The organism is Corallococcus terminator, assembly GCF_003611635.1.
GTDB classification, from domain to species: domain Bacteria; phylum Myxococcota; class Myxococcia; order Myxococcales; family Myxococcaceae; genus Corallococcus; species Corallococcus terminator.
The window spans coordinates 1-42,814 of the sequence record NZ_RAVZ01000035.1 but is presented as its reverse complement, the minus strand read 5'-3'; the positions used below and the strand labels follow the sequence as shown (position 1 = coordinate 42,814).

General features: G+C 69.1%; 23 protein-coding genes and 2 tRNA genes. 14 read left to right on the top strand and 11 right to left on the bottom strand.

The window, feature by feature from the left end; translation table 11 throughout:
• From murJ to D7V88_RS07920, 5 genes are all read left to right on the top strand, one after another.
• The coding region (murJ, locus tag D7V88_RS07940) for a murein biosynthesis integral membrane protein MurJ (protein WP_372241073.1) at positions 1-1,676 on the top strand (1,676 nt) is incomplete at its 5' end.
• A 227-nt stretch (positions 1,677-1,903) separates the two neighbouring features.
• Entirely contained in the window at positions 1,904-3,919 is a 2,016-nt protein-coding gene (locus D7V88_RS07935; protein ID WP_120539997.1) for a S1 RNA-binding domain-containing protein, read from the top strand.
• Between the two features lie 102 nt (positions 3,920-4,021).
• Positions 4,022-4,095 (top strand) — tRNA-Met (locus tag D7V88_RS07930).
• An 81-nt stretch (positions 4,096-4,176) separates the two neighbouring features.
• Positions 4,177-4,250: transfer RNA gene (locus tag D7V88_RS07925), tRNA-Met, on the top strand.
• A gap of 264 nt (positions 4,251-4,514) precedes the next feature.
• Positions 4,515-5,729 carry an esterase/lipase family protein gene (locus tag D7V88_RS07920; RefSeq protein WP_120539996.1) on the top strand — a complete coding sequence of 405 codons (1,215 nt, stop codon included), beginning with the start codon at positions 4,515-4,517 and terminating at the stop codon, positions 5,727-5,729.
• Positions 5,730-5,733: 4 nt separating this feature from the next.
• Here D7V88_RS07920 and D7V88_RS07915 read toward each other — a convergent pair whose 3' ends face one another.
• The 4 genes from D7V88_RS07915 to D7V88_RS07900 form a co-directional block, all read right to left on the bottom strand.
• Complete coding sequence (locus D7V88_RS07915; RefSeq protein WP_120539995.1) at positions 5,734-6,801, bottom strand: patatin-like phospholipase family protein; 1,068 nt, start codon at positions 6,799-6,801, stop codon at positions 5,734-5,736.
• A gap of 36 nt (positions 6,802-6,837) precedes the next feature.
• Positions 6,838-7,038 carry a hypothetical protein gene (locus tag D7V88_RS07910; protein ID WP_120539994.1) on the bottom strand — a complete coding sequence of 67 codons (201 nt, stop codon included), beginning with the start codon at positions 7,036-7,038 and terminating at the stop codon, positions 6,838-6,840.
• Positions 7,039-7,160: 122 nt separating this feature from the next.
• Positions 7,161-7,895: a 2OG-Fe(II) oxygenase gene (locus tag D7V88_RS07905; RefSeq protein ID WP_120539993.1), complete on the bottom strand. Its 735-nt coding sequence runs from the start codon at positions 7,893-7,895 to the stop codon at positions 7,161-7,163.
• 98 nt (positions 7,896-7,993) lie between these two features.
• Positions 7,994-9,109 carry a DNA topoisomerase IB gene (locus D7V88_RS07900; protein WP_244238045.1) on the bottom strand — a complete coding sequence of 372 codons (1,116 nt, stop codon included), beginning with the start codon at positions 9,107-9,109 and terminating at the stop codon, positions 7,994-7,996.
• A gap of 207 nt (positions 9,110-9,316) precedes the next feature.
• Between D7V88_RS07900 and D7V88_RS07895 the strand changes: the two genes are divergently transcribed.
• The 4 genes from D7V88_RS07895 (at position 9,317) to D7V88_RS07880 (ending at position 18,754) form a co-directional block, all read left to right on the top strand.
• The gene (locus tag D7V88_RS07895; RefSeq protein ID WP_120539992.1) at positions 9,317-10,162 is read left to right on the top strand and encodes a hypothetical protein; all 846 of its coding nucleotides are present in this window, start codon (positions 9,317-9,319) and stop codon (positions 10,160-10,162) included.
• Between the two features lie 114 nt (positions 10,163-10,276).
• Positions 10,277-12,436, top strand: a complete 2,160-nt coding sequence (locus tag D7V88_RS07890) for an SPFH domain-containing protein (RefSeq protein WP_120539991.1) — start codon at positions 10,277-10,279, stop codon at positions 12,434-12,436.
• A gap of 57 nt (positions 12,437-12,493) precedes the next feature.
• A complete protein-coding gene (locus D7V88_RS07885) occupies positions 12,494-18,025 on the top strand; it encodes a DNA repair ATPase (RefSeq protein WP_120539990.1) in 5,532 nt (1,843 codons plus the stop codon).
• A 132-nt stretch (positions 18,026-18,157) separates the two neighbouring features.
• Positions 18,158-18,754: a hypothetical protein gene (locus D7V88_RS07880; RefSeq protein ID WP_120539989.1), complete on the top strand. Its 597-nt coding sequence runs from the start codon at positions 18,158-18,160 to the stop codon at positions 18,752-18,754.
• A gap of 30 nt (positions 18,755-18,784) precedes the next feature.
• On the opposite strand, the gene D7V88_RS07875 is transcribed toward D7V88_RS07880, so the two are convergent.
• Positions 18,785-19,480 carry an expansin EXLX1 family cellulose-binding protein gene (locus tag D7V88_RS07875; protein ID WP_208726174.1) on the bottom strand — a complete coding sequence of 232 codons (696 nt, stop codon included), beginning with the start codon at positions 19,478-19,480 and terminating at the stop codon, positions 18,785-18,787.
• Positions 19,481-19,598: 118 nt separating this feature from the next.
• Here D7V88_RS07875 and D7V88_RS07870 point away from each other — a divergent pair, with 118 nt between their 5' ends.
• Positions 19,599-20,207 (top strand): hypothetical protein, encoded by a 609-nt coding sequence (locus tag D7V88_RS07870; protein ID WP_120539987.1) that lies wholly within the window; start codon positions 19,599-19,601, stop codon positions 20,205-20,207.
• A 93-nt stretch (positions 20,208-20,300) separates the two neighbouring features.
• Here the strand turns inward: D7V88_RS07870 and D7V88_RS07865 are convergent, their stop codons facing one another.
• Complete coding sequence (locus D7V88_RS07865) at positions 20,301-22,130, bottom strand: vWA domain-containing protein (protein ID WP_120539986.1); 1,830 nt, start codon at positions 22,128-22,130, stop codon at positions 20,301-20,303.
• A 141-nt stretch (positions 22,131-22,271) separates the two neighbouring features.
• Between D7V88_RS07865 and D7V88_RS07860 the strand changes: the two genes are divergently transcribed.
• Positions 22,272-22,760, top strand: coding sequence for a VOC family protein (locus D7V88_RS07860; protein ID WP_120539985.1), 489 nt, complete (start codon positions 22,272-22,274; stop codon positions 22,758-22,760).
• Here D7V88_RS07860 and D7V88_RS07855 read toward each other — a convergent pair.
• The 5 genes from D7V88_RS07855 to D7V88_RS07835 all read right to left on the bottom strand — a co-directional run bounded on the left by D7V88_RS07855 (position 22,720) and on the right by D7V88_RS07835 (position 39,869).
• On the bottom strand, positions 22,720-23,841 hold the full coding sequence (locus tag D7V88_RS07855) for a heparan-alpha-glucosaminide N-acetyltransferase domain-containing protein (RefSeq protein WP_120539984.1): 1,122 nt from the start codon (positions 23,839-23,841) through the stop codon (positions 22,720-22,722). The two genes, D7V88_RS07860 and D7V88_RS07855, sit on opposite strands and share 41 nt — an antisense overlap.
• Before the next feature lie 68 nt (positions 23,842-23,909).
• Complete coding sequence (locus tag D7V88_RS07850) at positions 23,910-25,766, bottom strand: hypothetical protein (RefSeq protein WP_120539983.1); 1,857 nt, start codon at positions 25,764-25,766, stop codon at positions 23,910-23,912.
• A 101-nt stretch (positions 25,767-25,867) separates the two neighbouring features.
• A complete protein-coding gene (locus D7V88_RS07845; RefSeq protein ID WP_120539982.1) occupies positions 25,868-37,990 on the bottom strand; it encodes a non-ribosomal peptide synthetase in 12,123 nt (4,040 codons plus the stop codon).
• Between the two features lie 193 nt (positions 37,991-38,183).
• Positions 38,184-38,723 (bottom strand): thioredoxin-like domain-containing protein, encoded by a 540-nt coding sequence (locus tag D7V88_RS07840; protein WP_120539999.1) that lies wholly within the window; start codon positions 38,721-38,723, stop codon positions 38,184-38,186.
• Between the two features lie 30 nt (positions 38,724-38,753).
• The gene (locus D7V88_RS07835; protein WP_120539981.1) at positions 38,754-39,869 is read right to left on the bottom strand and encodes a single-stranded-DNA-specific exonuclease RecJ; all 1,116 of its coding nucleotides are present in this window, start codon (positions 39,867-39,869) and stop codon (positions 38,754-38,756) included.
• A gap of 196 nt (positions 39,870-40,065) precedes the next feature.
• Between D7V88_RS07835 and D7V88_RS07830 the strand changes: the two genes are divergently transcribed.
• The 3 genes from D7V88_RS07830 to D7V88_RS07820 all read left to right on the top strand — a co-directional run bounded on the left by D7V88_RS07830 (position 40,066) and on the right by D7V88_RS07820 (position 42,642).
• On the top strand, positions 40,066-41,922 hold the full coding sequence (locus tag D7V88_RS07830) for a M2 family metallopeptidase (protein WP_120539980.1): 1,857 nt from the start codon (positions 40,066-40,068) through the stop codon (positions 41,920-41,922).
• A gap of 122 nt (positions 41,923-42,044) precedes the next feature.
• Positions 42,045-42,248 (top strand): cold-shock protein, encoded by a 204-nt coding sequence (locus D7V88_RS07825; protein ID WP_120530977.1) that lies wholly within the window; start codon positions 42,045-42,047, stop codon positions 42,246-42,248.
• A 190-nt stretch (positions 42,249-42,438) separates the two neighbouring features.
• A complete protein-coding gene (locus tag D7V88_RS07820; protein WP_120530976.1) occupies positions 42,439-42,642 on the top strand; it encodes a cold-shock protein in 204 nt (67 codons plus the stop codon).
• The last annotated feature ends 172 nt before the right edge of the window (positions 42,643-42,814 follow it).

Sequence of the window (42,814 nt, the reverse complement as noted above, 5' to 3'; positions counted from 1 at the left end):
CCCCTCCAGCCACCCCCGAGCGTCCGGGAGGGCGGGGCGCGATGCTGGTGGGCATCGGCATCCTGGCATCGAGGCTGATGGGGCTCGTGCGGGAGCGGGTCTTCGCGCACTACCTGGGCAACGCGGACGCCGCCGCCGTCTTCAAGGCCGCGCTTCGCATCCCCAACTTCCTGCAGAACCTCTTCGGAGAAGGCGTCCTGTCGGGCTCCTTCATCCCGGTGTACGCCCAGTTGCTGGGCAAGAAGGACGCCGAGGAGTCGGACCGGGTGGCGGGCGCGGTGTTCGGCCTGCTGGCGCTGGCGACCTGCGTGATGGTGGCGCTGGGCATGCTCGCCACCCCCCTGTTCGTGGACCTCATCGCCCCGGGCTTCGAGGGAGGCGATCGCGACCTGGCGGTGCGGCTGGTCCGCATCCTGTTCCCCGGCACGGGCTTCCTGGTGCTGAGCGCGTGGTGCCTGGGCATCCTCAACAGCCACCGGCGCTTCCTCCTGTCGTACCTGGCGCCCGTGGTGTGGAACGTCGTCATCATCGCCACGCTGCTGGCGGTGGGCGGCCGGTACACGCAAGGGGGCCGCGTCGCGGAAGAGGCGCTGACGGAGTGGCTGGCCTACGGCGTGGTGGCGGGCAGCTTCCTCCAGTTCGCGGTGCAGGTGCCCACGGTGTTGCGCCTGCTGGGGCGCTTCCGTCCGGCGCTGTCCCTGGCGAGCGCCTCCGTGCGCCAGGTGCTGAAGAACTTCGGCCCGGTGGTGCTGGGGCGCGGCGTGGTGCAGTTCAGCGCCTGGGTGGACACCGCGTTCGCATCCCTCATCTCCAGCCGCGCGCTGTCCTCGCTCCTCTACGCGCAGACCATCTACCTCATCCCGGTGAGCCTCTTCGGCATGGCGGTGTCGGCCGCTGAACTTCCGGAGATGGCGCGAGCCACGGGGGAAGGGGAGGCGGACGCGCACGCGAAGCTGAGAAGCCGCATCGACGCGGGCTCGCGGCGGATCGCCTTCTGGGTGGTGCCGTCCGCGGCGGCGCTGCTCTTCCTGGGCGACCTCGTGAGCGGCGCGCTGCTCCAGACGGGCCGCTTCGGCGCGGCGGACTCGCGCTACCTCTGGTACCTGCTGATGGGCGCGGCGGTGGGGCTGGTGGCCTCCACCGTGGGCCGCCTCTACGCCTCCGCCTTCTACGCGCTGAAGGATCCGAAGACGCCCCTGCGCTACGCCGTGGTGCGCGTGAGCCTGGGCACCGTGAAGGCGTACTTCCTGGCGCTGTGGCTGCCGGAGCGGCTGGGCCTGCCCCGGGAGCTCGGCGCGGCCTTCCTCACCCTGTCGAGCGGCATCGTGGCCTGGGTGGAGACCACGCTCCTGCGCCGCAAGCTGAAGCAGCGCGTGGGGCCGGTGGGCCTGCCCGGGGGGCTGCTGGGCCGGTTGTGGGCCGCTGCGGCCGTGGGCGGGCTCGTGGCGCTGGGCGTCAAACAGGGCCTGACCTCCCTCCTGGGCCCCATGCCCGGGGTGGACGCGCAGTGGGGAGGCACGGTGCTCGTGCCGCCGCACCTTCACCCCGTCGTGGGGCTGGTGGCGGTGGCGGTTCCCTTTGGACTCGTCTACTTCGCGGTGTCCGCCGCGCTGGGCGTCCCCGAGGCGAGCGCCGTCTTCCGCAAGGTGGGACGGAGGCTGAGAATCATCCGCTAGACGCGGCGCGGCGCCCGGTGGGACGGCAGCCCTCCAGGCGATGCTTGGGAAAGCCAACGGAATGCAGGACAGGCCCCTTTCGGTTGCGATAGGAGGCCGATTGTGAGGGGGAGGTCGGTATGCGGCTTCCTCCCGACATGGCGCACGTGTAATGTGCGCCGCCTTTTTCAAAAGGCCCTGACTTCACGGGAGTCCGGGGTCGAAATCGTCAACGGAAGGTCTCGGCAGTGAGCGACGAGAAGAGCGGCGGTAATTCGGGCGGTCCTGGCGGTTTCGGTCCCAAGAAGCCGAAGGCCACGTTTGGCGACGTGATGCTGGGCATCCCTTCGGGGGGCCAGGGCAACGAGCGCGGCGGTGGCCGTGGCGGCGGAGGCCGTGACGAGCAGCGCGGTCCGGGACGGGAGCGTGGGGCGCGCGATGCACAGTCGCCGCAGCCTCGTCCCCAGGGCGGCGATGCGGGTGCACCTCGTGGTGGACGCCCCGGCGGTGGTGGCGGCGGCGGTGCGGGACGGGGAGGTGGCGGCGGTGAGCGCCGTCCGTCCGGTCCCATGGTGGTCGTGAAGCGGGCCTCCGGCTCCATTGAGACGCGCGCGCTGGAGGGTGACAAGCCCACCGACGCGACCGCGACGGCGGAGCAGACGGGTGCTGAAGCGCAGGCCTCCGCGGCCACGCCGACGCCCACCCCGACGCCGCGTCCGGTGGCTCCGACGCCCTCCAGCCCCCTCTACGAGGAGGTCCAGGAGTCCGAGTCCTTCGCCGACATGTTCGAGGCGCAGGTCAAGGACGGCGGGGCTCCCGGCCGGCGCGGCGTGCGCCTGGGCGAGAAGGTCTCCGGCACCATCTTCCAGTTGGGCGCGGACACCGCGTTCGTGTCGCTGGACGGCTCCGGCAAGTCCGAGGCGATGATCGAGCTGCGCGAGCTCAAGGACGACGAGGGCATCCTGCGCTTCGGCGTGGGTGACCGCCTGGACGCGCACGTGGTGGAGATGGGTGCCCGCGGCATCCTGCTCAGCCGCGCGCTCGCCAAGGGCAACGCGTCCATGGCGATGCTGGCCGAGGCGCGTGCCTCCGGCATGCCTGTCGAGGGCATGGTGCTCAGCGTGAACAAGGGCGGCGTGGAAGTCGCCATCGGCGACATGCGCGCCTTCTGCCCCATCAGCCAGTTGGACATCCGCTTCGTGGAGAAGCCGGATCAGTTCATTGGCGAGAAGCTCCAGTTCCGCGTCACCGAGGTCCGGGACCGCAACGTGGTGCTGTCGCGCCGGTCGCTGCTGGAAGACGAGCAGCGCAAACTGGCGACGGAGACGCGCAAGAACCTGGCCGTGGGCAAGACGGTCAAGGGCAAGGTCTCCGGCGTGCGCGACTTCGGCGTGTTCGTGGACCTGGGCGGCGTCGAGGGCATGATCCCCGTCTCCGAGCTTTCCTACACGCGCGTGGGTCACCCCAGCGAGGTCGTGAAGCAGGGCGACGACGTGGAGGTGGAGATCCTCCGCATGGAGGAGGGCCAGCCGAACTCCTCCGACAAGGCGAAGCAGAAGGAGCGCATCACGCTCTCGCTTCGCTCCAGCCAGGAGGATCCGTTCAAGAAGGCGCTGGAGGAGCTGCACGAAGGCGACCGCCTGCAGGGCAAGGTCGTCCGGCTGCAGCCGTTCGGTGCGTTCGTGGAGCTGCGCCCGGGCGTGGATGGCCTCGTGCACATCTCCGCGCTGAGCGACCGTCGCATCGCGCACCCGCGTGACGCGGTGAAGGAAGGCGAAGTCATCTGGGTGTCCATCGAGAAGATCGACCCCAACGACAAGCGCATCGGCCTGCGTCGCATCTCCGAGGAGGAGGCGCAGCGTCCTCCCGAGGAGCGTCCGGCGAAGGCCGCTTCGGAAGCCAAACCCGCGCAGGCCGCGGCGCCGCGTCCCAAGGTGGGCGACGTCGTCACCGGCAAGGTGGATCGGCTGGAGCCCTACGGCGTGTTCCTCGCGTTCCCGGGCGGCAAGGGTCTCATCCCGGCCAGCGAGACGGGCACCGACCGCGGCACGGACATGCGCAAGCACTTCTCCATCGGGCAGGAACTGAAGGTGGCGATCATCGACATGGATCCCGCCGGGAAGATCCGCCTGTCCATCCCTGGCGCCATCCGCGCCGAGGAGCGCGCCGAGGTCGAGGCGTGGCAGAAGACGCAGAAGCCGGTGGGCTCGGGCAAGAAGGGTTTCGGCACCTTCGCGGATCTGCTGAGCAAGATGGGCAAGTAGTGCGTCACTCGCTCTCGGCGCTCCCTCGCGACAATGCGGAGGGGCGCCGAGAATAGAGTTGACGGTCGCGAGAGGCGGATGTACTTACCCTCTCGTTCTCGCCGCGGGGTGGAGCAGCCTGGTAGCTCGTCGGGCTCATAACCCGAAGGTCGCAGGTTCAAATCCTGCCCCCGCAACTTGAAAAGCCAGGGGTCTGGTTGAAATGAAAGACCAGACCCCTGGTGTTCAGTCTCAGAAGCAAAAGCGCAGCACGGTGACGCGGGGTGGAGCAGCCTGGTAGCTCGTCGGGCTCATAACCCGAAGGTCGCAGGTTCAAATCCTGCCCCCGCAACTCTGGAAAGGGCCCCAGTCGAAAGACTGGGGCCCTTTCTGTTTTCAGCGTCTGGGTTTCATGCGTGCGCCCGCTTGCCGGTGAGCCTCCAGGTTCCTGGCCGCGCTTCCTTCACCTCGCTGATCCGCGAACCTCCGTGGGCACGGCCATGCGTCCGCTTGTGGGCGCTTGCACGCCGGGGCCCGCATTGACGTGCGACCTACTCACCGGTAGGTTACGGTCGGGTAGGTTGTTGCGGGCCCGTATTCCGTGGGGTGTGAAGCCATGACGAGCCAGTCCCTTCGCGGTGCGCTGAAGAACGCGGATGCCTTGCGCGGTGCCAGCCGGCTCGCGGTGCAGGCCACCCAGGGTGTGATTGGAATCGTGCGGGAGATGCACTGCACCATCGCCAGTGGCCCCGCGATTCTTGGCAGTCCCCTGTCGCGGCCCGTGCGCGCCCTGACGGGGCTGGTCTACGGGACGCTTGAGGGCGTCACGCAGCAGGTCGGCGCGGGCCTCGACGCGGTCCTCGCGCAGCTTGCTCCCTGGCTGGGGGACAGCCTTCCCGGGCCGCAGCGAGAGGCGGTGGTCGCCGCGCTGAATGGGGTGCTGGGGGATGCGCTCGACGAGGGGGGCAATCCGCTCGCCATCCCGATGGCGTTCCGGATCCATGGGCAGCCGCTGTCCCTGGAGCCCGCCGCCTTGCGTGCCGCGCTTCCGGGAGCCGGGAGTCGGGTGATCGTGTTGGTGCACGGCTCGTCGATGAACGATCTGCAGTGGAACCGGCTCGGGCACGACCATGGCGCGGCGCTGGCGCGGGACCTCGGGTACACGCCGCTCTACCTCCACTACAACAGCGGGCTGCACGTCTCCCGCAACGGCCGAGCGTTCTCGGAGTTGCTGGAGCAGCTCGTGGCCGCGTGGCCCGTGCCGCTGGAGGAGCTGACGCTCGTCGGCCACAGCATGGGGGGCCTTGTGTCGCGGAGTGCGTGCCTTGACGCGGAAGCGCGGGGGCATGGCTGGCGGCACCGGCTGCGCAAGCTCGTCTGTCTTGGCACCCCGCACCATGGCTCGCCGCTGGAGCGCGGTGGGAGCTGGATCGATGTGCTGCTCGGCATCAGTCCCTACAGCGCGCCGTTCGCGCGGCTCGGGCGGATCCGGGGGGCGGGTGTCACGGACTTGCGCTTCGGCAACGTGCTGGACGAACACTGGGAAGGGCGGGAGCGCTTCGGATGGGGCGGTGATGTCCGTCGCAAGCTCGCCCTGCCCGACGGGGTGGACTGCTACGCGATCGCCGCGACCTCCGCGCAGGCTTGGGCGGAGCGGCTTCCCGGCGACGGGCTGGTTCCGGTGGCCAGTGCGCTCGGGCGGCACCTCCAGCCGGAGCTGACGCTGCGGTTCCCCGAAGCGAATCAGCGGATCATCCTGCGCGCGAACCACCTGGACCTGCTCAACCACCCGGAGGTCTACGACACGCTCCGCACGTGGCTGTCGTCCTGAGCGCCTACACCAGCGGCTGGACGTGATCCGCGATGCGACCGCTGGCGATGAGCTCGCGCAGCTCATCACCCATGCGCTCGCCTTCCGTCAGCACCTGCTTCCATGCGCGGATGCGCTCATCGTCCTTCATCCGGGTGAAGTCGACGCGGTCGGGGATGCGCTTGTCGGGCAGTCGCTCCAGGTGCGCGGGCGAGGGCGCGATGATCAGCGCACGACGGAAGTTGAGCGGCCCCGCGCGGCGCCACTTCAGTGACTTGTCGAACCAGCCGGGCACCACGTACGGATAGAAGTGCGGGTAGAGCACCAGCCCGTCGCCCGCGCCGTAGTCCACGTCCAGGTGGTAGTCGACGACGCCTCCATCCCGGTACGTCCCCGAAGGCGCCCCAGGGATGTCATGGACCCCCGCGATCACCAGGGGGATGGAGCCGGAGGCCAGCAGGGCAGGGCGCAGGTTGTCGCGTGTCAGCGCGCAGTGGATGGACGGCAGGTCCTTGAGCCCCGCGAACGGACTGGTGTCTCCCGCCGTGTGGAACAACACGCGCTGCATCTGGAGCCCGAGCGTCCGGCGGCTCACCGCGTTCGCCAGGGCCCCGAGCACGAAGCCCGCGAGCTGTGCCCCTGCCTGCTCCACGGCCAGCAATCCCTTGCACCGTGTCGTCACCACATGGAGCCTGGCCCACGGGTGCGTGAGGATCTCCTCCGCACCGTCTGGACCCAGGAGCCCTTCAAGGACCTGGGCGCTCGTCTGACTGACGAGCGACGGCGGGGGCTTGGGTGGATAGCGCTGATCCAGATAGGCGTCCGCGAACCGCTTCAGCGCGGCCACCGGATCCTTCTGCGCCAAGCACGCCAGCCGCCAGCTCCCGATGGAGCTGCCAATGAGATGCAGGGGCCGGGTGCGCGGCTGCTGGAGGAGTTCTCCAAACAGCACCCGGTCGATGCCTTCCAGAGCCAACCACTTCGGTCCCCCCGAAGCACCGGGAAGGATGTCCACGTCCTCCGCGCGCAGCCCGCGTTCACGAAGGATGCGCAAGGCGTCGGGACCGGCCAGCAGGGTGAGGCTTTGGCTCATCGCGGGCGCGGAACCTAGCAGGCCCGGGCCCGGGGACTATTGCTTCCCGTCAGGCGGCTCTGACTCCAGCGGGTTGAGCGTCACCACCCGGTGGCCGTCTTCTTCCGGTTCACTGCGGACCTCTTCCAGTTCCTCCGGACTCCGGGGTGCGCGTTCGGAAAAGTTGTCGTTCTCGAGGTGACGCTGGCGCTGCTCGCTGGTGCCGCCGTAGCCCTCCTGCAGCTTCTTTCCAGCCATGTCCGTGCTCCCTCGCAAGGGGTGAACAGGAACAGTCGTTACGGCCCATGGCGGGCGCAAGCGGAGCCCTGCTCGAATGCTTGGATGCCCCCAGGACGGGGCTCCGGGCCCGCCGCGCCCCCTCACTCCTCCAACGTCCCCACGGAAGGGGAGGCCCCTTCGCGCTCCCGCTGGGCCGACAGGTAGGCGGAGAAGCCCGCCTTGGACTGGATGCGGAACTCGGGGATGCGCGCGAGGACCCTGTTCGTGAACGCGTACTGCTCACACACGAGGCTTGCCCGCAGTGCGCCCTCCGTGCCCCCCGTAAAGGGTTGCACCTCGTGCGCGAGGTCGCCCCGGAAGTGGACCAGCATGCCCGGCTCGGGCGCCACGTCACCCTGGGGCTCGTTGTCGCGAAACAGTCGCAGCGCTCCGCCTCGTGCTTCGGGGGGCACGCGCAGGTAGAGCACGCTCACGTGCGCGGGCGTCGCGTGCCGCAGGCCACTGGGCTCCTGCAACGTCGCGTCGATGTGGCGTCCCACGGGCGTCCCCGCGTCCAGCAGCAACAGGTTCAGGTAGAAGGCATTGGGACGGAGCCCGGAGTCGCGGGTGCCGAACCAGCGCCACCGCTTCCGCGGCGCCAGCTCCCGGGCGCTGTCGCCATCGAGGATGCAGCGCAGGTACGCGGACAGGAACGGGAAGCGCTCTTCCAGCGTCGCGCGGCCGGCCTGCGTGAAGATGAACGAGAAGCCCCGGCTCGCGCGGAAGGTGCCCATCAGCGGACTGCGCGCGACGAAGCGTGAGCCGAGCAGGGCGTCGCCCAGGGACTCCAGTTCGGCGCGGGGCAGGGCGTCGCGGTGGGTGACGTACTCGGGCACGGGCGGAACGCTAACGCCTTCCCGGGTCCACGAGAATGGCCACTTCCGGGTCGCCTCCCTTCCGGGCGGGCCCCGGCTTCGGAGCCCGCTCCCCGCCGCTACAGGGCCCCCTGCTTCACGAACTCCTTCGACCGTCCCAGCATGTGGAGCAGCGCCTTCTCCGAACAGTGCATGCCTCCGCCCGCGTGCGCCGCCAGCTCGTCCACGGACTTGAAGTAGCGATCCACCACCTGGCCGCGCTCGAAGAGGGCGAGCACCGACGGGTAGATGTACGACGCTCGGGCCACTGCGGGCGTGTTGCCCAGGTGTTCGGACGCCTCGCGGACCGCGGCCACCATGCTCTTCTTGATGACGTGCTTCTTCACGAGCCCCGTGTCGCCTTCACGCTTCACGTGAGCGCGGGCCCGGGCGAGCGCGCACGCACAGATGAGCGTGCCGGCCCAGGTGCGGAAGTCCTTCGCGCTGTAGCCAGGCCCCATCACCTGCTGGATGTATTCGTTGATGTGCCGGCGCCGCACGTCCACCACCGCGCCGTCATCCAGCACGAACTTGAACACGTCGCGCCCGCGCACCTTGAGCAACTGCCGCACGAGCGTGGCCACGCGCCGATCCTTGAGCTCCCGGTGCTGGCGCACGCCCGACTTGCCCGGGTAGTCGAACACCACCTTGTCGCCCGTCACCTTCACGTGGCGCGCCCTCAACGTGGCGAGCCCGAAGCTGCCGTGCTCCTCCGCGTAGCGCTGGCTGCCCGGGCGGATGAAGCACGTGCCCAGGATGCGCAGCATCCCCGCGAGCACCCGGTCCCGGCTCAGCCCCCGCTTGCGCAGATCCACGTTCACCTGCCGCCGCATCTTCGGCAGCGCCTTCGCGAAGCCCACGATGCGCTGGAACTTCACCGACTGCTGGCGCTGCGTATGCGCCTCGCTGTAGCGGTACTGCCAGCGGCCCGCGCCATCCCGCCCCACCGCCTGGAGCCGCGCGGACGCCTTCGTCGCGATGGCCACCTCCGTCCACGCGGGCGGCAGCTTCAACGCCTCGATGCGCTCGCGCTCCTTCTGGGACACCGCGCGGCCGTTCGCGTCCACGTAGCGGAAGCCCTGCTTCATCGTCCCCACCCGGCGCAGCCCCTCACGGCGCAGGAGCTCCAACTGCGTCAGGCCTTGAGAGGCACGACGGTTCCGCTCTGTTTCCAAGACTGCGAGGTTGGAGCGCATCGCGACCATCCAGGGGCCGGAGGTCCAGGACGCCTGGAGGCTCGGGCTCACCCTGTAGTGCGCAGCCTGCTGCGGGCCGGCAATCCCGACCGCCCCCTGGCTGCATGCCCTTCAGGCAGGTCGAAAAGCCCTGGGTGGCATTTTCGGATGGGGGTGCAGTCGCTTACACTCCCTTGCGACTCCAAACTCCAACGTTTTTTCCGAGGCATGACGACCTTCCTCGACGCCCTGGTGGCGTTTCCGACCGCGATCTTCACCGCCCTGCTCGGGGTGGTGCTGGCCTATTGGCTCTGCGTGATCATCGGCGCGGCGGGCATCGACATGCTGGACGGCGATGCCCACTTCGACCTGGAGAGCGGCGCCAAGGCGGTGGGCGGCGCGTTCGAGGGCGGCGCCAAGGCGGTGAGTGGCGCGTTCGAGGGCGGGGCGAAGGCCACCTCGGGGCTGCTGGAGGGCGGCGCGAAGGCCGTCGCGGGGCATGGCCACGCCGGGCACTCGCACCTGCACGACGCGGAGGCCGCCACCGGATTGCTCGCGGCGCTGGGCTTCGGCGGCATCCCCCTCACGGTGTCCGTGAGCCTGGTGGTCTTCCTGTCCTGGTCGCTGTCGCTGCTGACCGGCCAGATGGCGCACGGCGCGCTCTCCATGCTGCCCTCGTGGCTCATCAGCACCGGCCTGGGCCTGGGCTGCTTCGCGGTGGGTACGGTGGTGGCCGGACTCGCGGTGCGCCCCCTGCGGCCCATCTTCATCGCCAAGCGCGCCCCGGGCCGCGAGGCCCTGATGGGCCGCGTGTGCAACATCTCCAGTGGCAGCGTGACGGCGCGCGACGGCCACGCGACCTTCAACGACGGGGCCGCGGGCCTCATCCTCAACGTCGTCTGTGAAAAGCCCAACCAGCTCCGGCGCGGTGAGCCGGCGTTGATCCTCGGCTACGATGCCGAGCGCGGCGTGTACGAGGTGGAGCCGGTGGACTGGCTCCTGCCCCAGGAAATGGAGCAGCTTCGCGATCCGCTCAAGGCAGCGGCTGTCGCGAGGGCCCGCTCGCAGCGATGAACATTGGCGTCCTCCGGGCCTTCCGGACGGGCGCGACAATCGGCACCGGGTGGCTTTCGCGGGGGACCCCGAGTGCTTGGAACAAGGCCCGCCCAATCGACTTACAGGAAGGCCATGGATCCCATCAGCCTGGCAGCAATCATCGGCGGCGGCATCATCATCCTCTTCGGCATCTTCGTCAGCGTGGCGAAGTTCTACCGCCAGGTGGATCAGGGCAAGGTGCTCATCGTCAACACGATGAAGACGGAGCCCACGGTGACGTTCACCGGCGCCGTCGTCCTCCCCATCGTCCACCGGGCGGAGGTGATGGACATCTCGCTGAAGACGGTCGAAATCGATCGCCGTGGCAAGGAAGGCCTCATCTGCCAGGACAACATCCGGGCGGACATCAAGGTCACCTTCTTCGTGCGCGTGAACAAGACCCGCGAGGACGTGCTCAAGGTCGCCCAGTCCATCGGCTGTGTGCGCGCCAGTGATCAGGAGACGCTGGAGAACCTCTTCGAGGCCAAGTTCTCCGAAGCCCTCAAGACGGTCGGCAAGAGCTTCGATTTCGAGGAGCTCTACACCAAGCGCGATGAGATCAAGGACAAGGTGGTCGGCACCATCGGCCGCGACCTCAACGGCTACATGCTGGAGGACTGCGCCATCGACTTCCTCGAGCAGACCCCGGTGGAGATGCTCGACAAGGACAACATCCTGGACGCCCAGGGCATCCGGAAGATCACCCAGCTCACCACCGAGCAGAACGTCTTCACCAACGAGCTGCGCCAGTCCGAGCGCATGGCCGTGACGAAGCGCGACGTGGAAGCCGACGAGGCCATCTTCGCCCTGCAGCGTCAGCGCGAAGAGGCGTCCGCCAAGCAGCGCCGGGAGATCGACAGCATCCAGGCGCGTGAGACGGCCGAGGCCGACCGCGTGAAGAGCGAGGAGTTCGCCAAGGCGCAGCTCGCGCGCATCAAGGCGGAAGAAGAGATCGCCATCAACGAGGAGAACAAGACGCGCCAGGTGCAGGTGGCGCAGAAGAACCGCGAGCGCGTGGTGGGCGTGGAGACCGAGCGCGTGGAGAAGGACCGCGCCCTGGAAGCCATCAACCGCGAGCGCGAGACGGAGCTGCAGCGCATCTCCAAGGAGAAGGCGCTCGAAGGCGAGAAGAAGGCCATCGCCGACGTGGTGCGCGCCCGCATCGCGGTGGAGAAGACCGTCGCCCAGGAAGAGGAGAACATCAAGGACCTGCGCGTGACGTCGGAGGCCAAGCGCAACAAGGACGCGCTCATCATCGCCGCCCAGGGCCACGCGGAAGAGGCGTCCGTCAAGGACATCCAGGCCGCGGACGCGAGCGCGAAGATCGCTGTCTTCCTCGCCAAGGAGAAGCTGACCCTGGCGGAGGCGGACCTGGAGGCCGCGGACAAGTCGGCCAAGGCGAAGATCCGGCTGGCCGAAGGCATCCAGGCCGAGGCCGCCGCCGCGGGCCTCGCCAGTGTGCGTGTGCGTGAAGCCGACGCCGTCGCCACGGAGAAGCTGGGCATGGCGCAGGTGCGTGTGAAGGAGGCCGAGGCCTCCGTCATCCAGAAGCAGGGCCAGGCGCAGGCCTCCGCCACGCGCGAGAAGCTGCTCGCCGAGGCCTCCGGTCTGGAGGAGAAGGGCATGGCCCACGCCCGCGTGCAGGAAGCGGAAGCCGGCGCCATCCACAAGCGCGGCGAGGCCGAGGCGTTCGCCATGCGCGAGAAGCTGCTCGCCGAGGCCGCGGCCATCCAGGAGAAGCTGATGGCCGAGGCGCGGGGCCTGTCGGAGAAGGCCACCGCGATGAAGGCCCTGGACGGCGTGGGTCGCGAGCACGAGGAGTACCGCCTGCGCCTCAACAAGGAGCGCGACGTGGAGCTGGCGGCCATCAACGTGCGCAAGGACATCGCCCAGGCGCAGGCCCAGGTGCTGGGTCAGGCCTTCGGCAACGCGAAGTTCCAGATCGTCGGCGGCGACGGGAAGTTCTTCGAGAACTTCATCAAGGCCGTGTCCTTCGGCAACTCGGTGGACGGCGCGCTGGACCACAGCGAGACCCTGAAGAAGACGCTCGGCGGCTACCTGAACGGTGAGAAGGACCTGCCGGCGGACCTGAAGGAGATCCTCTCCAAGCCGGGCCTCAGCAACGACGCGCAGAACCTGGCTGTCGCCGCGCTGCTCAACCGGATGTCCATCAGCCCCACCGCCTCCACCGCCGCCGGCATCAAGGCGCTCGTGCAGACGGAGGCCTCGGCCCTCCTCGAGAAGCAGGGCTAGGCGCAGGGGTCGTCCTCCGGCGCATCCGCGAACCGCATCCCTTTTCGGTGAACATCCATGGCAACTGACAGCGGCAAGACCCCGGGCACCCCTGTGCCCGGGGGCGAGGCGACGCTGGAGGGCGGCAGCTACGAGGTCATCCGTGCGCGCCTCCACTCCCAGGCGGACGCGCTGGCGACCCAGGCGAACGACCTCAACGGGCGGCGCAAGGCGCTGTTCGGTGGCACGGAACTCACCGTCATCGGCAACGAGCGGGTGCGCACGGAGAACAACTGCGTCCCGCGCGACATCGTCAGCGTCGGGAAGTACCTCCTCTTCGGCTACAACGTCTTCATCGGCCTGAAGAAGGAGACGGTCGTCTCGGACGTCTTCTCGCTGCACCGCTTCGAGAAGACGGCCGAGGGCTTCGACTTGTCCGCCGTGCCTCCCACGGAGGCCGGCGGCTTCCTCGCGGACCCCCGGTTCGTGAAGGACTTCGGAGAGCTGTACAAGTACTACAAGGACGCGAAGCTGTTGCAGTTGCGCCGGCGGGATTCGCGCCTGCTGGCGGTGTTCCAGACGGGCCAGTCCGCGCGCGACCTCAAGGTCTTCCGCTTCAACGTGGACGTGGAGGGCCGCGCCACCTACGTCGACAACCAGGGCGAGCGCGACCACGTCTATCCGGCGTCGCACGACTTCGAGTGGACGGTGGCCACGCGCGAGCAGTACGTGCTGGGCCAGCACCCGCACGTCAACGTGTTGGATCAGGTGTTCGTGGAGACGGTGAAGGGCGACCTCACCATCAAGGTGGAGGACAACACCTCCACGGGCCTGGGCATCTACAGCGAGCCGGTGGACGACCCGGATCAGTCGCTGGACGACGCGGAGTTCGCCTGGACGCAGGTGGGCGGCCTCATCCTGCTGCGCGTGCTCCCGTTCCGGGAGAAGGCGCACCGCTACCTCGTCTTCAACGCGCGCACCCAGCACGTGGTGCGCATCGACGCCATCGGGCAGTCCTGCGTGCGGCTGCCGGAGGACCAGGGCATCGTCTTCCCGGGCGGCTACTACCTCCAGACGGGCGACTACAAGGTCTTCGACGGCGCGTCGGAGCAGATGGAGTTCCACCACGCGGTGCGCTCGCCCAACGGGGAGGACGTGCTCTACGTCTTCCACCGCCGGGACGAGGGCAGCTACGTGCTGTTCCCGTACAACCTGGTGCGCAAGGAGGTGCAGACGCCGCTGCTGGCCAACGGCATGAGCATCTTCGCGGACGGCGGGCTGGTGGTGTTCCGCGCCACGTCGCAGGAGCCCACGCGCGTGCACCCCATGCAGGTGTGGCAGACGCCGTTCGTCTCCGACGAGCACGCGGCGCAGCTTCCCCCCGCGCCGGGCTACCTGGGCAAGGTGGGCAACGCGGAGCTGGTGCGCGGCATCAGCGATGCGCTGACGCTGCCGCGCGTGGCGAAGACGGACAAGCCCACCCGCCGCACCTATGAGGACCTGGTGTCCGCGGCCACGCGGGCGCTGGACGCGTACTACTGGCTGAACCACGCGGAGGTCGGGCTCCAGGCGCCCATTGAACTCCTGCGGCGCACCTCCGAGCTCATCATCGATGAGTTCGAGAAGGTCCTCGCGATGCGCAAGCGCGCGGAGGAGGCGCTCGCGCAGGCGGTGACGGCGCAGGACACGCTCCTGCTCCAGTCGCAGCCGGAGGGGCTCACGGACGCGGAGGGCTTCATGCGGGCGCTGGCGGACCTGCGCCGGCACCGCGGGCACCTCATCACCCTGAAGGACATCCGCTACATGGACCTGGGGCGCGTGGACGCCCTGGAGCAGGCGGTGGTGGCCGCGTCCGACGCCGTCAGCACCGCGTGTGTGGACTTCCTCCAGAAGGGCGAGGCCCTCCAACCGCTGGCCACCCGGCTGGACGGCCTGCTGGAGCGGCTGGAGCCTGTCACCACGACGGCGGAGCTGGCGCCGCTGGTGGAGGACGTGGAGCGCACCGGCCAGGGCCTGGAGGTGCTGGGCGAGGTCGTGGGTGGCCTCCAGGTGGGCGACCCACTGGCGCGCGCCCGCATCCTGGAGGGCATCTCCGAACTGTTCAGCCGCCTGAACCGCGTGCGCGCGGGACTCCAGGCGCGGCGCAAGGAGCTGAGCAGCCGGGAGAAGCGCGCGGAGTTCGGCGCGCAGTTCAAGCTGCTAGGCCAGAGCATCGAGAACGCGCTGTCCCAGTCGGATGCGCCGGAGAAGTGCGACGAGGCGCTGTCGCGGCTCACGGTGATGCTGGAGGAGCTGGAGGGCCGCTTCGGCGAGTTCGACGAGTTCTTGGGGCAGATCACCCAGAAGCGCGAGGAGCTGCTGGAGGCCTTCGGCGCGCGCAAGCAGTCGCTGGTGGACGAGCGCCAGCGCCGCGCGTCCGGCCTCTTCAGCGCCGCGGAGCGCATCCTCCAGGGCGTGCAGCGCCGGGCGAAGGCGTTCAAGGCGGACGACGAGCTCAACGCCTACTTCGCGTCCGACGCGATGATCCTCAAGCTGCGGCAGTTGGCCGAGCAGCTCCTGGCGCTGCAGGACAGCGTGCGCTCGGACGAGGTGATGTCGCGGGTGAAGTCCTCGAAGCAGGACGCCCTGCGCGCGCTGCGCGACCGGCAGGACCTGTTCGAGGGCGGCGAGGGGCTCATCAAGCTGGGGCCCTACCGCTTCCACGTCAACACCCAGCCCCTGGACCTGACGCTGGTGCCGCGCGACGGCGCGCTGTACCTCCAGCTCACCGGCTCCGACTACACGCAGAAGCTGGAGGACCCGGAGCTGCTCAAGTACCGGGAGCTGTGGGAGCAGCACCTCGTCTCCGAGACGCGCGACGTCTACCGCGCGGAGTACCTGGCCGCGGCCCTGCTGATGGACGCGGAGGAGGGCAGGGGCGGACTGACGCTCGCGGCGCTGTACGAGGCCGGCGCGCAGGGCACCCTGCTGGAGCGCGTCCGGGCGTACTCGGCGGACCGCTTCGATGAGGGCTACGAGCGCGGCGTGCACGACGCGGACGCGGTGAGCCTCCTGGAGAAGCTGCTCGCGCTGCACCAGGGCGCGGGCCTCTTGCGCTTCGCCCCGGTGCCCCGCGCCTGGGCCGCGCTCTACTGGGCGTTCGACACGGACGACACGCTCCGGGGCGTGTTCCACCGTCGCGCGCAGAGCCTCGCGCGGCTGCGCCAGGCGTTCGATACGTCGTCGGACCTGGTGGCGCTGGGCGATGAGCTGGGTGAGCAGGTGCTCGCGTTCCTCAAGGGGCACGGGCTCGCGGCGTCGCCCGCGGAAGGACGTCAGGCGGGCCGCTACCTCGTGGAGGAGCTGGCGGTGGCGAACCCCCGCTTCACCACCAGCCGCGAGGCGCTGGCGGTGCAGGAGGCCTTCCTCGCGCACCTGGACCGGCACGGTTCGCGCACCGCGTTCGACGAGGACCTGCGCGGCCTGGAGAAGAACCTGCCGGAGCGCCTGCGCATCGCGCGGGCCTGGGTGGACGCGTTCCTCGCGAAGCGCGAGGGGGGCGCGGGCGACGCGGCCTACGTTTCGCTGGAGACGGCGGTGGTGCTCATCACCGAGCGCAAGCTGGACCGCGAGACGGCGGGCGCCATCACGTCCTCGGAGGCCACGGGCCTGCTGGGCAGCCACCCGCGCGTGCAGGACCGCAAGCTGCCGCTGCGCCTGGATGAGTTCCTGTCCCGGCTGGGCGAGTTCCGTCAGGTGCGCGTGCCCGCGTACACGGCCTACCGCGCGTACCTGCGCGACCTGCTGGACAAGGAGCGGCGCAAGCTGCGGCTGGAGGAGCTGACGCCCAAGGTGCTCACGAGCTTCGTGCGCAACCGGCTCATCGACGAGGTGTACCTGCCGCTCATCGGCGCCAACCTGGCCAAGCAGTTGGGCGCGGCGGGCGAGGGCAAGCGCACGGACCGCATGGGCATGCTGCTGCTCATGTCGCCTCCGGGCTACGGCAAGACGACGCTGATGGAGTACGTGGCCAGCCGCCTGGGCCTCACCTTCGTGAAGGTGAACGGTCCCGCGCTGGGCCACTCGGTGAAGTCGTTGGATCCGGCGGAGGCGCCCAACGCCACGTCGCGGCAGGAGGTGGAGCGCATCAACCTGTCTTTCGAGATGGGCAACAACGTGATGCTCTACCTCGACGACATCCAGCACACGGATCCGGAGCTGCTCCAGAAGTTCATCTCCCTGTGCGACGGCCAGCGCCGCGTGGAGGGCGTCTGGAATGGCCAGACGCGCACGTACGATCTGCGCGGCAAGAAGTTCTGCGTGGTGATGGCGGGCAACCCGTACACGGAGACGGGTGAGCGCTTCCGCATCCCGGACATGCTCGCCAACCGCGCGGACACGTACAACCTGGGCGACATCCTGGATGGCAAGGAAGAGCTGTTCGCGCTCAGCTACCTGGAGAACGCGCTCACCTCCAACCCGGTGCTGGCGCCGCTGGCCACGCGCGACCCGCAGGACGTGCACCGCCTCATCCGGATGGCGAAGGGGGAGGAAGTCCCTTCCGGCGAGCTGAAGCACGGCTACGCGGCGGCGGAGCTCCAGGAGATCATCGCTGTCCTCCAGCGGCTGTTCCGGGTGCAGCAGGTGCTGCTCAAGGTGAACCTCCAGTACATCGCCTCCGCCGCGCAGGACGAGCGCTTCCGCACGGAGCCGCCGTTCAAGTTGCAGGGCAGCTACCGCAACATGGGCAAGATGGCGGAGAAGGTCGTCTCCGCGATGACGGACGACGAGCTGGAGCGCCGCATCGACGACCACTACCAGGGTGAATCCCAGACGCTCACCACCGCCGCGGAGCAGAACCTGCTCAAGCTGGCGGAGATGCGTGGGCGCCTGACGCCGGAGAAGGCGAAGCGCTGGGAGGAGATCAAGCAGGGCTTCGCCCGCGTGAAACGCATGGGGGGCAAGGAGGACGACCCCGTCGCGCGCGTCACCGGCCAACTGGGCGCCATCGAGGAGCAGTTGGGCGCGGTGCGCGACGCCGTGGTCCAGGCCGCAGCTCAAGCGGGCAGCGCTCCGGACGTGGACCCCATGGTGGAGGTGGCCCCGCACCTGGAGGCCCTGCGCGAAGCTGTCCTGGAGGTGGCCCGCGTCGGTCGTGAGACGGCCGCGAAGCCGCCGCCCCTGCCGGCGCCTGTCGTGGCCCCGGCCGCTCCGGCGACGGACCTGGCGCCGTACCTCAAGCACCTGGCCCAGTTGCTCAAGGCCCTCACGGAACGCGTGGCGACCGCATCCGAGGCGCCCACCCTGCGCAATGTGCCGCTGGCCGCGCCGGCCCCCGACTTCGGGCCGTACCTGGCGCAGCTCTCCCACGCCATCACCGCCCTGGCGGACCGGCCGGTGTCCGTGTCCATGCCGACGCCGTCCGCGGCGGAGTCGCTCCAGCGCGCGGCGAGCGGTCCGTCTCCGGCGGAGCTCAGCCGGCAGATTGAGCTGGTGGAAGGGGCGCTCCTGCCGCTGGAGCGCGCCGCCCGCCGCAACGTGCAGGGCGAAGGGGAGGGCATCAAGGCCCTCCAGGTCTGGCAGGGCATCACCGAAGCGCTGGAGCTGCTGCGCGGCATGCTGCGGCGTTAGCGCGGGCTTCGAACGCCATGGGTGTTACCCCACCCATGGCGCTCGGGTGCCAATGATTGCCGAAAAGACTTTCATGTCTGGGCTTGGCTTCGCTAGGACAGGGCACTGTCTCCAACACGGGAGTGCAATGCCATGTGGAAGCTGAAGCCTGTCGTCGCTCTTTGCGCGGTCCTGGCCCTCACGGCGTGCGGTGGCCTGGAGGGGGAGGATGAGCTCGCCACCCAGGAGGCGGCCCTGGTGACGGGGACCTCCCAGGGGTGCACCTTCACCGTGTCGTACGCGGCGCGGCCGGGCACCCTGCCTCCCATCTATGACGTGACGGTCTCCCGCGCGGCGGACGTCACGTGTGCCTTCGGGGCGGGCAGCGTCGTGGTGGGCTCATCCACCGGCACGGCGCCCACGCTGTCGCTGGCCGCCAACGACCTGGGCGTGGCGGTGGGTTACACCTACAAGACGAGCGTCAGCGGCAGCGCGCCCCGGTCCCTGGGGCTCAAGCACCTGGCTCCGGACACCCTGGCCACCGTCCGCTCCACGGGCCTGTCCATCTTCCTGGGCCAGGGCAACGTCAACTCCGGCAACCTGTCCATCGCTGCGGACGGGACGACGCTGACGGTGTCGGGCACCAAGAGCGGCACGCTGTCCGGGCAGACGGGCAGCGGCAGCAACTACGTCGCCACCTACCCGGACTTCTTCACGAGCACCACGTCCCCGTCCATCGCGACGTTCTGATCCGGGACGGACAGGGCGGGTGGGGCGTGCCTACTTCTGGGGCGCGAACTGCTCCGCCCCGTCCACGGACTCGTCGTCCAGCACCTTGTCCAGCGTGTCGGTGAGCTGCTGGCCGTCGCTGGCGGTGACGCGCAGTTGGAAGCTGCCTTCGCCCACGCCATCGTCGGTGACGAAGTAGTTGTAGCTCTCGCGCCGCAGGCTCTTCCAGTCACCGCCGCGCTTCCACTCCAGCTTCTTGATGGGCAGCCGGTGGTTGCGCACCTGGATGGCGGTCCACCACGGGTTGCTGCCTTCCTTGAAGTGGTACTTCAGGGGGCCGGCGACGTCGCAGGACACCGGCGTCCAGGTGATGTCCACCCGGCCGTCCTTCATCTCCGCGATCTTCTCGAAGGCTTCGCTGCTCAGGTCCAGGTGGCCCTTCTCGCAGTCGGGGCACTGGTCCACGATGCGCACGCGCAGGTTCCCCTTGGGGCCGACGATGTCCACGCACTGGCCGCAGGCGGCGCTGTTGTCGTACTGGTCGGCGTTCATCGCCGCCACCATCAGGTCGCCGCCCTTGTCGTAGCTGCAATTGCCGCTTCCGTTGGCGTCGTAGTAGGTCGCGATCCCCTTCTGCTCCTCGCCCAGCGTCACGCCGCCTCCGGAGGCGGAATCGCCACAGCCTCCACAGGCGAACGAGACCACGGCCACCAACAGCGAAGGATTCCAGAAGGACGGTCGGTTCATACCGGCCAGCATACACGCGCTGCCCTGCGTCAAGGGCAGACATCCGCCTGCCCCTGGCGACGGTGATTGTGTTTGCTAGGATGCAAACCCTTCCCCGAAGTGCAGAGGTGTTTTGCCAATGAACAAGTTCACGCGCGCGGTGTGTCTGGGTTCAGCTCTCGTGGTGTCCGCCTGTGGCGGGCCGGAGCGGGTGGAGGAGGAGCACCTGGCGCAGCAGGAGGCGGCCTTCATCTTCCCTTCGACGGCGACGTCGCAGGGGTGCAGCTTCACGCTCAATGCGACGCAGGTCACCACCGCGCCGCCCAGTTGGAACATCACCCTGACGCGCAACGGGGGCACGGGGTGCCCCTACACGGCCGGTCAGTCGGTGGTGCTCGGGACCTCCAACGGCTACGAGCCCAAGCTGGAGATGCGGGGCAACGCGCTGGGGCTGGTGCCGGCGTTCGTCTTCAAGGGGACCTTCAGCGGTTCGTCGCCGATCCGGCTGGGCCTCAAGCACGTGGATCCCGCGACGCTGGCCGTGGTGCGCGACGCCGACATCCAGGCGGACTATCCCTACGGGCAGATCACCACCGGCAACCCGTCCATCCAGACCAACGGCACGACGGTGAATGTGGTGGGCAACATGTCCGGCACCATCAACGGCGTGAGCGGCATCCACTACAGCGCCACGTTCACGAACTTCTTCACCAGCACCACGCCGCCCAACCTCTACGCCTTCAACTGAGCCACCGCTGAAAAAGACCCCGCCCGTCACCGGGGCATTCCGGTGACGGGCGGGGACCCCCTTGCTGCATGACCCTGGTTGTCTCCCCGGGGATTACCGGCCGCGGGCGGACGCGCTGGTGAGGGCGCGGGCCTGGCCAATCAGCTTCACGAACTCGGTGCGCTCGCTGTCGCTGCCCACGGCGCTCTCCGCGAGCTTCTGCGCGGTGGCCAGGCTCCAGCCCTCGGCGGCGGGCGCGGCGCGGAGGATGTCCGCGGTGGCGGCGACGGCGGCGGCGAAGCGGAAGTCGGACGACGCGGCCTCCAGGGACGCCTTCATGTTGGCGTTCGTGAGCGGGAAGGCCTGCTCCTTGGCTTCCGTGCCGTTGGGCGCCTTGGCGCGGATGCGCACCGTGGCCAGCTCCTGCGACTCGCCCGTCAGCTCCACCTCGTACAGCGCCGTCACGGTGTGGCCCGCGCCAATCTCACCCGCGTCCACCTTGTCGTCGCGGAAGTCCTTGTCCGCGATGTCGCGGTTCTCGTAGCCCATCAGGCGGTAGCGGTTGACGGCCTTCGGGTTGAACTCCACCTGGAACTTCACGTCCTTGGCGATGACTTCCAGCGTGCCGGTGAGCTGCGTCTCGAACACCTTGCGCGCCTCCTTCATGCTGTCCACGTAGAAGCTGTTGCCGTTGCCCTTGTCGGCCAACTGCTCCATCAGCGAGTCGTGGTAGTTGCCCATGCCGAAGCCCACGGTGGTGAGCGTCACGCCTTCGGACACGTACTTCTGCACGCTGGCGAGCATGTCCTTGGCGCTCAGGTTGGGGCCGATGTTGGCATCCCCGTCGGTGAGCACCACCACGCGGGACACCACGCTGCCGGACGCCTTCTTCACCGCGTGCTTGTAGGCCGTCTCCATGCCGGAGCCCATGGCCGTGCCGCCGCCCGCGGCCAGCGTGTCCAGCGCCGCGTGGATCTTCTTCACGTCCGTGGCCGGCGTGGGCGCCAGCACGTCCTTCGTGGACCCCGCGTAGGTGACGAGCGCCACGGTGTCGTTCTCATTGAGGTTCTTCACCGCGACCTTGATGGACTCCAGCGCCAGCGGCAGCTTGTCCGACGACGCCATGGAGCCGCTGGTGTCCACCAGGAACACCAGGTGCGCGGGCTTGCGCTGCGAGCGGGAGACGACCTTGCCCTGCACGCCCACGCGCACGAAGTGGCGCCGCGCGTTGAAGGGCGACGGCGCGCCCTCCAGGTGCACCGTGAAGGCGCCTTCTTCCGGCGGGGTGTAGCGGTACTTGAAGTAGTTGACGAACTCCTCCACGCGCACCGCGTGGGTGGGGGGAAGCTGCCCGTTCTGCAGGTAGCGCCGCGCCATGGAGTAGGAGGCCGTGTCCACGTCCGCCGCGAAGGTGGACAGCGCGTCCTTCGTCGTCTCGGTGAAGGCGTTGGGCTTGTAGGCCTCGAAGGTGTTGCCGGGCTCGGCCAGCGACTTGTCCTCCGCCTGCATCTCCTTCTTGGACTTCTCCACCATGGGGGCGGGTGCAACCGCCATCGCTCCTCCGCCCCCGGCGCCGACGCCCGAGATGCCCAGCCCGGCCGCTCCGGACGGCATCGGCTTGGCGGGCGCCATGATCTTGCCCATCGCCTGCTGCTGGGCCGGCTGAGCACGGCGCATGGGTTCCGGCGCGGCGCTCTCAGGGGGCGGCGGGGCGGAGAGTGCTTGGGCGATTTCGTCGGACTCGTGCTCCATGGGAGCGGGCGTCGTGGGGGCGGGGGCGTCATCCCTGGGCGCGTAGTTGGCGCGGGACGGGCGCGGTTCGTACTGGGTCAGCCCGTTCTGCCCCGCGGGAGCCTGCGAGGTGGAGCACGCGGCCACGAGGCTGGCGGAGAGCAGGGCACCACTGAGGAAGGACACGCGGCGCTTGGAGAAGAAGGCGGACATTGAGGGCTCCCGGACTGGAAGAAGAAGGCGTGCCCTTCAAAACGACCGACGTCCGGAATGGGTTTATCCGGTGAATTTTTCCCGGCGCCGGGCGTGGGCCGCCCTTGCGTGGGGAAATCCCATTTGCGACGGTGCCCGCCCATGGAGACGACACGACCGTTCAGGATTCTGGGCATCCAGCAGATCGCCATCGGGGGGCTCGACAAGGGCGCCCTGCGCAGGCTGTGGGTGGACACCCTGGGCCTCCAGGCCCATGGCACCTACCGCAGCGAACGGGAGAACGTGGACGAAGACATCGTCGTGGCGGGCGCGGGCCCCTTCAAGGTCGAGGTGGACCTGATGCAGCCCGTCAATCCCGACGGCCGTCCGAAAGTGCACGACCCGGCGCTCAACCACGTGGGGCTGTGGGTGGACGACCTGGCCACGGCGGTGAAGTGGCTGGAGGGGCAGGGCATGCGCTTTACGCCCGGCGGCATCCGCAAGGGCGCGGCGGGCTTCGACGTGTGCTTCATCCACCCGAAGGCCAGCGATCAGTTCCCGCTGAGCGGCGAGGGTGTGCTCATCGAACTGGTGCAGGCCCCGCCGGACGTCATCCGCGCCTTCGAACAGGCCGCATCCACGGGCCACTGAGCACAAGCTGGCGGACGCGCGCGAAGCCCTTCTTGAGCGCGCGCTCCGCTGGATCCACCGCGAGGCACAGCAGGTACGTGCACGCGATGAGCAGCACGAGCAGGCCCGCGTACTGGAGCCACCCGCTGCGGTCGCCCCAGAAGCGTTGGAACGAGAAACCAAACGTCCGGTAGAACAGCAGCATCTCGTGGAAGAAGTACGCGGACAGCGACGCGGTCCCGAACACCTCCAGGAAGCGCCGGGCCCGCGAGGGCTTCGCGTCCGGCGCCATCCGGCCCTCCACCCACAAGAGCCCGAGCAGCACCGCGCAGACCCACATGAAGCGGGTGGCGGAGTTGGACGGGTTGGTGACGTAGAAGCGGTGCGGGGGATAGAGGCTGCTGAGCAGGTGCGGCATCACCGTCCCGGCGAACCCTAGCGCGACGAGCAACACCAGGGCCCGGGCCAGTCCCGCGCGGCCCCACGCGCCCGCGATGGTGCCAGAGAAGGCGCCCAGCCACGCGAAGCCGATCCACGGCAGCAGGGGGAAGGGGGACCAGGAGGACTTGCGCAGGAACGACGCCCACGGTTCGCCGGCGCTGTCGGTGAAGGGCGCGAGCGCGAACGCGACCATCGCCAGCACGAACGCCGTGGCCGCCAGCACGCGTGGACGCGGGGCCAGCAGCGCCGCCAGGGGCAGGGTGAGCAGCAGGCACAGGCCCACGCAGTGGAGGATGTCCAGGCGCAAGAGCCACACGGGCTCCTTCAGCACGGGGAACCACGCGGCGTTGACCAGCGCGGCGACGGCGAACACCTCCGCGATGCGGCGGAGGTTGCGGCGCACGCGGTCGCCCAGCACGCCGCCCGCGGCGCTGCGCACCATGAGGAGCGAGAGCGCGAACCCGGCGGAGAAGATGAACGCGGGGGCCACCAGCCCGTCGAGCTTCAGCAGCCAGCCGGTCCACACGCTCTTGCGAAGCTCGGGGGTGAGCAGCGCGAGCGCGTGGCACTGGATCATGAAGAGGACGGAGATTCCGCGCAGCCAGTCGATGGCGCGCACGCGCTCGCGGGAGGCGGGGGTCGGAAGGGGCAGGGTGCTCAAGGCGCCGCTACCCTATGTCGGTCCCGCGGGCGGTTGCACGCACCCGCGGGACCGGCCTTCTCAGGGCGCTACCAGGTGACGGCGTCGACGTACGCCGTGCCCTTCCAGCTTCCGCTCGTCTGGAACTCCACGCCCAACTGGTACAGGGGTGTGGTGGACCCCGACGGCAGCTTCACCGTGATGGCGTTCCACGCGCCCGCCTTGAGGCTGCCCACGGCGTACCAGGTGCCCGTCCAGCGCCAGTTCGCGGCGGCGCCTTCCAGGGCATAGGGCTGCACGCCGACAAGCTTGCTGCCGGTGGGGAGCCAGAAACGGAACGTCACCGTCCTGCCCGCCGGCACGGCCGCGTTGGCCACGGCCACGGTGCCCTTGCCAGACGTGCCATTGAAGGTCACCGCCAGCGAACGGGTGCCCGCGTAGGCCTGCGTGGTGCTGGTGCTGACGGCGGACAGGGCCGCGCCGGTCGCGCTCCATCCCTGCGTGCTGGACTCGAAGCCATACTTCGAGGGGTCGGCCGGCGAGCCCGCGTCGGACGTTCCGGTGCCGCCGTCCGTCGTGCCTCCATCCGGCTGGGTGCCGCCGTCCGTCGTGCCACCATCCGACTGGGTGCCGCCATCGGTGCCAGCGTCCATGCCGCCATCGGTGGGGGGCGTGCCCGCGTCGGTTGAACCGCCTCCCGGGGGCGGCAGGGTGGTGCCGGCCGCGGGGAGGGAGAGGCCACCGGCCTGGAGGAACGCGCCCGCGCGCTTCTTCAGGTAGGGCTGCCCGTCGGTGGCGATGTCATTCTGGTAGGAGCTCTGGCCGCCCGCGCCCGCGCCGTACATCAAGGCGACGACGCCCACGTTGGCGAACTTGCGCCGGTGCGCGTCGCCGCTCGTTCCGAAGAAGTACTCGGTGCGGTTGTCCTTGTAGCCCTGGCGCGCGCCGCCGCTGTTGTTGACGTTGAGGTGGTTGGAGTTGCCCAGCGGAATCTGCCACAGCACCCAGCGCTTGCCGGTGGTCTGGTTGAAGAGTCGCAGCCACTCCGCATAGCGGTTGTAGGAGCGGGACGTGAGGGACGCCGTGTCGCTCATGTCCCAGGTGTGGTCCGCGCCCTGCGTGAGCCGGTAGAAGTCCGCGTCGCGGTCCAGTGGATCCCCCACGAGCACGTCGTAGGTGGAGCCTGTGACGTTGGACGCGAGCCCCGCCGGGTTGATGAACGCGACGACCTTGTCCACCTCCGGCTGGAGCGGGTCGGTGAGCGAGTTGAACGCGATGTCCTTGCCGCTGGCCCACGCGGAGATGTGCAGGCCGAGCACGACGTTGTTCGCGCCCACTGTCTTGCGCAACTGGAGGAACGCCAGGCTCCAGCCCGCGACGGTGTTGGGCACGCCCGCGAGCTCCGGCATCCCGGAGGCGGCGATGGCCGCGTAGGTGTTGGGGTTGGAGTTCGTCTGGAACTGGAGGAAGCCGACGGCGTCCGGCTCCACGTGCACGAAGACGGGACCACCGAAGGTCTTCGCGCGCTGGAGGAGCAGCTTCACGTCCTCGAAGTAGTTGCGCATGGTGCTGGCGTTCTTCAGCTTCGCCAGCGTCTCCTGCTCGCCGCCGCCCGGCTCACCGAAGAGCTGGTAGTAGGTGACGACGGGGACGTAGCCCTGCGCCTTCGTCTCCGTGAAGAAGCTGGCGGCCCAGGCTCCGTCGTGGGCGCCATAGCCCCAGTTGTCCGCCCAGCCCTTGGTGAAGTAGCGATAGCGCGTGTCCCAGGGGACGTTGCTGTCGCGCATCCAGTTCTGGCCGGCCTCCTCGAAGAGGCCCACCATCAGTCGGTTCTGGAAGGCGGACGGCACGGGGCCCTGCACACCCGTGGCGGCCAGGGCCGGAAGCGCCCCGACACACGTCAGCGTCAGCAGCGCCGCGAGGGCGCGTCGAATGGGGTTGGTCATGGAAGCGCTAGTACGCTTCGCCCCCCCTGTCCCCTTCCGGCGCGGCCCACTTCGCACCCCTGGTCGGCAGGTCTCCGGGCATACCGCCTGGAGCTTGTTCGCTACGCGGCGGAGGTGCGCGGCGCTGAAGCGGGCCCGGCCTCGATGCGCCGCATGCAGTCGGCCAGGTGCTTCGCCATGGCTTCGACGTGGGGCGGTTCGATCATCGTCTGGTGGTTGCCGGGCACGGGCAGCACCTCCAGCCCGTGCTGGACGAGCACCTGCCAGGGTTGTTCGGGATGGAGCGGGTGGGGCGGGATGTGCTCCTGGGCCCGGAGGTAGGTGGCGCATCCCGCGTAGGCCACCGGTTCGTAGCTGAAGAGGGCCCGCATGTGGGCCTTCCAGACGTCCAGGAAGACCTCCAGGTCCCGGAGCGAATACGAGTCCGGCACGGTCGCTCCCGCGCGGGCCTGCCGCAGGACTTCGCGCATCTGTTCGTGCGGCGGCAGCGTGCGCAGGTGCTGCGCGAGCGTCGGTGTGTCATCTCCGAACATGGCCGCGAGCAGCGCGGCGTCGTCCTCGAAGCGCGTGGGCATCTGGCCGGGGCCGGGCGTGTCCAGGAAGACGAGCAGCGCGGGAGGGATGCCCAGCCGCAGCATGCGCTGGGCCATCTCGTAGACGATGGTGCCGCCCATCGAGAGGCCCACGAGGTAGTGCGGGCCCTTGGGCTGGCACTGGAGCATCGCGTTCAGGTGGTACGACGCGAGTGCTTCGATGCTGCCCAGCGGTGGGCATTCGCCGTTCACGCCCGGCGCCTGGAGACCGTAGACGGTGCGCTCGGGTCCCAGCGCCCGCACGAGGTCCTGGTAGCAGAACACCGTGCCGCCCACCGGGTGCATGCACCACAGCGGCGGGAGGTCCGCACGGCCCTGCTGGAGCTGCACGACGCCCTCGGGAAGGGCGTGGGCCTGCGGGGTCCCGGGAGCGTCAGGTGTGAGCCGCGACTGGAGCCATTGCGCGAGCGCCGCGACCGTCGGGCTCTGGAAGAGGACCTGGAGGGGGACCTTGAGCTGGAAGTGTTCGGACAGCTTCGACACGAGCTGCGCCGCGAGCAGGGAGTGTCCTCCCAGGTCGAAGAAGCTCGCGGTGACGCTGATGGACGTGCGCGTGAGGACCTGTGCCCACAGGTCCGCCACCTGTTGCTCCAGGGGCGTGCGAGGTGCCACGCCGGTGTCGTCCGCCTGCGTGGACTCTTCGGGTTGGGGCAGGGCGCGTCGGTCCACCTTCCCGTTCGCGTTGAGCGGCAGCGAGTCGAGCAGCACGAACGCGGTGGGGACCATGTGGCTGGGAAGCAGCCCTTGCACATGGGTGCGCAGATCGCTGGCGGTCAGGGCCTCGCGGAAGGTGACGTAGGCGACCAGCCGCTTGTCTCCGGGCGAGTCCTCTCGAACGAGGACGATGACTTCACGCACGGAAGGATGCTGGCGCAGGACGGCTTCGATTTCGCCCGGCTCGATGCGGAAACCACGCACCTTCACCTGATGGTCGCGGCGGCCCACGAAGACGAGGGCACCATCGTGGAGCTGCCGGACGAGGTCGCCCGTGCGGTAGAGGCGGGCGCCGGGGGAGGTGGAGAACGGGTGGGGGATGAATGCTTCGGCGGTGAGTTCAGGCCGTTCCCAGTAGCCCCAGGCGAGGCCGTCGCCGCCAACGAAGAGTTCGCCGACGACACCGGGCGCCACGGGATGGCGGTGCGCATCCAGCACGTACGCCGTGCTGTTGGAGACGGGCCGACCGATGGGCACGGTGTCGGTGACGGGCCCTGTCACAGAATGCCAGGTGCTGAAGGTCGTGTTCTCCGTGGGGCCGTAGACGTGCAACAGCCGACGAGGCCCACCGTGGGCGAGCAGTCGGTTGACGCAGGCCGGATCCACGGCCTCTCCGCCAAAGAGGAGCGTGGACAGGTCATTGAAGGCCGTGGGCTCCATGCGTGCGACGTGGTTGAAGAGGGCCGTGGTCAGGAACAGCGCGGTGATGCGCTCGTCGCGCAGGACGCGGGCGAGCGTCGCGGGCTCGATGATCTCCTCCTTCGAGAACAGGACGAGCGTGGCGCCGTTGAGCAGCGCGCCCCACAGCTCGAACGTCGACGCATCGAAGGACACCGTCGCGGCCTGGGCCACGCGGTCGTCCGGACCGAACGGGATGTAGTCCGCGTCCATCACCAGTCGCAGCACGGCCTGATGGGGAACACAGACGCCCTTGGGGCGCCCCGTGGATCCGGACGTATAGATGACGTACGCGGGTTCGGCGGGATGGAAACCGCGAGCATCGAAGGGTGAGTCCGCGTGTGAAGTGGGCTCCAGCGCGTCGATACGGAGGGTTTCGACACCGTCCGCGGGAATCCGGGGGGCAAGCGTCGTGTCCGTGATGATCCGGTGCAGTCGCGCGTCGGCCGCCATGAAGGCGAGGCGTTCAGAGGGGTAGTCCGGATCCAGTGGCACGTAGGCGCCACCCGCCTTGAGGATGGCGACGAGCGACACGATGAGGTCGATGCCACGGGGCAGGCACACGCCGACCTGGCGCGTCTCACGCCCAACGCCCTGCCCCTTGAGGGCCCACGCGAGCTGGTTGGCGCGCACATCCAGCTCCGCGTACGTGAGGGCCTGGGCCCCGTGACGCACGGCGATGGCCTCAGGTCGCGCTGCCACCTGCGCTTCGAACACCTGCGCGAGGGATGCGTCGCGTGGGTAGGGACGGGCGGTGGTGTTCCATTCCACGAGGACGCGGTGGCGTTCCTCCTCGGAGAGCCAGGACAGTGCATGGATGGAAGCGTCGGGTTGATGGAGCGCGCTTTCGAGCAGCCGCCGGAAGTGGTCGGCCATCCGCTCGATGGTGCGGTGTTCGAAGAGCGCGGTCGCGTATTCGAACGCACTGCTCAGACCTTCGGGTGTTTCGGTCACGGCCAGGGTGAGGTCGAACTTCGAGGTATGGGTCTGGAGTTCCAGCGCCTCGACCTGGAGGCCGGGGAACCGGGGTGGTGTCCCGGGCGTGTTCTGGAGGGTGAACATCACCTGCACCAGGGGACCGTGGTCCAGGGCACGCTCGACGTGCAGCTCCTCCACGAGCTTCTCGAAGGGCAGCTCCTGATGCGCGTAGGCGCCGAGGGCCCGGTCCCGCACCTGGCGCAGGACTTCGCGGAAGGAAGGGGTGCCATCCATCCGGGCGCGCAGGGGCAGTGTGTTGACGAAGAATCCGATGAGCCCTTCCAACTCCTCATGCGTGCGGTTGGCGATGGGTGTGCCGACAATGAGGTCCTGCTGGCCGCTGTAGCGCGACAGCAGCACCTGGAAGCCCGCCAGCAGCGTCATGAACAGTGTGGCGCCCTCCTGGCGACCCAGGCCCTCCAGGGGCTCGCGCACGGTGCGGGGGAGGTTGAAGACGTGGGTGGCTCCCGCGAATCGCTGCACGGAGGGACGCGGATGGTCCGTGGGCAGCTCCAGCAGCCTCGGTGCGTCCTCGAGTTCCCGCTTCCAGTAATCGAGCCGACGCTGGAGCACGTCCCCCTGGAGCCACTGCCGCTGCCATGCCGCGAAGTCCGCGTACTGCACGGGCAGGGGCGCGAGGTCCGAAGGCCGTCCCGCCTGTCGCGCCTGGTATTCGGAGGACAGCTCCTTGTAGAGAACGCCGAGCGACCATCCGTCGGATACGATGTGGTGCAGGTTGAGCAGCAGCACGTGATGCCGCGCATCCTCGCGCACCAGGATGGCTCGGAACAGCGGGCCCTCCGCGAGGTCGAAGGGCGTCTCCGCTTCCTGCTTCAGGAGGGTGTCGGCCTCTTCCCCGGAGCGAGCCTCCACCGTACGGAACGACACCGAGAGTCGGGGCGCGATTCGCTGTGCTGGAACGCCATCGCCCGGGAACGAAGTGCGCAGCGATTCATGCCGATCCACGAGGGCCTGAAGTCCGTGCTCCAGCGCGGCCACGTCCAGCGCTCCTTCCAACCGCAACGCCAGGGGCATGTTGTAGGCGACCCGGTCGTTGTGGAACTGGTGCAGGAACCAGAGGCGTTCCTGCGCGAAGGACAGCGGCGGCGGTCCTTCATGGTGCAGGGCCCGAATCGCGGGACCGGGAAGGACGGTGTCCTTCGTGTGTGTTTCCAACGCTTTCGCCAGGGCTTCGATGGAGGGGAACTCGAAGAGGGTGCGGACGGGAACGGGAAGGCCCAGCGCCTGAGAGATTCGGGAGACGACCTGCGTGGCCAACAGCGAGTGGCCCCCAAGGTCGAAGAAGTTCGCGTCAACACGGACGTGGGACAGATGGAGCACCGCGCACCAGATGGTGGTCAGCGTCTGTTCCAGCGCGGTCAGGGGCCGCGCTTCGGTGGGGCCCTCCTCTGAAACGGGCGCAGGCAGCGCGCGACGATCCACCTTTCCATTCGGCGTCATCGGCAGCGCATCGAGCAGCACGAACGCCGAGGGGACCATGTGGCTGGGAAGCAGTTCCTGGACGTGGGCGCGCAGGTCGCTGGCCGTCAGTGCCTCGCGGAAGGTGACGTAGGAAACCAGCCGCTTGTCCCCGGGCGCGTCCTCCCGCATCAAGACAAGGGCTTCCTTCACGGAAGGGTGCCGGCGCAGGACGGCTTCGATTTCACCCAGCTCGATGCGGAAGCCACGCACCTTCACCTGGTGATCGCGGCGGCCCACGAAGACGAATGCCCCATCGTGGAGCTGCCGGACGAGGTCGCCCGTCCGGTAGAGCCGGGCGCCGGGAGTGGAGGAGAAGGGGTGGGGGACGAAGGCGTCAGCGGTGAGTTCGGGCCGCTCCCAGTAACCCCATGCCAGTCCATCGCCACCGACAAAGAGCTCACCGACGACACCGGGCGCCACGGGATGGCGGTGCTCATCCAAGACGTACGCGGTGCTGTTGGAGACGGGGCGCCCAATGGGCACGGACACCGCATCAGGTTCGATCCGAGTCGGTGAGAACCACGTGCTGTACGCCGAGTTCTCCGTGGGCCCGTAGGCATTCACGAGGTGCTCCGGAGCACTGTGGGCCAGCACCGCGCGGATGCAGGTTGGATCCGCGGCCTCCCCGCCGAAGAGCAACCCACGGAGGCCCTTCAGCAGCGACGCGTCGGTGCGAGCAACGTGGTTGAGGAGGGCCGTCGTCAGGAAGAGGATGGTGATGCCCTCATCTCGGATCCGCCTGGCGAGCACCAAGGGCTCGATGACCTCCTCCTTCGACAGCAGGACGAGCGTGGCGCCATTGAGCAGGGCCCCCCACAGCTCGAAGGTCGAAGCGTCGAAGGCGACGGTGGAGGTCTGGGCGACGCGGTCCTCGGGACGGACCTGGAGGAAATCCGGGTCGAGGACCAGTCGCGCGACCCCTCGGTGCGGGATGCAGACGCCCTTGGGCTGGCCGGTGGAGCCTGACGTGTAGAGGATGTGCGCCAGGTCGTCAGCGCAGCCTTCGTCCGGAGGCGCGCGCCGGTCGCGCGAGGTCCACGCCTCCGCCTGTGCATCCAGGCACAGGATGGACCACGCGCCGGCCGGCACCACGTCCGCGTGTGACGCCTGGGTCACGACCGTGACGAGCCGTGCATCACCCGCCATGAAGGCGAGGCGCTCGGAGGGGTAGTCCGGATCCAGCGGCACGTAGGCGCCGCCCGCCTTGAGGATGGCGACGAGCGACACGACGAGGTCGATGCCACGGGGCAGGCACACGCCGACCCTGGGCGTCACTCGCCCCACGCCCTGCGCCTTGAGGGCCCAAGCAAGCTGGTTGGCGCGCACGTCCAGCTCCGCGTATGTGAGGGCCTGCGCTCCGTGACGCACGGCGATGGCCCCAGGTCGCGCTGCCACCTGCGCTTCGAACGCCTGCGCGAGGGACATGTCGCGCGGATAGGGCCGGGCGGTGGTGTTCCATTCCACCAGGACGCGGTGGTGCTCCTCCCTGGAGAGCCAGGGCAGGGTGTGGATGGAAGCATCGGGTTGATGGAGCGCGCCTTCGAGCAGGCGGCGGAAGTGGTCGGCCATCCGCTCGACGGTGCGCGGCTCGAAGAGCGCGGTCGCGTATTCGAATGCGCCCGAGAACCCGTCGTCTGTCTCCTCCAGCATCAGGCTCAGGTCGAACTTGGATGTATGGGTTTGAAGCTCCAGGGCCTGCACCTGGAGGCCTGGAAGCTGGGGCAGGCTGCCCGGCGCGTTCTGCAGGGCGAACATCACCTGCACCAGGGGGCCGTGGCTCAGGGACCGCTCGACGTGCAGCTCCTCCACGAGCTTTTCGAAGGGCAGCTCTTGATGTGCGTAGGCGCCCAGGGCCCGGTCCCGCACCTGACGCAGCACGTCGCGGAAGGAGGGTGAGCCTTCCAGCCGAGCGCGCAGCGGCAGCGTGTTGACGAAGAAGCCGATGAGCCCCTCCAACTCCTCCCGCGTGCGGTTGGCGATGGGCGTGCCGACGATGAAGTCCCGCTGACCGCTGTAGCGTGACAGCAGCACCTGGAAGCCCGCCAGCAGCGTCATGAACAGCGTGGCGCCTTCCTGTCGAGCCACGTTCTCCAGTGCGTGGCGGAGCGAGGAAGCCAACGTGAAGCGCAGGGTCGCGCCTTCGAACCGTTGCACGGCGGGACGCGGACGGTCCGTGGGCAAATCCAGGACGTGCGGTGCCTCCGCGACCTGCTGCTTCCAGAAGTCGAGCTGCCGCTGGAGCCCTTCCCCCTGAAGGGACTGCCGCTGCCATGCCGCGTAGTCCGCGTACTGCAAGGGCAACGAAGCCGGTTGCGTGCGTGGTCCTTGAAGGCGCGCCCGGTACTCCACGGACAGCTCCCGGAACAGCACGCCCAGGGACCATCCGTCGGAAACGATGTGATGGAGGTTGAGCACCAGCACCGAGCACGTGCCTCCGAGCTGGAGCAGCAGCGCCCGGAACAACGGCCCGTGCTCCAGGTCGAAGGGAGCCGCCGCCTCCTGCCTCAGGCGGTCCTGGACCCGCGCATCGTCCGGTCCATGAGCCTGGATGCGCTGGACTTCCAACGCGAGCCCAGGCTCCGCCTGGATGCGCTGTGTGGGGTGGTCCCCTTCAGGGAACGTGGTGCGCAGGGATTCGTGCCGGAGGATGAGGGCCTCAAGGCTGGCGCGCAGCACGGGGACGTCCAGCGGGCCGTCCAGGCGCAGGGCCATGGGCATGTTGTAGACGCCCCGTGCCTCATGAAGACGACCGAGGAACCACAACCGCTCTTGCGCGAAGGAGAGGGGAAGGGCGGCCTCGCGAGGCAGCAGGGGGATGCGCGAGGTGTCGCGGCTTCCTGTGTCCAGCAGTCGCGCCACGCCGCGGACGAAGGCCTCCAGGCGCGGGGCTTCGAAGAGCGCGCGCACGGGAAGGGACACGCCCAGCGCATCGCGCACGCGTGACACCACCTGCGTGGCCAGCAGCGAATGTCCCCCCAGGTCGAAGAAGTGGGAATGCGCTCCCACCTCGCGTCCGCCGAGCACGGACGCCCAGATGTCCGCCACCCGCGCTTCGAGCGGGCTGCGGGGCGCGAGGAAGTCGTCGGTGACGGAGGGGGACGTTTCGGGTGCCGGCAGCGCCCGCCGATCGATCTTCCCGTTGGGAGACAGGGGCAGCGCCGTCATCACCACGAACGCGGCGGGCACCATGTGCTCTGGCAGCCGGGCCTGGAGGTATTCTCGCAGCACCGCCTCCGCGAGGTCCGCGGAGGCGACGTAGGCGACCAGCCGCCGATCGCCCGGAGCATCCTCGCGCACCATGACGAGTGCTTCGTGCACGGCGGGATGCTGACGCAGGGCTGCTTCCACCTCGCCCAGTTCGATGCGGAAGCCCCGCAGCTTCACCTGATGATCGCGGCGCCCGATGAACTCCAGGACGCCATCGGTCCGCTGTCGCACCAGATCCCCGGTGCGATAGAGCCTCGCGCCGCGAACGTCGCTGAACGGATGGGGAACGAACTTCTCCGCGGTGAGCGCGGACCGATCCCAGTACCCGAGCGCCAGTCCGTCGCCCCCCACGAACAACTCCCCGACAACCCCCGGCGGGACCACCTGGAGTCGGGCGTCGAGCACATAGGCGGTGCTGTTGGCGAGCGGCCCCCCGATGGGGACGGAGGTGGCTTCCGCATGCGGCACCCGGAACCACGTGCTGAAGGACGTGTTCTCCGTGGGACCGTAGCCGTTGATCAGCGCGGCGGGGCCTCCGTGCGCGAGCACCGCGTTGACGCAGGAGACGTCCGCGGCCTCACCGCCGAAGATCATCCAGGTCAGGTGCCGGAAGGCCTCCGGACGCGTGCGGGCCACGTGGTTGAACAGGGCCGTGGCGAGCACCATGTGCGTGATGCGCTCGTCCAGGAGGCGGCGCGCCAGCACCTCCGGGTCGATGATCTCATCCCTGGAGAACAGGACCAGCGTGGCCCCGTTGAGCAGCGCGCCCCAGATCTCCAGCGTGGAGAGGTCGAACGCGATGGTGGTGGACTGCGCCATCCGGTCGCCAGGGCCCAACCTTACGTAGTCGGGATTGAGCACCAGGCGCACCACGCCCTGATGCGGTATGCACACGCCCTTGGGCCGGCCCGTGGAGCCTGACGTGTAGAGGATGTGCGCCAGATCCACGGACGACACCGCCTCCCATCCAGGCGGTCCCTCCACGGTGTCGTCGGGAGCATCCAGGCACACCGGCGTCCAGGTTCCTCCGGGCAACCGTGAGGCCAGCGCCTCGTGGGTGACGATGGCGACGAGCCGCGCATCCCCGGCCACGAAGGCGAGCCGCTCCGACGGATGATCCGGATCCAGCGGGACGTAGGCGCCGCCGGCCTTGAGGATGGCCAGCAACGACACGATGAGATCGACGGAGCGAGGCAGGCACACGCCCACCTGCGGCTTGCGTCGGTGGACCCCGAGCGCGCGCAGCCGAAGGGCAACCCGGTTCGCACGGGCATCCAGCTCCGCGTAGGTGAGCGTCGTGGCGCCATGGCTCACGGCGACGGCCTGGGGGCGCAGGGCGACCTGGGCCGCGAAGGCGTCCACGATGGACAGGTCCAACGGGTAGGGACGCGCCGTCGCGTTCCAGTCCCGGATCACCTGTCGCTGCTCCGCCTCCGACAGGAAGACCGCGTCCGCCGTGGCCCGGGAGGGGGCTTCCACGAAGCGCCGCAGCACCTGGAGGTAATGCTCGGACAGGCGATGGAGGGTGGACGCATCGAAGAGCGCCGTGGCGTATTCGAGCGTCCCCACGAGTCCGTCGCCGGCCTCCTCCATCGCCAGGAACAGCTCGAACTTGGAGGTCCGGGTCTCCAGCGTCAGCGGGGTGACGGCCACGCCCGGCAACTGGAGCTGACCGGCCGGGGCGTTCTGGAGCGCGAACAGCACCTGGATGAGCGGCGTGCGGCTCTGTTCCCGTTCGACCTGGAGGGCTTCGACCAGCTTCTCGAACGGGAGGTCCTGATGCGCATAGGCCCCCAGCGCGCGGTCTCGCACCTGATGCAGCACGTCCTGGAAGGAGGGCGTGCCTTCGAAGCGGACACGCAGCGGCAGCGTATTGACGAAGAAGCCGATGAGCCCCTCCAGCTCTTCGCGCGTGCGGTTGGCGATGGGCGTCCCCACCACGAAGTCACGTTGACCGCTGTAGCGCGACAGCAACACCTGGAAGCCGGTGAGCAGGGCCATGAACAGAGTGGCACCTTCCTGGCGTGCCACGCCGTCCAGGGCGTGGCGAAGCTCCCCGGGGACCTTGAAGCGATGGGTGGCCCCCTCGAACCGCTGCACGGCGGGACGCGGACGGTCCGTGGGCACCTCCAGCACGTGGGACACGCCCGCGAGCTGCTGCTCCCAGAACCCGAGCTGCCGTTGGAGCACGTCGCCCTGGAGCCACTGGCGCTGCCACGCCGCGTAGTCGGGATACTGGAGCGGCAGCGGCGCGAGCGCGGAGGCCTCCCCCTGGCTCCGCGTCCGGACCTCCGACGACAGCTCGCGGTACAACACGCCGAAGGACCACCCGTCGGAGATGATGTGATGCAGGTTGAGCACCAGCACCTGCTGGCGTTCCCCCTCCCGGATGAGCCGGGCGCGGAAGAGGGGGCCCTCCGCCAGATTGAACGGTCGCTCCGCCTCACGCTGCATCCACCCGGCGGTCTCTTCCTCGGAGCGCGACTCCACGCACTCCAGGGTCACACCCAGGCGCGAAGCGACACGCTGCACGGGGCCCCCGTCACCGGGAAACGTCGTGCGCAGTGCTTCGTGTCGCTCCACGACAGCCTGGAGGGCCTGTTCCAGCACGGACACGTCCAGTGCCCCTTCCAACCGGAACGCCATCGGCAGCGAGTACAGCGGCGAGCCTGGCATCCAGCGATCCAGGAACCACAGCCGCTGCTGTGAGAACGAAGGCTGTTCCCGCTCCGCCTGCGTGCACGGAGGGATGGGCGCCCCGGTGTGTCCGGACGCCGGATGGATCCGCTCCAGGGCCGCGGCGAAGTCGCGCAGGGTGGGATGCTCGAAGAGCGTGCGCAGGGCCACGGGCCGCTGGAGCAGGTTCCCCAATCGGGCGATGGCCCGCGTGGCCAGGAGCGACTGCCCGCCCAGCTCGAAGAAGTCCGCGGTGGCACTGACGGCGTCCACGCGCAGCACGTCCGCCCAGACCCTGGCGACGGCCCGCTCCAGCGCGGTCTCCGGCGCGACGAAGTCGTCATCGGCGCCGGGGCAGTCGCGGGGATCCGGCAGGGCCCTTCGCTCCACCTTTCCGTTGGTGGCGAGTGGCATCACGTCCAGCACGACGATCGCCGATGGCAGCATGTGCGCGGGGAGGTGGCCCTTCAGGTGGAGCCGCAGCAGGGATGCCGTCAGGGGTTCGCTGGCCGTGACATAGGTGACCAGCCGCTTGTCTCCCGGCACATCCTCCCGCACGAGCGCGACCGCCTCCTGCACGGAGGCATGGAGCCGCAGCGCCGCTTCAACCTCTCCCAGCTCGATGCGGAAGCCGCGCACCTTCACCTGATGGTCGCTGCGTCCCACGAAGTCCACCGCGCCGTCCGCGAGCCGCCGCGCGAGGTCCCCCGAGCGGTACATGCGCGCGCCCGGTTCGGTGCTGTAGGGGTCCGGCAGGAACCGCTCCGCGGTGAGGTCGGGGCGCTCCCAGTAGCCCCACGCGACGCCGCTGCCGCCCGTGTACAGCTCGCCCACGAGGCCCGGGGACAGCTCGCGGCCCGCGTCGTCCAGCACGTACATCCGCGTGCCGGAGATGGCGTGACCGATGGGCGCGGGCTCGGAGCCGAGCGGCGAGCGCAGGGGCTGGCAGCTCGTGAAAGTGGTGTTTTCGGTAGGCCCGTAGCAGTTGATGACGCGCGTGTGGGGCAGGGCCTCCAGGGCGCGCCGGGCGTGGGGCAGCGACATCACCTCGCCGCCCGTGAAGAGCTGTCGCAGCGTGTCCGTTCCCGGCAGGCCCAGGTCCACCAGGTTGTTGAACAGGCCGGTGGTGAGGAACGCCGTCGTCACCCGCTCCGTGCGCAGGAAGGCGCCCAGTTCGTCCAGCGCGGACGCGCCCCGCGAGAACACCGCGACGCGACCACCGTTGAGCAGCGCGCCCCAGATCTCGAACGTGGACGCGTCGAAGGCGACGGGCGCCAGTTGCAACAACACCTCGTCCGCTCCCAGGTGCACGTAGTCCGCGTCCAGCACCAGCCGCAGCACGCCCCGGTGTGGCACGCAGACGCCCTTGGGCCGCCCCGTGGAGCCCGACGTGAAGACGACGTATGCCAGGTCGTCCGCGACGGCGTCGCAGTCGGGGGCCGCCTCGCTGAAGGCCGCCAGGGTGTCCGCGTGCGCATCCAGACAGAGCGCGTGCCAGTCACCGACAGGCATTCGCGACTCCAGCGCCGCGTGCGTGACGATGATGCGCACGCGCGAATCCGTGGCCATGAAGTCGAGCCGCTCCGCCGGGTACTCCGGATCCAGCGGGACATACGCACCGCCCGCCTTGAGGATGCCCAGCAGCGCGACGAGCAGCTCCACCGAACGTGGCAGACACACGCCCACCCGTGGCTGTTCGCGTCCCACGCCCCGCGCCTTCAACGCATTCGCGAGCCGGTTCGCCCGCGCGTCCAGCTCCGCGTACGTGAGCTGCTGCCCGTCACAACGGACGGCGACGGCCTGGGGCCGCAGGGCGACCTGTGTCCCGAAGGCCTCGGCGATGTTTCGAGGAGACAGACCCCGGGGGGACGGGGAGGCGTCGACGGTATCGGTCATGTCGTCGCGCCGGCCCCCAGGAGGTGGGGGGACCAGTGCCACCGCGTGAGACACGGAGGCGGATGAAACAGGGGCGACGCGTGACTCGAATTAAAGAGACGTTGGTGCAAGGCGCGCAAGGTCGTGCGCCTCACGCCACCGTGGCGGGGAGGATGCCCACACGCATGCAAGTCATTCCTGCGTTACGGCTGTTTCAGGGAGCGCAGAGCAGGCCGGGCTCGGGCGCGTCTTGATCCTGCAACGCCAGCAGGCACGCGATGGCGTCCGGATCCACCGAATCCATCAGGTACGTGCGGCGCCACAGCATCGCGGCGAAGCGCTGGGGAAGCTGCGCGTCGGGAGCGACGAGTGCGCGGCGCACCCCGTTGCTGCCCTGCGCGGCGCGGGCCTGCGCGGCCTCCAGCTTCGCGACCTCGTCGGCGCAACCCTCCGGGCAGTTGTAGAGGAACACCGCGTGCCCGTGCTCCAGGTTGTGCAGCCATGAGCAGCGCGGCTGCTCCGTGGTGTAGCTCTGGCAAGGCAACCACGTGGGGCAGTGCATGCCGGAGTTGGGCGGGTTCTCTGCGTTGCCGCACGCGGTGCTCCCGCACGAACTCACATGGTTGGACGCGGTGACCGCGGACAGTGGGAAGGAGAAGCGCTCGCAGGCCTCACCGCCCGGAGTCGGGTCGTCGGAGGTGGAGTCGCAAGCGAGGCACAACGCGAGGAGGAGGGCAGGGAGGGCGCGAAGCATCCACCCCGTCATATCGCAATCATCCACCGCTCAGCCCGGAGCGACACCCCGGCGCTCCACGTCGCGGTCGTTCAGGCCCCGGAAGCCCATGCCCTCCAGCATGCGCAGGAAGTCCGGGGGCGGCAGGTGGCCACTGGCCACGTGCCGGACGTCGCCTTCCTCGGAGGTCTCTTCCAGCGTCGCACGCTCGCCGCTGCCTATCAGTCCCGTGAGGTTCACCGGCGCGCGGCTTCTCAGCGTGAAGTCCACGCGGCCGGGCACGTAGCCGGTGTTCGCGGCGATGACGACATGGTCGGGCATCCGCTGGGCCCAGCGCACCGCGACCAGGGGATGCACCTGGGTCTCGGAGCTGAACAGCAGCAGGGCCACCTTGCCCGCGAAGCGTGGCGGCGTCTTCGCGCAGCGGACCACCTCGCGCTGGACCTCCAGCCGGCAGTCGCGCAGCGCATCCACGCCGAGCACGCGGCTCTCCAGGATGTCCGACGCGCTCCCCGCGCGCAGCAACACCTGCATCGCCAGCGGCGTTGCGACGCGGTGCGAACGCGTGGCCGCGTTCAAAAGCGAGACGGTCTCCACCACCGCCGTCCGCTTCGCCCGCCGCAGCGCGTCCTTGAGGAAGGGCATCGGCGCATCCGGGCCCAGCGCCGCCACGGTGCCCAGCGCGGCCAGCCACTCCAGGGGCCCGGGCACGACGAACGGCGACATCAGGACGTAGGTGAGCACGCTGGTGTTGGCGACGGGCTCGTGGCCGTGCGCGCTCAGCACCTGGACCCCGGGGGGAAATCCGTTCGCGCCCCGCCGGTCATGGCGATCCACGACGAGCGTGGGCAGCCCCGGCAGCAGCGGCCCACCCCAGCGGCTGCCCATGTCCAACACCACCAGCGCCTCCGCCGGCGCCGTGCCCAGGCGCTCCAGGAAGGTCTCGCTGTGCAGGTCCTCTCCCTTGCCTGGCAGCCGGGCTGTCGGGCGCGCCCCCAGGGACTGGAGCGCCCGGAGCATCAACACCCCAGAGGCCAATCCATCCGCGGTCGGGTGCGGGACGACCAGCACGTGCTTGCCCCGGCAGTCCTCCAGGAACCGCCGGGCCTCCGCCAGCGCGGGCTCCGGCGCCGGCCAACTGGCATCCCTGGTGTGTCCGAGCAGCATGAAGCAAAGCTGTCACTCCCTGTAGCTGCGCGGCAGGGACGGCTCGTCACGGCTGGTCGCCCTCCGGTCGACCCATGAGGGTGTTCCAGAGCCGTTCCCCTCAAGGAGGAAACAACGTGGCACGCCGGATGGACGCAGCGCGGCGAACCGACTTCACGGGTGCGAGGGCCCGCCAGTTCCCCTAGTGTCCGCGCCCATGACCCGGACCTTCCTCCCGAAGCCCCTGATGCGCGCGGCCCTGGCCGCCGTGTCGCTCGCGGCCACCACCTCCGGCGCGCAGCCGGCCCCCAAGGCGGCCCCGCCCGCTCCGGCCACCAAGGCCACCGCCGCCGAGGCGAAGCAGTTCACCGAGACGCTGAACGCGGACCTGAAGCGGCTCTGGACCCGGCAGGCCACCGCCGAGTGGATCAAGTCCACGTACATCACCGACGACACGGAGCGGAACGCGGCCTCCGTCAACGAAGAGGTGATGGCCTACGTCAACGGCGCCATCAAGGACTCGCGCCGCTTCGACGGACTGAAGCTGGATCCGGAGACGGCGCGCCTGCTGCACCTGCTGCGCGTCTCCCAGACGCTGCCCGCCCCGGCGAACGCCGCCCAGCGTTCGGAGCTGGCCGCCACCGCGGCGAAGCTGGACGGCATGTACGGCAAGGGCAAGTACTGCGGCAAGGACGGCAAGGGCAAGTGCCGCGACCTGGGCGAGCTGTCCGACGTGATGGCCCAGAGCCGCGACGAAGCCGCGCTGCTCGATGCGTGGCAGGGCTGGCACGCCATCAGCCGGCCCATGCGCCCGCTCTACACCCAGCTCGTGAGCCTCTCCAACGCGGGCGCGAAGGACATCGGCTTCAACGACCTGGGCACGCTGTGGCGGTCCGGGTACGACATGCCGCCCGCCGACTTCGAGAAGGAGGCCCAGCGCCTCTGGGGCCAGGTCAAGCCCATGTACGACGAGCTGCACTGCTACGTGCGCGGCCGGCTCGCGAAGCAGTACGGCGAGGCGAAGGTGCCCGCTGGCAAGCCCATCCCCGCGCACCTCTTGGGCAACATGTGGGCGCAGGAGTGGAACAACATCTACCCGCTGGTGGAGCCGTTCCCCGGGCAGGCCAGCCTGGACGTGGACGCCGCGCTGGTGAAGCAGGGCTATGACGCGCAGAAGATGGTGCGCCTGGGCGAGAAGTTCTTCACCTCGCTGGGCCTCAAGCCGCTGCCGCCGACCTTCTGGGAGCGCTCGCAGTTCACCAAGCCGAAGGACCGCGACGTCGTCTGCCACGCCTCCGCCTGGGACGTGACGTACGAAAACGACGTGCGCATCAAGATGTGCATCAAGCCCACCGAGGAGGACCTGGTCACCATCCACCACGAGCTGGGACACGACTACTACTACTCGTACTACTACAAGCTCCCCGTCCTCTTTCAGGCTGGCGCGAACGACGGCTTCCACGAGGCCATTGGCGACGCGCTCACGCTCTCCATCACCCCGGCCTACCTCCAGCAGGCGGGCCTGCTGAACGCGGTGGAAAAGAACGACAAGAACGTCATCAACCTCCAGCTCAAGGACGCTCTGGAGAAGGTGGCCTTCCTGCCCTTCGGTCTGCTGGTGGACCAGTGGCGCTGGGATGTTTTCAGCGGGAAGGTGAAGCCGGCGGACTACAACAAGACGTGGTGGGCGCTGCGCCAGAAGTACCAGGGCCTGAGCGCGCCGTCGGCCCGCACGGAGCAGGACTTCGACCCGGGCGCCAAGTACCACGTGCCCGCGAACGTGCCGTACACGCGCTACTTCCTCGCGCGCATCCTCCAGTTCCAGTTCCACAAGTCGCTGTGCGAAGCGGCCGGCATCCAGGGCCCCCTCAACGAGTGCTCCGTCTACGGCAACAAGGCGGCGGGGCAGCGGCTCCAGGCGATGCTGGAGCTGGGCGCGAGCAAGCCCTGGCCGGAGGCGCTGGCCGCCATGACGGGCGGCAGGCAGATGGACGCCACGCCCATGCTGGAATACTTCGCTCCCCTGCGACGCTGGCTCCAGGAACAGAACAAGGGCCAGAAGTGCGGCTGGTGACGTGAACAGGGAGTAGACAGCTTCCGGGACGGACGTTTAGGCTGCCTGCTGTCTTGTAGGGATCACTCTCTGTGGGACCGGACGGCGACTCTCCCTGTCCGAGATGAAAGAAGAACAAGGCAATGGCGACCGGTACCGTGAAGTGGTTCAACGATGCGAAGGGCTTCGGCTTCATCACCCAGGACGGCGGCGGCGAGGACGTGTTCTGCCACCACACCGCGATCAACGCGGACGGCTTCCGCTCGCTGGCCGAAGGCCAGAAGGTGGAGTTCGAAGTGACCAAGGGCCCGAAGGGCCTGCAGGCGCAGAACGTTCGCGCGATCTGAGCCTGTCGTCATCCTGACGACTTCTTGCAGCACCCCAGAAGGTCCGTCCCCCCAGGGTCGGGCCTTCTGTATTTTGGGGGGTGGACTTCCGACCGGACCGGTGTTTAGTGTGCGCCCGTCTTGTAGGGTTGATTCTCTGTAAGGACCGGAAGGCGTCTCTGCCTCTCCGTGATGAAAGAAGAGCAAGGCAATGGCTACCGGTTCCGTGAAGTGGTTCAACGATGCGAAGGGCTTCGGTTTCATCACGCAGGACGGCGGGGGCGAGGATCTCTTCTGCCACCACACGTCGATCCAGGCGGATGGCTTCCGCTCGCTGGCCGAAGGCCAGAAGGTGGAGTTCGACGTCGCCCGCGGCCCCAAGGGCCTGCAGGCGCAGAACGTTCGCCCGATCTGAGCGCGTCGTCGTCTTCGTGACGACGTCCTGATGCACCCACAGAAGGTCCGATCCTCCCGGGTCGGGCCTTTTGTATTTTCCGGAGCCCGCATGCCCGCCCCTACCTCGCGCGTCTCGCGCCTGCGCTTCCTCCCGCTGGTGGCCGCCCTCGGCTGCGCCACGTCCACCACCC

Coding starts and splice junctions, on each gene's coding strand:
- D7V88_RS07885 (WP_120539990.1), top strand. CDS start 12,494: ATGGCAACTGACAGCGGCAAGACCCCGGGCACCCCTGTGCCCGGGGGC.
- D7V88_RS07825 (WP_120530977.1), top strand. CDS start 42,045: ATGGCGACCGGTACCGTGAAGTGGTTCAACGATGCGAAGGGCTTCGGC.
- D7V88_RS07845 (WP_120539982.1), bottom strand. CDS start 37,990: ATGACCGATACCGTCGACGCCTCCCCGTCCCCCCGGGGTCTGTCTCCT.
- D7V88_RS07910 (WP_120539994.1), bottom strand. CDS start 7,038: ATGGCTGGAAAGAAGCTGCAGGAGGGCTACGGCGGCACCAGCGAGCAG.
- D7V88_RS07890 (WP_120539991.1), top strand. CDS start 10,277: ATGGATCCCATCAGCCTGGCAGCAATCATCGGCGGCGGCATCATCATC.
- D7V88_RS07875 (WP_208726174.1), bottom strand. CDS start 19,480: ATGAACCGACCGTCCTTCTGGAATCCTTCGCTGTTGGTGGCCGTGGTC.
- D7V88_RS07820 (WP_120530976.1), top strand. CDS start 42,439: ATGGCTACCGGTTCCGTGAAGTGGTTCAACGATGCGAAGGGCTTCGGT.
- D7V88_RS07880 (WP_120539989.1), top strand. CDS start 18,158: ATGTGGAAGCTGAAGCCTGTCGTCGCTCTTTGCGCGGTCCTGGCCCTC.
- D7V88_RS07860 (WP_120539985.1), top strand. CDS start 22,272: ATGGAGACGACACGACCGTTCAGGATTCTGGGCATCCAGCAGATCGCC.
- D7V88_RS07870 (WP_120539987.1), top strand. CDS start 19,599: ATGAACAAGTTCACGCGCGCGGTGTGTCTGGGTTCAGCTCTCGTGGTG.
- D7V88_RS07865 (WP_120539986.1), bottom strand. CDS start 22,130: ATGTCCGCCTTCTTCTCCAAGCGCCGCGTGTCCTTCCTCAGTGGTGCC.
- D7V88_RS07900 (WP_244238045.1), bottom strand. CDS start 9,109: ATGCGCTCCAACCTCGCAGTCTTGGAAACAGAGCGGAACCGTCGTGCC.
- D7V88_RS07835 (WP_120539981.1), bottom strand. CDS start 39,869: ATGCTGCTCGGACACACCAGGGATGCCAGTTGGCCGGCGCCGGAGCCC.
- D7V88_RS07915 (WP_120539995.1), bottom strand. CDS start 6,801: ATGAGCCAAAGCCTCACCCTGCTGGCCGGTCCCGACGCCTTGCGCATC.
- D7V88_RS07895 (WP_120539992.1), top strand. CDS start 9,317: ATGACGACCTTCCTCGACGCCCTGGTGGCGTTTCCGACCGCGATCTTC.
- D7V88_RS07920 (WP_120539996.1), top strand. CDS start 4,515: ATGACGAGCCAGTCCCTTCGCGGTGCGCTGAAGAACGCGGATGCCTTG.
- D7V88_RS07850 (WP_120539983.1), bottom strand. CDS start 25,766: ATGACCAACCCCATTCGACGCGCCCTCGCGGCGCTGCTGACGCTGACG.
- D7V88_RS07840 (WP_120539999.1), bottom strand. CDS start 38,723: ATGCTTCGCGCCCTCCCTGCCCTCCTCCTCGCGTTGTGCCTCGCTTGC.
- D7V88_RS07830 (WP_120539980.1), top strand. CDS start 40,066: ATGACCCGGACCTTCCTCCCGAAGCCCCTGATGCGCGCGGCCCTGGCC.